We start from the raw sequence: 57,671 nt of genomic DNA, 5'->3' as shown, positions 1-57,671 counted from the left end.
CGTTCACCTGCCCGGTATTCCATATCCTCAGAAGGTTGACTTCTATGCGCAGGATCAAAACGACTGCCCGCAACCTGGCACTTATGAGTGTGATGTTATGTGCGACGTTCGTGATGGTCGCCTTCAATTCACCGTTGATCCTCGTCAAGGCCGTCGTAAGAACATTCCTCCGCTTTCTGATGCAATGAACTCTCAGAAGGCTGGCTAACATGAATTTTCTCGGCTGTGATGGAATGTGGCAAGTTCAGGCCGACGGTACTCCCGTCTGTACTGGTCAACTTCAAACTTTCACAGTCCAAGAAATGCGGGACTCTCTCAGTCCTGCAATTACCGCAGAACAGCGTATGGAGATAACTGGTGCTTTACTTGCACTCTTTGTTTTCTGCTGGGTCTGCAAAACCGTCCGCAACTCATTTTAAGGTGTTTTATGAAAAACAAATTGCTTGTTCTCTGCAAATCTGGCCGCGCTCAGTTGGCAGCCGCCACTGTCGCCATTGCAACTGCCTCGCCGTCTTTCGCTGCCGGTGCCAACATCGACACCGCTGAGGCCCTCGGCTATGTCGCCGGTGGTGTTGCTGCTGCCGCTGTTACTGCTGCAATGTTTGGCCTCGTTGCACTTATCGGTGCGGCCAAGAAGGCAATGCGTGCAGGGACTTAATTAACCCTGTTTGCCCGGTGGGAGTCTTTCCCTCCGGGCTTTTTTTTGTCTGGAGAAAATCATGGGGCCATTAAAATGTATATCGATCCGAATGACTTCGTCTGGTTCTGGGTTACGGCTGCTTTGTTTATGCTTTGCGCCGGTCGTTAGGTTATTTCTGTCTTTTGTTTTCTTTTTGTTTGCATCTAATTCCTATGCCGCCATTGTTTATATTGGTCCGTATACGGGTGCAAGTTATTCCAGTGGTATTCAGGCGTGTATAAGTGACGGTGCCGCTGCTGGTGTAGATGTTAATCCTAGATATTCATATGGTCGAACTTATGATTGTGGCAATGGATGGTCTGTCGCTGGCGGCGGCTCCTGTTCAGCAGATGAGACTTTCGATTCTGTTTCAGGTCAATGTATTACTACGCCTGTAGTTACTCCTACTCCTGACGTTCCCTCTACCGATCAGCAGAAATGTTTAGACGCCAAAGGTACAACCAAAAAATCATATAGCTGGCATCAATCTAATGATACCCCAACCCCTCCTTCACCCGGTGGATGTGCAACTACGTTATCCGGTGTTTCTATATGTCTTGCCGACTCAGCAGGTGGATTTACTTGTACCGGTGACATTACTGTAACTGGCGAACTATATGTCGCCCCTGCACCGACTCCCGACCCTACAACACCTACAACTGATCCCACTACACCTGGCACTGGTACTGATACCGGTTCCGGCAGTGGTTCCGGCTCTGGCAGCGGCTCAGGTTCTGGTAGTGGATCAGGTTCTGGTAGTGGATCAGGTTCCGGTAGTGGATCAGGTTCCGGTAGTGGATCAGGTAGCGGTTCTGGTTCTGGTTCCGGTACTGGATCAGGCAGTGGTTCAGGTTCAGGTTCAGGTTCAGGTTCAGGCTCCGGTTCTGGTAATGGTACTTGTGAAGGTGATAAGTGCGGTGATGATGGCGCTCAGGTTTCCGGTGATATGCAGTGTCAAACTGTAGTTTCTTGCACTGGTGACGTTATTCAATGTGCTGTTCTTCGCCAGGAACAGCAGTCACGCTGCGCTGATAAAGAATATCGAGACCTTACCGAAAAAAAGATTGCCGACTTAAAGTCTGAACTTCAATCTGAATTTGCAGGCGAAGACTATAAACCTATCAAGCCTGATTCCGATTCTACGTTCGATCTAACATCTATGATTGATACTAGTAGTCGTTTTGGTGCTTCATGCCCAGTTCTTAGGACTATAAGTGTTCCCTTCATGTCTGGTAGGTCATTTACCCTTGACCCTAACGTTCCCGGTCTTTGCACGTTTCTCACGTTTATGGGTTATCTAATGGTTGCTTTTGCTATGCGTAAGGCAGCTGAAATTATCGCTACTGGAGTTTGATAAATGCCTGCAATTATTGGTCTGTTCTTGCGCATGGTTGGACTTTCAATAGTCCCTTTGGGTTGGAAGTTGCTTCGCGGACTTGGCTTCGCAGCAATAAGTTATGTCGGCATTGATGCTGCTCTCGACAAAGCTAAGGGATATGCTTTTTCTCAACTCGGTGGTTTGCCTAGTGACTGGATTTCAGTTCTTGGTATGCTCAAGATAGACGTTTGTTTGAATATCCTCTTTTCTGCATATATTGCTCGCGCTCTTCTCGCCGGTATGAATAAGGCTGGTAGTAAAACATCTATGAAATGGACACCTAAGGAGTAGGGCGCATGTTATTTCTTCGTACTGGTTTGCCCGGTTCCGGCAAAACTCTTAATACCATCAAAGAGATCGATTTGGAGCACGCTGTTGATCCCGACAACCCTTTGCTACGTCTCCATAAAGATCCCGATGATTCAAGCCTTCCGCCACGTACTATTTACTATCATGGCATCCCTGAGCTTAAGGTCGATCAGCTCAAGTCTAAATGGGTTGAATGGGAAACTCCTGACCTTTGGTATGACTTGCCTGATGGTTCCGTTATTGTCATAGACGAGGCTCAGGGTACATTCGGTACTGATATCCGTGGACGTGTTGAAAAAGTTACTCGCTTTGAGAAACATCGACATCATGGTTGGGACGTTCATATCATCACGCAGCACCCATCACTTATTTGCTCACCTGTACGAAAGTTGGTAGGCAAGCATATAAACTTTATTCGCCCATACGGTCGTACTAAAGGCATATTCAGACATGAATATGAGATGTGTATTGATAAGCCTGAAAGTCGAACTAACTTTAAAATGGCTCAAGAGTCTAAAATAGAGTTCGATAAACACTATTTTGGCCTTTATAAGTCGTCAACCGTTCATACTCACAAGAAGGTCACGCCTAGTTATTACAAGTTAGTGCCTCTCTTTCTAGCTGTGCTTATTATTCCTATTTTGCTGCTTGGTTTTGGCTTTTGGTATGTTATGAAGAGCAAAACATCTGACAGTGAGGCTCTTATGCACTCAGACTCTCAAACAACTGTTTCAGAATCTAAGCGACCTTCATCAGTACCTTCAACTCCCGGTGTTACGACCCAAGGCCGTACTGTTCAACCTGTTCAGGAATATGTTCAGCAGTACAAGCCTAGGATTGCTGATGTTGAATCTTCTGCGCCCAGGTACGATGAAACCAACAAGGCCCGTGATTTTCCACGTCCTACCTGCATGGCTTCGACCGATGTACGTATGCTCTTGTCTGCTAAGTCGAGAGGTTTAAACACTGGCACGTTTAATGGTGAGGACACCGTTTGCCAGTGCTATTCGCAGCAGGCCACACGCATGACAACGTCTTTTGATTTCTGTATGTCAGTCGTACAGAACGGATATTTTGATGACACTAAGCAGCAGCCAGCGTATGCCACACCGGCCGGTCTTTCATCAACTCGTTCTCTTGAGTCGCGCGACGGTCCGCAGCGAGGGCTCGCAGCGGTGGACCAGAGCGCGCAAGCACAAAAGGTTTCACGTTTTCACATCATTCCTGATACCAGTCGCACGCAACGAACTATCAAATGACATTCAGCCGGCTATAACTCGACTAAACGGTAATTTAGTTGAGTTATGCTTTTTGGTGATTAAAAGGACTGTACTCGAGGCCTCGAGGTAAATCCAGAGGTACGCATAATGTTTGGACGTTATGGTACTTGCGGCCAACGGCCAGAATCGATCGTCGGGACCATTGCGCAGCCCCCGGCGATCGATTTACCCATAACGTCAATTATGCGTGGCACCACCTCTCCTGATCGCGTGTGACGCTCTCAGGCCCTCCGCAAGATCACTTCGCGCCATGATCACCCAGCTTTACCGCAACGGACCCAAATCGCACAGCACAGTCGGTTGTCGGGTCCCGGAGGCAATTTCCTTGCAGCGCCTCGGGGCTTCAGGGGCGAGCCCCTGTTCGTAGCGAAGGCGGAGAGCTTCTATCGATCAGCCAGGCTAAATCAGCTTTCGAGCAACTTCAGGAGTTTTCTACCGTTTTCGTCGTTTTTGTCAAAGCATCCGCCGCTGTACTGCATTTTTCCGTGTGGTCTACTAAAAAACTCTTCCTGTGCTTTCCTGCACTCGTTCTCCGTCCTGTACGCCTTCATGACCGTTGCTGTGCTTGATCCTGCCATCGTTATTGCCAGTATCCAGTGCATCACGCCTCCTGCGATTTTTAGCCGGCCGGGTGGGGGTGCTGTTACACCCCCACTTTACCGCAAAACACTTCGGATTCTTTGTTTTGTTACCGCATAATCCTGCGATTTTTCTTGACGCAATATTGCATTCCCATTACCGTTGAATCCTTCGGTAATTAGGTGGATTTATGAGTTTTCGTGAGGTCACTCGGCGTCTCGTTGATGAGGGCATTTTGTCTAACACAAAATCTGCCTATACCACTGCTGTTTATTATCAGCTTTGGATAGAAGGAGAGGATTTTGATTTGAGTTCTAGGAGTGTTCAAACGCATCGAGCAAGGTTGCGTCGGCTCGGATTTGACATAGCCCGACCCTATACACCTCATGTTTAACTGTCTTAAATAATTTCGGCTTTCTGCCGATAAATAACGACTAGGGGAGTTGCACCTCCCCATAGTCGTACCACTCATGATCTATGAAGGAGATCATAAAATGGCTCATGCAAATTATACAGCAACTCCAGCATTACAAGGGCTTAACACCTTTCTTCTTGCTTCCGCTTTTTCTTCTGAACTTGAAAAAATATCATGTTCAGTGCGCGATAAAACTCGCGTTCATCCATTGTTTTTGATGGGCAAGCGTGTTCGGCTTGCCGAGCTCATGCTTGTTGACGTTGAGCTTTTTGGGAAACTCTGAAAAAGACTTCCTAATTTGGCAAAATCTCCGGACACCAGTCGCCGAGCTTTTCGATGATGAAACAGATGACCTTCGCCGACGCCGAGTATGCCGGCAAGCGCAAGCAGACCCGTAAGGAATTGTTCCTGATCGAGATGGATCAGGTGGTGCCCTGGAAAGGTTTGATTGCCCTGATTGAGCCCTATTATCCAAAAGGAGAAGGTGGCCGGCCCGCCTACCCACTGATGGCGATGCTGCGTGTTCATCTGATGCAGAACTGGTTCGGCTACAGCGATCCGGCGATGGAAGAAGCGCTGTATGAGACGACCATCCTGCGTCAGTTTTCAGGCCTGAGCCTGGAGCGAATTCCAGACGAAACCACCATTCTCAACTTCCGTCGTCTGCTGGAAAAGCACGAGTTGGCGACCGGGATTCTCGGCGTAATTAATGGTTATCTGGGCGACCGTGGCTTGTCGTTGCGTCAAGGCACCATCGTCGATGCCACGCTGATTCACGCGCCCAGTTCGACCAAGAACAAGGATGGCAAACGCGATCCTGAGATGCATCAAACCAAGAAAGGTAACCAGTACTATTTCGGCGCCAAGGCTCACATCGGCGCCGACGACGAGTCAGGCCTGGTGCACAGCGTGGTAGTAACAGCGGCCAATGTGGCAGACGTCACGCAGGTTGCCAAACTGCTGCACGGCGAGGAAAACGTAGTCTGCGCCGACGCAGGTTACACCGGGGTCGAGAAGCGCGAAGAACACGCTGGGCGCAAGGTCATTTGGCAGATTGCCGCCCGCCGCAGCACTTACAAAAAGCACGGAAAACGCAGTATTTTGTACAAGGCGATCCGCAAAATCGAGAAGGCCAAGGCCCAGGTTCGCGCCAAGGTCGAGCATCCGTTTCGGGTCATCAAACGCCAGTTTGGCTATGAAAAAGTGCGCTTTCGGGGCTTGGCCAAGAACACCGCGCAGATGGTGACGTTGTTCGCCCTGTCAAACCTGTGGATGGTCCGCCGACATTTGTTGGCGAGCGCAGGAGAGGTGCGCGTGTAATGCAGGAAATGGTTACCGCAAAAGGCTTTGCAGCGGCCGAAAGAGCTAAAAAGCGAAGATAATTGAGCAAATTTCGACATGCATCGTTTTTTGAAAAGTGCTGAGGACTCGGTAGCCGGAAAACATCCGGCTACTTCAGACCTTCCTTTGGCGAGGCATCTCTGGCGTGCAAATAATGAAGGATAAGGAATATGCCTAACATAGAAGACTTGAAAGAAAAATACAAGGCGTATTATGATCTTGATAGTGGCTCGAAAGAAGCACTAAAGTCCATAGAGAGAAAGCTGGTTATTGAGCTTCCTCTCGACTTCAAAGAAATCGCTTTGTTTTACAATGGTGGCCTTATCGGAGGTATCAGTCATCATGCAATTTCAAATGAAGCAAATTCGTTAAATATAGTTGACGAAACGCTGCGCCTTAGAAAATCAATAAGCCTGGCTTCTGAGTATATCGTTCTGGCCGAACCGCCTGAAAGTATTATAGTGTTAGATGTTTCAAACATCCCCGCCGTGATATGGTGTGACTCGATTGATGCTGAAAATATAAACACAAAAAAATTCGATACGCCGCCCGACTCTTGGGAGAGCTATGCAAGCTTTTTCTCCTATTTATTGGGCCGTGAAGAGTCAGGAGATTATTAACAATGATGCTTAATGGCCGGTGTCGAGGTCGCCTCAGCGCTAAACCTGATCAACAAACTCTATGGTGCAGAGCGTGATCTGAAGGGTACATGTGACGATGACCGAAAACCGGCCGTCATGAACTGAGTCTGCGAGTGCTGGCTAAGTTAAAAAGCTGGATGGAAAAGACGCAGCCACACGTTGCGGCTCAGAACACCTTGGGCAAGGCCATCGGCTATCTGGCGAGTAACCGGAAGAAGTTGGAACGGTAGGGCGAGGAAGGCTATTTGCCGATCGACAACAAATCCGCTGAGCGTGTGATCAGACCCTTCGTGATCGGAAGAGAGAACTGGTTGTTTAGCGACAGGCGCCAAAGGCGCGACGGCCAGTGCTCAACTTTACAGCTTGGTCGAGACGGCTAAAGCCAACGGCCAAGAGCCCTATGCGTGGCGGCGCCACGCATTAGAACGGCTACCACTGGCGACGTCGGGTAATCCACGATGATACTTCTAAGCGCGCCGACTGTCTTTGTCTAGGAGGGTTTATGGAGCGGTTAGGGACGATTACTGCTGCGCGGCGACCTGCAGTTCAGCGCGACGGCCAGGTATCGCGGCAATCAATTCTTGCGTGTAGGTGGCTTCAGGCCGTTCGAAAACGTCGCTGGCGGGACCTTGTTCAATGGTCTTGCCCTGCTTGAGCACCAGAACCTGGTGGGCAACGCTGGCGACGACTGCCAGGTCGTGGGAAACCAGCACGTAGGCGATGCCGGATTCGGATTGCAGTTCGACCAGCAAGTCAAGAATCTGCGCCTGCACCGACACGTCCAGGGCCGAAACCGGCTCATCGAGCAGCAGCAGATCCGGTTGCAGGGCCAGCGCTCTGGCAATGGCAACCCGCTGACGCTGACCACCGGAAAGCTCGCGGGGCAGCCGGTCCAGGTACGCTACGGGCAAGTGCACTCGCTCGATCAACTGGCGTGCGGCCTGTTCCAGTTCGCGGCCTTTGAGCAGGCCGAACGAGACCAGTGGTTCGACGATGCTCTCAAATAGCGTGAAGCGTGGATCAAGGGCCGCGAACGGGTTTTGCTGGACCAGCTGGATGCGTCGCCGTAGCGGTCTGAACTCGCGCCAGCCCAGGTCGGTAACATCCTGGCCGTCCAGCAAAACTCGCCCGTGGGTGGGTTTTTCCAGGCCCAGCGCAATGCGCAGTGCAGTACTTTTGCCAGAGCCGGACTCGCCGACGATGGCCAGGGTCTGGCCGGGATAAACCTTGAAGTTGACGTCCTGCAATGCCTGGAAGCCTGTGTCTTCACCTTTCACATAGGGCAGGCGATAGGTCTTGCCGATGTTGCTCAGGGTCAGCAGAGGCGTGTCGCTGCTCGATACCGGGCGCACTGTTGCCGGGCTCTTGCGTTGGCCGAAAGCCGGTGCTGCCGCGATCAGTGCGCGCGTATAGGTATGGCGAGGCGTGATGAGTATCTGTTGCGGCGGGCCTTGTTCGACCAGCTCGCCCTTGTTCATCACCAGCACACGGTCAGCACGATCGGCAGCCACGCCGAGATCGTGGGTAATGATCAGCAGGGAAATGCCGCGCTCGGCCACCAGGCGTTGCAGGTGATCAAGGATCTTGCGCTGCACTGTCACGTCCAGAGCGCTGGTGGGCTCATCGGCGATGATCAGGCGAGGGTTGCCCGCCAACGCGATGGCGATCAGCACGCGCTGGCGCATGCCACCGGATAGCTCGTGCGGGTACTGGCGGGCGCGCAATACCGGCTTGTCCAGACCGACCTGTTGCAGCAACTCCAGCACATCGGCATCCACTGCCGGGTAACGCCGGCCGTGGGCCTGAATCAGTGCTTCGGCGATTTGTCGGCCGATGCGCAGGGTAGGGTTGAGGCCGACCATCGGGTCCTGCGGCACCAGGCCGATGGTGCTGCCGCGAATTCGCCGTTTCTCGCGTTCGCCGGCATGGCCAAGATCGTGTCCATCGACGTGTAGCTCGCCGCTGGTGATGGCGGCATTGTCCGGTAACAGGCCGAGTATGGCGTTGGCCAGGGTCGACTTGCCGGACCCGGATTCACCGACAATTGCCACGGTTTCGCCCCTGGCCACCTGAAACGAGACGCCGCGCACGGCCTGGTTGGTCTGGCCGTCGAAGCGGTAGGCGACACTCAGATGACGAATGTCGATCAGTTGAGCGGTATCGGTCATCGTTGAGTCTCTTCCAGAGTGCGGGCGATGTGGTTGAAGCTGAACACCACGCCGACCACGAACAGGCCCGGCAACAGCGACACCCAGGGCGCGGTCATCAGGAAGTGACGACCGTTGGCGATCAGCGTGCCCCATTCGGCAGCCGGTGGTTCGGCACCGAAGCCGAGGAAACTCAGCCCGGCAGTCGCCAGAATCGCTGCACCGAAATCCAGTGTGGCAAGCACCGCCACCGGGCCCCAGGCGTTGGGCAGAATGTGGCGCAGCAGGGTTCGGGTCCAACTGGCACCGCCCAGACGCGCCGCTTCGACGTAAGGCAGGGTCTTGACCCGCAGCACCTCGGCACGGGTGGTGCGGGCGAAGCCGGGGATGATCCCTACACCTACCGCGATGGCCACCGGAATGGTGCCGAAACCGATGGCGGTGACAATCGCAAGCGCCAGTAACAGGCCGGGCAGGGCCAGCAATACATCGATCAGGCGCATGATCACTGCATCGATGCGCCCGCCCGCAAAACCGGAAATCACCCCTAGGCTCAGGCCACCGGCCATGGCGATGCCCACCGCCAGCAATGCGGCTTGTACCGAAAGGCTCGATCCGTGTACCACGCGGGTGTAGAGATCACGGCCCAGTTCGTCGGTGCCGAACCAGTGCGCGGCATTTGGCGCGGTGAGCTTGTCGCTGGGTGAGGTGGCGTAAGGCGCGTAGCTGCTCAGCAGGTTGGGTGCCAGCGCGGCCAGTAATGCAAAGGCGACCATTGCCACCGCGAGCACAAACCCCGGACGACGCAGCAGGGGCTTGGCGGCCTCTACGGCGCGACTCAGGTTGCTACGCCGCCGCCATTGCGCGGCGGGGGCGGTTTTGCCGGAAAGGCTTTGACTGGAATCAACAAGGCGGGTCAGGCGCGCAAGGCGGTTGTCGAAGATAGTCATGGCGTCAGGAGACCTTTGGCGTGTGGGCGATGCGCGGATCCAGCGCGGGATACAGCAGGTCAACGATCAGGTTGACCACGACGAAAGCAGCTGCCGAGACCGCAACAATGGCCAGCACCACCGGAATGTCCTGGCGCAGCACGGCCTCCTGGGCAAGACGACCGACCCCGGAGCGGGCGAAAATGGTTTCCACCAGCACGGCACCGGACACGGTGTTGCCCACTTGCAGACCGATCAGCGTCAACAGCGGTAAGGCAGCGTTCTTGAACGCATGGCGGGCCTGAACCTGGGCGCGAGTGAGGCCCTTGGCGTAGGCGGTAATGATGTAGGGCTCTTTCCAGACGCCCTGAAAGCCGCGTTGTAAAACCTGCGCGTACACTGCAGCACTGGGGATCGCCAGTGTGACAGCGGGCAATATCAAGCTGGAAAAGCCCTGATTGCCGGTCGCTGGAAACCAGCCAAGGCTGAATGCGAACAGCTGAATGAACAACAGGCCCATCCAGAATACCGGTACTGAGAAACCCAGCGACGGCAGCTGGGACAAGACGACCTTCAACGGCTGCCAGCGCACGTAGGCGGTGAGATAAGCCAGCCCGACGCCACCAATCAGCGACAGAACAATGGCCAGCCCCGCCAGGCTCAGGGTTTGCGGCAAACGTTCGACCAGCAGTTCTGAAACCGGACGATTGAGTGTCAGCGAATTGCCGAAGTCACCTTGAACAGCGCCCCACAGCAGGTCGACATATTGCTCGAAGACGCCTCGGTCCAGCCCGTAATAGAGCTTGGCTTGCGCCAGGTCCTGCGCGGACAGGGAGTCGATTTCGACACCCGAGGCGCTGAGCATGATCGACAAGGTATCGCCGGGCAGCAGATACAGAATGAAGTAGGTGATGCTGTAAGCACCCCAGAGTACCAGCAGCGCCTGGGCGATCCGGCTGAGGATATAACGGCTCATGGCGTGGCGATCTCGATGTCGTTGAACAGCGCAAAGCCTTCCGCCGTCCAGTGGAAGTTACGCACGTTTTTCGCCGTGGCGGCTTGCCAGACCCGCTCGTAGACCGGAAATGCCGAACCTTCATCGATCAGCAGGTCCTGCAGGTCGCCATAGGCTTTTGCGCGTTGTTCGCTGCGCGTGGCGGTCAGTCCGGCGTCAAACAGTTCCAGGGCTTTGGGCAGTGTTTGCGGCGCGTAAAGGTTGGTCGCCAATGTCGAGCTATTGGCGCTACGCGGGTCGATGATGGTCTGCAGGATGATCGGGTCGGCGCGGGTCATGTAGGTGGACGTCAGGTCATAATTGCCTGCCGCATTGGCAGCTGCCCATTCGGCGGTGGTCACCACGTTGAGCTTGAGCTCGATACCCACCTTGCGCAGCTGATCCTGAATCAGCACATCACCAGCGGTTTCAGCGGGGGACAGGTTGTAGGCCAGCTTCAGTCGTTTGCCGTCCTTGTACCGATAGCCGTCGGCGTTCTTCTGCCAGCCGGCTTCGTCGAGCAAGTGCTCTGCCCCCTGAGGGTCATAGGCCAGTCTGTCGGCCTGATTCTTGTAAAACGGCGTGGTGACGTCGTAGATACCCGACACCACCGGAAATTGCGGGTTGTAGACAGTGGCGGCGTAGGTCTTGCGGTCGATGGCTTTTTGTAGCGCCAGACGCACATTGCGGTCAGCGAGGATGCGATTGCCGCGCATGTTGGGGTACATATTCAGGGCCGGCCCTGGCAGCGAGCGGCTCTGGATAGTCGCGCCCCTGGATTTGAACAGGTTCAGGTCCACTTCGGAAAACGGGTTGCGTGGCCAGAGGATGTCCACCTGGCCTTGAACGAACTGGCCATTGCGCACGCTCTCTTCCGGAACGTAACTGACCTCGACCGCATCCAGATGCGCCTCGCCCCTGTTCTGCGCATTGGCCGATGGCCAGGCATAGCCCTTGCGTTTGATCAGGCGCAAACCGCTTTCAGGGGTGTAGCGCTCCAGCACGAATGGCCCGGTGCCGATGATTGCACCCAGCGAGCGTTCCTTGACGCTGAGTGTGTAGGACTCCGGGGCAAGAATGGCCAGGTTGGTGGTTGAGGTGGCTTGCAGAAAGCCCGCATTTGGCGTGGCCAGCACCAGTTTAACAGTGAATTCATCTACGACTTCGGCGTGGTCGTAACCCTTCAGGTAGGTCGCGCCAAAGGTTGCAGGCAATTGCGCGGCAAACGCTTTATTGCTGTCGTAGGCGGTCTTCACGGCCTGTGCGTCGAAGCGCGTGCCATTGCTGAACGTCACATCCTTGCGCAAGTGGAAGGTGTACTCCAGCGCGTTTTCACTGACGTCCCAGCGTTCTGCCAGCCAGGGAATGATAGTGCCGGTCTGTGGGTTCTGATCGGTCAGCGACTCGGCGACATTACGCAGCACCACGCGGTGCTCCAGCCAATACACTTGGAACGGATCAAGGCTGACCAGCGTGGTGTTGTCTCTGAAGAAAGCGACTTTGAGCGTCTTGCTTGCCTGGCTTTCCTGGCCGGAGGGCGAGCAGCCGAGCAGGGTGAGGGCAGTAATGACGGCGAATAACAGGCGTGCAAGAAGAGGGCGCACGGTCATCGCGCTGTCCTCCGATATACGAATCTGTAGGCGAAAGTCGAAGGTTGAGTGCGGTGCATGGAAAAGTCCTCTTCAAGTCGAGCACAGCGATCCGGCTGGTTTTAAGACCGTATTCTTATGTAAGGAGGCTGTAAAAGTATTTTTATTATAAGCTAATATAGGTTTTTATGATTTATTTGATAATTTATTATGCTTTATAGGTATTTTATGGTGCCTGGTTAATGTCTGCGGTGTAGGTTCGCAGCGATTCCAGGGAGAAGCGGGGTGGAACCTGTTCTTTCCTGATCGCCACACATTGCTGATTTTGCGGGTGAGTCAGCCTGCAGCCAGAAAATCTCGGAGGATCAGCATATGGTGGGGATCAATAGAGCGGGGACCATCGGGCGCTTATATTGCCGGGCACACAGACCACGAGCCTGCATCAGGGCGCGCGCGAATCCAGCAGCGGCGCCAACTCTTCGAACAGTCCGCAGGTGCCGCCGCCCCCGTCAGAGGCTTCCGCTTCGCAGGCGCGAGATCGGCGTGAGAGGCTTTTGCGATCCAGACCGCTGTCGCGCGAAACCAGGGAGTGGCTGGAGCAGGGCATGCCGCCAACGGCGGAGGCTGAAGTGCGTAGCAGACCGCATGGGTCTGCCGATGCCGCAGCACCGCATGCACCTGCCGAGACAAGACCCAGGCCGCAGCACGCAGGGGTGATGGCACACGCCAATAGCATCGTTCAGCAATTGGTCAGCGCGGGCGCTGATCTTGCCCATACTCGTACCACGCTGCGCAATATCATGAGAGGCGAAGAGATGGCTCTTTCTAGAGCCGAACAGAGTATTTTGCGCGAGCATTTCCCTAACATGATTGCGACTGGAATCAACCCCCATTCAGAGCTCGCTATCGAGCTCCGTCATGCGCTCCGTAGAGCGGATCGCCAACAGGCGGCGTCAACTCCAGCAAGGACACCGACGCGGCCCCCGGCGGCCCGCACCCCTACGCAATCATCATCGAGTAGCAGCCAGCGTTCATTATTTGGGCGGTTCGCCCGGCTGATGACGCCTGATCAGAGACGTTCGTCAAACGCATCGACCTCTCAGACACCGGTAGACAGAAGCCCGCCACGCGTCAATCAGGTACCCATACGCCCCGACAGGGCTGCGATGCGTAATCGTGGCAATAACCAGGCCGCCGCAGCCTTGCAGGGATTGGTTCAACAAGGGGTCAATCTGGAAGACCTGCGCACGGCGCTTGAAAGACATCTATTGCGGCACCAACCGATCCCCTTGGATATAGCGTACGCGTTGCAGAGCGTGGGCATTCCCCCAAGTGTTGACACGGCTGAGAGCCTTGTGGAAAGCCCGCTGATGGATTTGAGTGTTGCGCTGCACCGCGTGCTTGGGCCACGTCCCGTTAGTGCTCCGCCTCGCCCAGCCGTTCCGATGCATCCTCCAGCTGCCTCCAGGCGACCAGATGGCGCGCGTTCCAGCGCATTGCGGGTAATTCCGGAGCGGGAGGATTATGAAAATAATGTGGCTTACCGAATGCGCTTGCTTAACCTGAACCCGGGGGTTGGGGTAAGGAGGGTTGTTGCAGCCTTTATAACCGATCCGGCGGCCCGGCCGGCAGTTGTGGACGATATCCGCGCAGCCCGGGACCCTATAACCTCACAATTCAATCAACTGCGTACGGTCTCCAAGGCCGTTGCTGAATCCCAAAATCCGCCCTTCATGGACGCGGCACACCATCACCCGGACGATGCGACCCATTGCCTTTTTGGTGAACCATTGTCGCTGGAAAATCCTGATCGGCAGGTGATCGGCCTGGCGGGGAATCCGACGGACACGTCGGAGCTTTACAGTCAGCAGGGAAATAAGGAGCTGGCGTTCATGGATATGAAAAAGCTTGCCCAATTCCTCGCAGGCAAGCCTGAGCATCCGATGAACAGACAACCGCTTGACGCCAGAACCATCGCTAACTACGCGTTTAGAATCGTGCCCTGATCACGCAGCCCCTGTAGGTCTGATTGCAGTGGATGGTTTGCGAACCGGCTTGATGCCGGTTCGTTCGTTTACAAGGTGGCTCCCGCCGCGCCTGCCTTGCTCTTGAGCGCTGCTTCAAGGCGGTCAATGAACAGGCGCACCCTGTGAGGAACGCGCTGGCGTGTTGGCAGCACTGCCGTGACAGACAGCTGTTCGGGCATTGCATCTTCGAAGTCCACCTGCTGAAGGCTGCCTTCGTTGATTTCCTGTCGGACATCCCAATAGGTCAGCATGGCCAGTCCCATACCTTGTTTACATGCCGTGCGCACGGCCTCGACGCTGTTGGCAGAGAAGGGGCCCTGAGCGCGAATGGTGATGGGCTCGCCGTTTCTTGTGAACGGCCACCAGGGCATTGCTTGCAAGGCAATGCACGGGTGGTGTCTGAGTTCCTCCAGTAGCGCTGGTTTGCCGTGCCTCGCCAGGTAGTCTGGGCTTACACACACCACCCGTGGGTTGGGCGCCAGCGACCTGGCCACCAGTGCCGAGTCGCGTATCGTGGCAATCCGGATGGCGACATCGATTCCCAGTCCGGCGATGTCGACAATGCTGTCCGACAGCGTCAGGTCGATACTCAGTGCCGGGTTTTCCAGCATCAATGCGGGCAGCAACGGCATGATGACTGTCTGACCAAACACACTCGGCGCCGTAACCCGCAAAACGCCACTGGCAGAGCCTGCATCAGCCTTCAGCGTGGTGCGGGCGGCCTCGCTTGCTTCCAGTATGGTTTTGGCATGAGGCAGAAAAACTTCGCCCTCTGGCGTCAGTGATACCGAGCGGGTTGTACGGTGAAACAGCCTGACGCCCAGGTCGTTTTCCAGCGCAGCCAGACGTCTGGAGATTGCCATCGGTGACAACCCGAGTCGACGCGCCGCTTCCGACAGGCTTCTGCTGGAAGCAATGGCGGCGAACACCTCTATATCAGATATTTGCACGGATTCTATCCATTTTCGTTAAAGCGCCTTATCTGCACGGCCGGGTTCCAATGGTCTTCGCCAGCCCTTACCGTTGCTACAGGTTCTGTCCATGACTGCGGGCAATTCGCAGGCGATCTGCACAGTGAGGGTTTGAAGTATGAGCGAGATAAACAAACACGTTACAGCCCCGTTCGACATGGGTCATCTCAAACTTAAGAACAGGTTTGCGGTGGCACCCATGACACGCGTGAGCGCGGACGAGCAGGGCAGTGCAACGCAGAACATGACGCGCTATTACGAGCGGTTCGCCAAGGGTGGTTTTGGCCTGATCATCACCGAGGGCAACTATACAGATCGCAGTTCTTCCCAAGGCTACCGCTTCCAGCCCGGGCTCACCGATGACGAGCAGGCTCAGGCATGGCGTGCCACGACCAATGCTGTGCACCGGCATGGCAGTGTCATGATTGCGCAGCTCATGCACGCAGGCGCACTCAGCCAGGCCAATCGCTTCGTCAGCGAGTCGGCGGGTCCTTCGGCCATTCGTCCCAAGGGCGAACAGATGGCGTTCTATTACGGCGCGGGCAGCTACCGGATTCCGCGAGCCATGAGCGACAAGGATATCGCCGAGGCCATCGACGGGTTCGCCCGTGCCACGCAGCTGGCTTTAGGCACTGCGGGTTTTGACGGTGTCGAGATTCACGGCGCAAATGGTTACTTGCTGGACCAGTTTCTGACCGATTACAGCAATCAGCGTACCGATCGATGGGGAGGGGATGTTCAGCAGCGCCTGCGCCTGACGCTCGATGTCATTGCCGAGGTGAAAAAAATGGCCGGGCAGGCGCCGGTCGGTGTGCGCCTTTCACAGGGCAAGGTCAACGACTTTCAACATAAATGGGCGGGAGGCGAGCGCGATGCCGAGATCATTTTCGGTGCGCTGGCAGATGCCGGAGTCGATTACATTCATGTGACGGAACACGAAGCATGGCAGCCGGCCTTTGCCCAGGGTAAAGCCAGCCTGGTCGAACTGGCCCGACGCTACGCGCCAGGCGTTGCGCTGATCGCCAATGGTGGCCTGCACGACCCGGAAAAAGCCGACAAGGTGCTTCATCAGGGGGCGGACATCATCGCGGTGGGCAAGGGCGCGCTGGCCAATCCGGACCTGCCACAGCTGTTGCGTCAGGGCGAGCCACTCCGCGACTTCGATCCAGCCATTCTCGGGCCGATTGCCAACATCAAGGACAGCGAGCTGGCATTCAACGGGATGAATTGAACAGGTTTTCATAGGTGGGCTCGCTTCCGGTTCCAATCCTGCATTACCTTTGACTCTATCCTCCCAGGGGGGATAGAGCGCCGGTCTGAATTGTCCAGGCCAGAGCTCAAGCCATGAGTGAACACGACCACCCCCACGGCCATACGTACCTGTCCCACACAGCTGTTATCAAGCGCCTGAAACGGGCCGACGGTCATTTGCGCAGCATCATCACCATGATCGAAGAAGGGCGCGAGTGTGTGGATATCGCCCAGCAGCTGCACGCGGTCGAGAAAGCGGTGCGCCAGGCCAAGCGTACGTTGATTCAGGATCATATCGATCACTGCCTTGAAGACACGCTCGGTTCACTTGCCAGGGGCGAGCGCGCACCACTGGAAGCCTTCAAGCAAATCACCAAATACCTCTAGGTCTCACATGCTCAACTTCGTCGAGCTGTTGCAGCAAGGGGGGTCGCACGCCTGGCTGTATTTCCCCAGTGCCATTCTGCTGGTAGCGTTGCACGGGCTGGAGCCCGGGCATTCAAAAACCATGATGGCGGCGTTCATTGTGGCCATTCGTGGCTCTGTGAAGCAGGCCGTGATGCTCGGTGTCGCCGCTACCGTTTCGCACACCGCCGTCGTCTGGCTGGTGGCAATCGGCGGGATGTATCTGGGCCAGATCCTGATGTTCGGCTTGACCGGGGGGCTTATCCCTTGCCCGGCAGCCATCACCGTGTTGCTGCTGTGCCTGCAGGTGATGCAGGTCACCCTGGGCGCGATGATGGTGATCTGTTTTAGCCTGGGTCTCGCCGTCACGCTGGTCACCGTTGGCGCTGCCGCCGCCATCGGTGCGCGAAAAGCCTCGAATCCCTGGCTCAGTGCAGCTGCTCGACGCGCACCTTACCTGTCCAGCGTCCTGATTATTTGTGTTGGGATGTATGTAGGGGTCAACGGCTGGATCAGCCTGCATTCGTGAGCTGGCCCGGTGCTTGAGCGTGGCCGCTATCACAAAAATAATTTGTGCATCTTTAAAATATATATTGATTTTTATTGGTATCGCCCGGCCTTAGCATGAGTGGAACTTGAATAAGTCGCCGGACAGCGAGCACGCTGCCCGCTTTCACACGCCACCAAGAGCTGAAATCGGAGTCCTGATGAGTCTTTCTCCTTTCCACCTTGCAATTCCGGTTTATGACCTGGCCGCGACACGTGCCTTCTACGGTGAAGTGTTCGGTCTTTCCGAAGGGCGCTCCAGCGATCAGTGGGTCGACTTCGATTTCTACGGACACCAGTTGGTGATTCATGAACACCCGAAAACCGCCTCTCAAGAGAGTGTGCACAGCAACCCGGTAGACGGTCACGACGTTCCGGTTCCGCACTTCGGCATCATTCTGGAATGGGCTCAGTGGGAAGCTCTGGCCGAGCGCTTGAAATCCTTCGGCACCGAGTTCGTCATCGAACCCTACATTCGATTCAAGGGGCAGGTGGGTGAGCAGGCCACCATGTTCCTGTTCGATCCCTGCGGTAATGCGCTTGAGTTCAAGGCGTTCAAAGACATGAGTCAGCTGTTCGCAAAATAGTAAAAGCCTGGCGCACACTACGTTGCGCCAGGCTTGCTAGAGCGGGCGCAGCGCTAACGAGTCAGAGCGTGTTCGTTGATCAGTTGGACCAGCGCGGTTACCGGTTCGGTCAGGCTGCGGCGAGCGCGATGTACCAGCCCGATATCGCGATGGAACGTATGTTCTTTCAAGTCGATAGAGCGCACACCGGCGTGCCATCTCTGCAGGGTTGCCGTTTCCGGAACCAATGCGACGCCGACGCCGTTGGCGACCAGTTTCATAATCGCATCCAGTTCATCGAGCTCGCAGACTTCGCGCAGCGAGACATGGGTCTGGCGCAGGAACCTATCGACCTGTCGGCCACCAAATGACGATCGATCGTAACGAATGAATGGATGAGCCGAAATCAGTTCGGCCCAGTCTGCCATGTCGATCTCGCCAGCGTCCACCTGATTGACCAGGTCCATGGACAGGCCGGGAATGACGCGCGTCCTGCACGCGGAGAATTGCTGATGAAACCGAGCCAGCGCTTCCGGCAGAAAGGAGCGTTGTACAGAGGCAATTGCGCCGATGGTCACCAGCACGCTCGCGGGTAGCCCTACTGTCGTAGTGCCAAGGCTGCTGAACTGGCGCACCAGATCCTGACCTTGTAACAACACCTGCTGCCCCATGCGGTTGAGCTGGGCTGAACGTCCTTTTCGGTCGAACAGCTCGACGCCCAGTTCAGCTTCAAGGCGCTGCATCTGCGCACTGACAGCGGCCTGGGTGAGCCCGATCTTGCTGCCCGCCGCAGCGAACGTGCCTTCTCTTGCCACGGCGATAAACGTTTTCAGTTCTTTGATCATGGGCAAAGAATAATTGTATTTTTGCTAAAAATGCATTTGTTTATTTTGTTGTTGGCGGGTTGTCGCCGCTTCAGCGTCATAGGCGCCCGGGCGCTGCCTCAGACAAAAGGTACTCTTTCCTGGAACCAGGCAACGGCCTGGTTTTTGAATGCTTCGGCGGGCGGCGTTAACGGGTAGCGCTGATCGTAAGCCAGTACGATGCGCTGGGTGGGCAGCGTTTCGCGTATAGGGCGACACACCAAGGGCTGACCGTCGTAGCTGCGGTCGCCGAAGGGCCTGGTATAGGTCAGGGAAACACCGAATCCGTTGGCGACGAGGCTGCGCTGAAACTCGAAGCTGTGGGTGCGCTGGAGGCTTTGAGGCGACAGTCCATGCATGTTGAACAAGTCCAGCACGTGCTGCCAGCTGTGGACCTGATCAGTAACTACCAGATTGCCTTCACTGAGTGCGTGCAGACTGACATCGGGCTCGTTTGCCAATGGGTGATCAGCCGCCAGCAGGGCATGGGCAGTCAGTTGACGCAACTCGATACACGCCATGTTTGCCGGCAGCCCCAGGTCGTAGGTCAGCGCCAGCTCCAGAGTACCTTCGGCGAGGCGCTTGCCCAGATAGTCGAAGCCGCCTTCGCGCATGTCGACCCTCACTCGCGGATGTTCCTGTTGCAGGCGCCTGAGGATCTGCGGCAGGCAATAGGGTGCCAGGTCCTCGTAACAACCCAGTACCAGCTCTCCGGAAAAGTCGTTGTTGTCGCTGCCGATGTCTGAAAACGTCCGGGCTTCGGCCAGAACCCGCCTGGCCTGGGCCATCACTGTACGCCCGAAAGGCGTAAGCGATACGCCCAGTCCGCGTTGACGAACAAACAGCGGCTGACCAAAAAGCTGCTCGAGTTCGGTAATCGCCGTTGAAATTGACGGTTGGGAAACATGCAGCTCTTCGGCCGCCAACGTGAGATTGCCGTGTTTGGCGGCAGCGAGCGCATAACGGAGTTGTCGCAGGCTGAACTTCATAAGAATTTCTTGGGTGATAAATCAATACATATTATTTTATCTTCGCTGAGTGTCATGAAATATTTGCCCCTTGCCCACATTTATTCTTCTTCGAGGGAGTTTCAGGTCATGGCACAACATTCGTTTGCCCTCACGACAGAAAACATTGAGGCCTTTCAGCGCGATGGCGCAATTTGCCTGCGCGGCGTTTTCCGCGACTGGATCGGCACCATTGCCGACGGAATCGAGCGCAACCTCGCCGAGCCGGGTGCTTACGCCAGCCGTTACGTCGAGAAGGATGACAAACCGGGCGGCTTTTTCGACGACTATTGCAACTGGCAGCGGATTCCAGAGTTTCGCGCCATGGTCGAGGATTCACCGGCAGCGTCTGTCGCGGCTGCCGTGATGCGCTCCAGATCGGCACAGTTTTTTCATGATCATGTTCTGGTCAAGGAACCCGGCGCGCAGAAGGCCACGCCATGGCACCAGGACATCCCTTACTATTTTGTCGAAGGTAGCCAGAACGTGAGCTTCTGGATCCCCGTGGACCCGGTGCGCGAGTCGACGCTGCGGCTGCTTGCCGGCTCACACCGTTGGGAGAAGGCATAAAACCGGTGCACTGGGCCGATCAAAGCGATTTCTACAAAGATGCTGGCGGGTACCGCGACGCGCCGGATCCAGATACTGATACCGAGCAAGGCCTGCAGGTACTGGAGTGGGAGATGCAGCCGGGCGACGCGGTGCTGTTCGATTTCCGTACCGTGCATGGTGCTAGAGGCAATGCGTCGGCTCAGCGCCGTCGTGTCTTGTCGCTGCGCTGGCTTGGCGACGATATACGTTACTTCGAGCGTCCAGGACGGACCTCTCCACCGTATCCAGGGCATGCGATGCAGACCGGTCAGAGACTGCGCGAAGATTGGTTCCCGACGATACATCAAGGAGCTTGAGTTTCATGTAGATGAAACAGGTTCGCCACTGATGTGACGAGCATTTGCACTGCCATAACCCTGTTCACTGTGTTGGAGCGTGCGATTGTGAAGATCAGAAAAAACCTTACCGCCACACTGATTGCTCTCGGGCTGTTTGCCGGCAGTGCTGCAAGCCAGGCCGCCGGTTGGTGCGAGTCGGGTAAACCGGTCAAATTTGCCGGGCTCAATTGGGAAAGCGGCATGTTGCTCACCGACATACTGCAGATATTGCTCAAGGACGGCTATGGCTGTGCGATCGATACATTGCCGGGCAACTCCATCACCATGGAAAGCGCCTTGAGCAATAACGACATTCAGGTACTGGCGGAGGAGTGGATCGGGCGAAGCGAGGTCTGGAACAAGGCGGCGGCCAGTGGGAAGGTAGTCGGTGTGGGGGCCCGATTATCGGGGCCACCGAAGGTTGGTATGTGCCACGTTATCTGGTCGAAGGCGATGCCAAACGCAACCTCAAGCCCAAGGCTCCCGATCTGAAGAAGATCGCCGACCTGACCCAGTACGTGTAGTGGTCAACTGATCCCGGACACGACGTTAAGGTTTTTCTCGTACTGAGCGGGCGCCATTCCATCATTGAACTGGTGTGGCCGAATCCAGTTGTAACGATGCATCAGGTAATGACTGATATCCCGCTGAGCCTCTTGGACCGTCATGTAGCCCACGGTCGGTATCCACTCAGTTTTCAAGCTGCGGAACACACGCTCCATCGGCGAGTTGTCGTAGCAATTACCCCGGCGGCTCATGCTCTGGCGTATGCGGTATCGCCAAAGCCGCTGGCGAAACTGTCGGCTCCCGTATTGGACGCCCTGGTCGGAATGAAACAGCAGGCCCTGAGGCTTGCCGCGTTGCTCATAAGCCATGTCCAGCGCCTTGATCACCAAGTCCGTATCCGGTTTGTTCGAAAACGCCCAGCCCACCACCCGACGCGCGTAAAGATCCATAACCACCGCCAGGTAATGCCATTTTCCTTGCGCCCAGATGTAGGTGATGTCGCCACACCAGACCTGATTGGGCGCGGGTACATCGAACTCCCGATTCAAAATGTTCGGAATGTCAGGCCGCTCCACTGTTGCTTTTTTATAAGCATGCGAGCCTGGTTGCTTGCTGATTAATCCCAGCTCCCGCATCAAGCTACGCACCTTGAACCGACCGATTTGCTCGCCATCCGCCTGCATCATCGACACGATACTGCGGCTGCCGGCAGCGCCTCGACTTTGCCCGAACAGCTCATTGACTCGGCTAAGTAAACGAACCCGCTCGGCGTCTGGAGACCGACGCCGCAGGCAATGGTTGTAGTAGCACGAGCGAGGTACCTCGAACACTTCGCACAGCAATTCGATTGGCTCATGGACACTGAGCTGATCAATCAGCGCATGCGCTCGTGCTCTTCCGACATCAAGAGCGCGGTGGCCTTTTTTAAAATGGATTTCTCCCGCTCAAGACGGGCGATCCGGGCTTCGAGCTCCTGGATTTTTTGCTGCTCGGGCGTGAGGGCTTTGCTCTGTGGAGTGACACCGTTGCGCTCTTGTTGAAGCTGGTTGACCCAGCGACGCAGCGCAGATTCGACCACCCCAAGCGAGCGGGAGGCTTCGATATGGCTATAGCCTTGATCGAGCACGAGGCCTGCGGCCTCGCGTTTGAATTCAACGGAAAAGGTACGGCGTTGTTTGGTCATCAGACACCTCTATCTGGCGATATTCTCGCCTAAATGAGTGTCCGGAACCATTAGACCACTACAACATATTGTGAAGTTCGACTTCTTGATGGAGTGCCGGCATATCGGTTCCAGCTGTTTTGTTTTTCTCTTTTTCTTTCGCTACTTGCTCCCAGATCCTCATTTTTTCTGGGGTGGACTCCTCAAGGAGTTTCATTGATGTCGTCTGTTGAGTTTTTCCCCAAGGGAGTCGGGCCGAGCAAGAGTGATATGGCTCCGTGCGCAATGATGCCTGCTCGGGAATATTGCCAGGTCGGTAGGCCAGGCTTTCGTAGTGGCGCTCATTCGGATCAATCATTGGAAGAGGCCTTGTGAGCTTCTTCGTCAGCCCAGAATGGCTGGTTGATTTTGTTAAAGTTGGCCGTTGCCCAATCTTGGCTATATTGAGTCGGGTCCTTGATCGGCGGAGCAGGGAAATATCGTTGCTCTCCTCCGCGGGTCAAGATGAATTGTGCCCTCACTGCCCATTGGTAATAGTGTCTACTGCTACCAGTAGGTGAAGCTTGACTAGCTGGCGTGGCAAAAAATAACTCCAATGCGTCCAGGTGAAGACGCTGGGCTTTGGGCGCTTCAGATCTGTCAGCGATTTCAATTCCTGCGCGATAAGGTACACCCTGATTATTCGCTCTTTCGGTAATCCGGCACAGCTTGCAGACAGCGTGAATGCTCAGGTTTTCGAGACTGCCGATAAGTCCCGGCAAACGACTCTGCAGGCGAATGATTGTGTCCGCGCTACGTATGGCATGCGGTATCTCTGTGCGAGGATAAAATGCGGCTTGTGGCTCATAAACCGGTTTTTTTTCTATTGAGATACTGATGCCGGCAAGCAGGCTTGTCAGTCGATAAAAGGCCTCTGAAGGTTCCTGTAAATACCGGTCAATTGAATGGCTCTCGCCGAACGGACCGTTTGCCAACCATGACTCCAATGGCGTCGAACTGAGCAAGATAACCACTCCTACGCCCACGCCTATCAGCAATAATGCGGCCCAGCCCAATACCGTGAGATTGAGGAGCGTTGCAGCCGCCCCGAACAAGGTTCCCAGCGAACCTGCTAGCCCACCTATAGATATCAGCAAATATCCGTACAGGGCTTGATCGTTCCACTGCCATGCGTGCCATGCGTCAATAGCATTGACTACGGAAAGAATTCCTCCGGAGAAAAAAATACCTATGATTCGACCAGTCACTTTTTCAGTTAACTTTTTGGCTAGAGTTTCACCAAAAAAAGTAGCCGCCTTTTTCGAGGAGATATTGAATAGCGTTTTTCTGGCAATAGATAGTGATGATCGTTGGCCTGCCAGCTTGACGGCCAGAGCCTCCAAAGCAATTGCCAAGTCCAGGTACGCACCTCCAATACCACCAATTGCTCTCAAATCATTTTTTTCTCTAGCAGTTTGTCTCAACGCTTCATATTCCGAACTCACATTCCAAACCTCCAACATCAACACCGCCAGACAAAACGGTGTCGACCCCAGCACCCGATAAGCCGCCTTGTTCTTCTCCGAATCCAGCCCCTCAATCGCCTCGCTCAACCCGCTCTTCGCCCGAATATGACCCCGTTCAGCATCACCCACCGCACCTGCCGCCTCACGAGCTTTTTTGAGCGTTCGGTTCATGTCGCCGACCACCTGCGCGGTTTTGTGGCCGCGTGGGATCACCAGCACCAGATGGTCGCCTTTTGCCAGGCGGGTAGAAGAGGGATGCGGCGGGGCGATGTCGCCAAATGGCGTTCCGTCGGGTCTCAGGTATTCGCCGTAGCGTGTTTTCGGCAATGACTCACGGCCGGGCAGGTCTTCCAGGCCGAATACATAGTGTTGTGGAGTGACCTGATTACGCCGGATCAGGAAAGCAGCACCAAAATGCTCGGGCATCATGCTGCGCAGTTGTTGTACGCCTCGGCCCTGGCGGTTGACGTTGATCTTGTCGGCGTTTGCACCGAGGCGTTTTTGCATCTGGGCCAGTCGGTCGATTGCCGACCGGACGTTGGCATTGGCGCTGTTTGCATTACCTTTGGCTGACACAAGAGTCTGGCTGGCTTTGGCGACGGCGTTCGCAGCGCCATCTGCGGCGCTTTGCAGGTTTTCAAAGATCCCGACCAGCGCCGCTGTTGTAGCTTTGCCGTTGTTGATCAGGAAGAAGTTCTGCAGGCTGTCGCCCGCCAGCAAGTTAGCGAGGGTGGTGGCGTCCAGTGTGACTTGGGCGATAGGGTCAGGCGCTGGCTGAGTCTCGAAACGGGCCAGTTCGGTGGCGCGAAAACGGCCGTCGCCTTTGTTCTCATCATCTGTAACCGGCACGACATAAGGCGCGCAAGCGGTCTGTAGATCGCACTCGGGCCAGAGCATGAGGTGCAGGGGCGACGTGTCATCGCTGGCGATGTGGTTCAAAAATTTCTGCCCAAGGCTCACGGCCTGATCCCATACCCCAACACCCGTGACCGCATCCACCATGTCGCCACCGGGTGCCAGCGGATCGACGTTGGATGGCAGCAGCGCGAGAGTCGCCAGCGTCCGGCTCAACTCATACATCGCCGCCACGTAGTCGAAACCTTCAAGGCTCAGATGATCCGCCAGCATTTGCTCCGTAGTGCTCTGTTTCAGGCTGGCGACCAGTGCGTCCTGAGCACTGCGCATGTGCCGCCAGACCGCCGCGCGCTGGACCGTGGCAGTGCATTGGTTGATCGCTCGTCTGCCAGGCTCATGCAGCTTGGCCATCGCCGCGTGCAGCGGGTTTTCCTGACCGCGAATACTGCGCGGCACCACCAGTTGCTGCACCAGCAACGCGCTGGCATGGTGTGGGTGAAGAACGGCGTGTCGGGCGCACAGCGCGAACAGTTGCTGGCACGTATCGACACGTTGTCGCAGATGACGCAGGCGATAGCAGGCATCGTCCAGCAGTACACCGCAGACCTGCCGCTGGCGGGCGTTTTCCAGCACATCGACGACACCGGCCTGCGCTTCCCAGAGCACCCCCGCATCGACGGGCTCGGCATCCGCTTCGATCGGCAAACTGGCGAGCAGCGCGTCGGCCATCGCTGTCAGCTCCAGGCGCCTGACATCCTGCACAGCAACACCTCTGCCAGTCTGAGCGAGAAATGCCTTGGCTTCTCTGAAGGACTCGACCGGAAACTGCCCCGACAGATCACACAGATACCGCGCCGGATGATCGAGCAGCCTTTCATAACCGGGCTGGCGGGCGCGCTGCGGTGCAGCCAGGCTGACTGGGAACGCGTTGTATTGCAGATTCAGCCGGGTCGCCTTGATCGGGGCGATGAGTGCCTGGGCGACAGGGTTTTTGGCATCAAAGCCGGAAAACGCATCGAGCATCGCTTTGCCATCGGGCTTGCCCTTGTACAGGTCCTTGAAGCGCATTTTCGACCCGCTCAGGTCAGGGCTGTTGCAGCGCTGATCTCTTGAAGCCGCGTCTTTTTCCAGACGCTCAAGGCGTGCCGCGCTGAGCTGTATTTCCGAGAAACACAACTGTAGCGTCTGCACGTGCCGGTTGTTCCAGAGTGCCGGCAGCCAGATGTCCTCAAGCGCCTGGCCAGTGGCCTTGCGCTCGCCCGCTAGAAACCCGCTTTGCTGACGATATCGGGCCACGTCGATGTCGTGATACGTGTTGCCGGTTTCGCTGACGTGGATCTCCAGCTCGCGCCACAGCTTCTCCTGATAAAACACATACACATAACCCGCGCGAGCCAGCACCGGTGTGCCCATGTCGTCCACCGTTTTCGAACCGGGCAATGCCACGAACGGTAATACCGGAACGATCTGGTTGAACTGCGCATCGGCCTGTCGCGGCGTGACTTTCGTGCCGCTGAGCAACGGCAGGCGAATCGGCTCGCCTTCAAGGGTCGCGATCTGCAGATGAAGGTGCGTGCCCTCGATGTGATCCCAGACCTTCAGGGTGCTGCTGAACAGCTCCCTTTCCAGCACTTCCGATTTGGGTGAATAGATACGGGTCCCATCAGAACCGAGCAGCAAAACCTGCTGCTGGTCCGAATGCTTCTTGCCCACGATCTGGACGATCAGTTTGTCCATTTCGCAGGATGGTCCAGCGCTAAGGCTGCCGTTGGTCATTGTGTGAATTCCCTGCTCTGGCGTTGGTGATCGATACCGTCGAGGCCCAGACAGAAACGGACAGTTGGGCTAGTTGAATGCCGTGAGAGCTAACAAGAACAGTGCCAAATATTTTTTATTCATATAAATCAAAAGGTTAATTTTAAATGTAATTCGAGAGTGATTTCTCAGTCGAAAATCCAATAAAACCTGCGCGAGATTCTGCGTGCGATTACAAGATATTGCGCAACGCCGTCAAAGCGCCGCTAAGCGAGGCTCGCAAGCGCTTAAGTGATCTAAAGCGACCGCTGATTGCGCAACCTATTGCGCACCACTCCCCAAACCGCAACGCAGCCCTATCCCAGAGCGTCTCAACCCGGAGAAACGTTCTAAGTTAATGACTAAACAGTCTTTTTTATATTACCAAATGCGCTATATCGTCTGCTCCCAATAACTCAAGCTCATAAGGGAATTCAAGATGCGGCGTCTGACAGCTCTGGCTATGGCAATCACAATCAGCGGTTCAGCCTGGGCTGCGACGCCCCCGGATACGCTGGTGGTGGCGCGTTCAATAGACGACATTGCCAGCCTGGACCCCGCCGAAAGTTTTGAAATAACCGCGACCAACACCCTGGCCAATATCTATCAGCGCTTGCTTGAGCCAGACCGGCAGAACCCGGCCAGCCTGGTGCCTGCCCTGGCATCCAGATGGAAGGCGGGTGACGACGACAAGAGTCTGGTTTTCGAACTGCGTGACGGTGCCAGATTTGCCTCGGGCAACAGTGTTCGCCCGGAAGACGTCATTTACTCACTGAGCCGCGTGGTCAAACTGAACAAGTCGCCTGCATTCATCCTGGGTGAGTTGGGCTGGACGGCGGAAAACGTCGACAGCTTCCTGACCCGGGTGGATGACCAGCATGTGAAGATTTCCTGGCCAGCAGCGGTAGGCAGTTCATTTGCGTTGAGCATTCTGTCTGCGACGCCAGTGGGCTTCATTGTCGACGCGGTAGAGGTCGGCAAGCATACGAAAGACGCTGATCTGGGCAACGGCTGGCTGAAAAATCATTCAGCCGGTACGGGTTCCTATGCGCTGCGCAGCTACGTGCCGCACGAGGCGCTGGTGCTTCAGGCCAACCCTAATGCCATCAAGGCCCCCAAGCTGAAAACAGTAATCCTCAAGAACGTTACTGACCCGGCAACCCGACGTCTGTTGGTGGTGCAGGGCGATGCTGACCTTGCGTTCGATCTGGGCGCAGACCAGTTCAGCGCTCTGGAAAAGCAGAAGGGCGTCAGTGTGCAGCGATTCCCGTCCTCAATGATCTATTACCTGGCCATCAACAGTGGCAGCACGCAGGCGCCTGCACTGAAGAACCCGGCGTTCTGGGAAGCTGCTCGTTGGCTGGTTGATTATCAGGGCATTTCCAAAGATCTGTTGAAAAACCAGTACAGCATCCACCAGGCATTCCTCCCTGCGGGCGTCATCGGCTCGCTGGTCGACAAACCGTTCAAACTGGACGTCGATAAAGCCAAGGCCGCCTTAAAGGCGGGTGGTATTGCCGAAGGCACGAAAATCGAACTCAATGTGTTCAATCAACCTCCCTACACGGATATTGCCCAGGCGCTGCAAGCCAGTTTTGCCAAAGCCGGCATAGAGATTTCAGTGCGTCCGCTGGTAGAAAGCGAGCTACTGGCGAAAATGCGCGCCCGGGACTTTCAGCTGATCTTCACCTACTGGGGGATGGATTATCTGGATCCTCACTCCAACGCGAGCGCCTTCACTTACAACGTCGCCAACGGTCCGAAAACCATCGCCTGGCGCACTCAGTGGGATATCCCGCAACTGAGCCAGGAAACCCGCACGGCTGCTGCCGAACGTGACCCGCAAAAACGTGTTGCGCTGTATACCGACCTGCAAAAAACTGTGCAGCAAAGCTCGCCATTTGTCGTGGCGCTGCAAGGTCAGAACCAGGTCGCGGTACATGACGGCGTGCAAGGTGTGTTACAGAACATCATCGTTTCGCTGCCGTATTTTGATCAGGTGAGCAAAAGCAAGTGAGAGCAGGGGCTTCACGCAGAGTGAAAGTGGCGGCCAGCGGACTGTTGTCGTTGTCGATAACACTGATCGGCCTGTTGTTCTTCACATTCATGCTGACCACTCTATCGCCAGTCGATCCGGCGCTACGGATTGCTGGCGATCACGCCAGCGAATCGTCGCTGGCCCAGGTCCGAACCGATCTGGGCCTTGATCAACCTTGGCCAGCGCGGTTCGGTCGATATCTGGACAACCTCAGGCAGGGCGATCTGGGGGTTTCCATTACCTCCGGGCAGCCCGTGCTGGAAGGTTTGAGCCGTGCGCTGCCAGCCACACTTGAGCTCGCGACCCTGGCCATTCTGCTGGGCAGTACCCTCGGCCTGTCATTGGGCCTGCTGGCAACGTGGCGGCCGGGAGGCTGGGTTGACGGGCTGGTGCGGCTGGTCTCGCTGATTGGCTATTCGGTGCCGATCTTTTGGCTCGGTCTGCTGATGCTCCTGCTGTTCTACGCCAGGCTGCAATGGACTGGCGGGCCAGGCCGTCTGGACGATTCGTACCTGTACACCCTTGAATTGAGCAGTGGATTGATGTTGTGGGACACCTGGCGCTCTGGCGAAAGCGGCGCGCTGGCCAACGCCTTCAGTCATCTGGTCTTGCCTGTTCTAGTCCTGGCGTTTTACTCGATGGCAGGCATTTGCCGCATGACACGCTCCGCGCTGCTGGGAGAAATGGGCAAGGAGTACGTCGTGACTGCGCTGGCCAAGGGGGCGGGACGTGGTCGGGTGCTGTTGCGCCATGTGTTGCCGAACGTTGCCGGGACGCTGGTGGTCGTCGTTGCCCTATCTTACGCCAGTCTTCTCGAAGGCTCGATTCTCACCGAGACGGTCTTCGCCTGGCCGGGTATCGGCCGCTACCTCACCACGGCGTTGTTTGCCGGTGACGTACCAGCGATCCTCGGTAGCACGCTGGTTATCGGACTCTGTTTTGTGGTCGTCAACGGCATCGCCGATGTGCTGGCTGGCATGATCGATCCGCGAACACGGGGGGTGTCATGAGTGTTTCCGTAGCGTTCGACAATATAGTGGCTCGCAGCGGATGGCGTCGCTCACCCGCATTACTCATCGGCGCGTCGATTATCGGGGTGCTGGTACTTGTGGCGTTGCTGGCGCCGCTGTTGAGTGGTTTTGATCCCAATACGCAGAATATTCAGGAGCGTCTGCTGCCGCCGTCTGCCACCCACTGGCTGGGCACCGATGCGTTTGGCCGGGATCTGTTCACACGCCTGCTTTACGGCACACGCCCGACCTTGCTGCTGGTAACGCTGGTATTGCTGCTGACCTTGCCCATCGGTTTGCTGGTGGGCGTTACTGCCGGCTTTTACGGCGGCTGGGCCGAGCGAATCCTGATGCGCCTGACCGACATAATCATGGCCTTTCCGCAATTGGTGCTGGCCTTGGCGTTTGTCGCAATTCTGGGGCCGGGCCTGCTCAACGGGGCACTGGCACTGTCGCTCACGGCATGGCCCGCGTATGCCCGTCAGGCAAGGGCGGAAACCAGTGTATTGCGCAACAGCGACTATCTGGCCGCAGCTCACTTGCAGGGCATACGTGGCATGCGTCTGTTGATCGGTCACGTCCTGCCGCTGTGCCTGCCTTCGGTAATCGTGCGTGTAGCACTGAACCTGGGCGGCATCATTCTGGCCGCCGCAGGGCTGGGATTTCTTGGCCTGGGTGTCGAGCCACCGACTGCGGAATGGGGCTCGATGGTTGCCGACGGCAGCCGGGTCATCTTTGATCAGTGGTGGGTCGCCGCTGCACCGGGAATCGCGATATTGCTGACGAGCCTGTCTTTCAACCTGCTGGGCGACGGTCTGCGCGATGTACTGGATCCTCGTCATGACTCTTGAACAATCGCTGTTGAACGTGCAGGGCTTGCGGATCGGTTTTCCAGGCTCGGGCCCGGAACTGATCGAGGTGGTCAAGGGGATCGATTTCACTGTGGGCACTGAAAAGGTCGCGCTGGTGGGTGAGTCCGGCTCGGGCAAGTCACTCACCGCGCGTGCGTTGCTGGGGCTTGTCGCACGCCCCGGTCAGGTGACCGCCGAACACATGAGCCTGGCAGGCGATGACCTGCGCAGCCTGACGGCAAAGCAATGGCAGGGCCTGCGCGGTACTCGTCTGTCACTGGTGTTGCAGGACCCCAGGTATTCGCTCAACCCGGTGCTCAGGGTCGGCACTCAGGTTGAAGAGGCGCTGGTGTTGCATACCCGGCTGGGACGCCGTGAGCGTCGCGAAAAAGTACTCGACATGCTGGAGGCTGTAGGCTTGCCCAACCCGCTGGCGCTGTATGACAGCTACCCCCACGAACTGTCCGGCGGCATGGGGCAGCGGGTGATGCTCGCCGCGATGCTGATCAATGATCCGCGCCTTTTGATTGCCGACGAACCCACCTCGGCACTCGACAGCGGCCTGCGCGATCAGATTCTGGAGTTGATTCTGGGCCTTGTCGAACAACGCAACATGGGGTTACTGCTGATCAGTCATGATCTGCCTCTGGTGGCGAAATATTGTGACCGGGCGCTGGTCATGTACCGCGGGCGGATTGTCGACCGATGCAACGCCGCCGAACTGGCAACTGCCAGTAACCCCTACACGCAGACGCTATGGCGCTGTCAGCCCTCTGCTCTGACCTATGGTCAGGCACTTGCGACCCTTGATCGCAAACTAATGGAGGCGCTGCCATGAGCGTGCTGGATATCAGTGAACTGACGGTAAGTTTCAAACGCGGCCTGCATGCCTTTACTGCACTACAGATGGCAGAGTTGAGAATCGAACCGGGCGAATGCTTCGGTCTGATCGGCGCGTCAGGCTCTGGCAAGTCGACTTTGTTGCGAGTGCTCGCCGGCCTCCAGCGCGACTGGCAGGGCAGTGTGAACCTGTTCGGGCAGCCGCTTCACGCGCAGCAAGCCTTCACGGGAACCTTGCGTCAGCAGGTGCAGATGGTGTTTCAGGACCCTTATGCATCATTGCATCCGCTGCACCAGATCCGCCGCAGCCTGCGCGAGCCGCGGCAGATCAACGGCCTGCCTTTCGATGAGGCCAATCTGGTTGCATCGATGGAACAGGTGGGCCTGTCGGGTGACATGCTCGATCGCTACCCGCATCAACTGTCCGGCGGCCAGCGTCAGCGCGTTGCCATCGTTCGTGCGCTGCAATTGAATCCAGCACTGTTGTTACTGGACGAACCGACCTCGGCGCTGGACATGACCGTTCAGGCGGAAATACTCAATCTTCTCCAGGCCCTGCGTCGCGACACGGGCATGACCATGATTCTGGTCAGTCACGACATGAATACCGTTGCCCATTTGTGTGACAGGGCACTGTTGATCCGCGAGGGACGTGTCGAGCGACATCTTGATCGTGCGGCACTTGGCGTATTGGCGGGGGCGAACCACTGATCGATTTCCCGGAAGAAATTTACGTCGAAAGTGGTACGAAAAAGATACACATCGCGTTTATTTGTCGCTCGAGTGAATCACTTGCATACAGCGCAGATAAACGTGTTGCGGACCAATGACCCCGATTTTACGCAGCGGCGGCGGGCTTTTTGAAAAAAAGAGCGTGGACTCGGGATATAACACTAATTAGAATCAGTCTCATTTGGCGCACCCATCGCTCAAGGCTTTTGACATGACTGAAGCAGCGACGCTATCACAGCAGACCTTGCATTCCCTTTACCGCGATCATCATGGCTGGCTGGAAAGCTGGTTGCGCAGACGCATGGGGAATGCCTGGGATGCTGCGGACCTGAGTCAGGATACGTTCCTGCGTGTACTGTCCAGCTCTCAGCAGATCGCCGATATGCAGGAGCCACGCGCTTACCTGCTGACGGTGGGCAAGCGCCTGCTCAGTAACTTCTATACTCGCCGCAGCCTGGAACAGGCTTACCTTGAAGCGCTGGCGCAGTTGCCTGAAGACAGCGTGCCGTCGCCTGAGCAGCGCTGGCTGTTGCTGGAAACCCTGCAGGCGCTGGACGAGTTGCTCGACGGTCTTTCGGCAGTGGTGCGCCGGGCGTTTCTCTGGAGCCAGCTCGAGGGGCTGGGGTATCGGGAAATCGCAGAGCGCCTGGATGTTTCCGAACGCACCGTCAAACGTTATATGGCGCAAGCCTACGAACACTGCCTGCTGGTGGATTGGTGATTCGCTCGGCACCTTCTAACGAAGAACGCGAGGTAGTACGCAGGGCGGCGCAGTGGTTGGCGCTTCTGGAATCCGGCGGCGCCAGCGAAGAAGATCACGCCATGCTGCAGCACTGGCGCGACAGCTCTGCCAGTCATGAGCGCGCCTGGCAAAAGGCGCAACAGCTGCGGCAGCGTTTTTTCGGCCTGCCTGCCAATCTGGCTATGGCTACTCTGGATCGTCCCGACAAAGCAAGACGCGCGGCGCTCAAAAGGGCGTTGGGCGCTGTGGCATTGGTCCCTACCGCCTGGCTGGTGGGCCGTCAGTTGCCGCTGGATGTCTGGCGTGCCGACCTGCAAACCTCCGTCGGCGAGCACAAACGTCTGTCCCTGGCCGATGGCAGCACCTTGCAACTGAACACCGACAGCGCGGTGAATGTTGATCTGGGTGCACGTCGAGTCACCCTTGTGCGTGGCGAGATCGCACTCAAGGTGCCGGGCAGGGCAGCACTGACCATCGAGGGCCCCTACGGGCGCGTCGTGGTCAGTCAGAGTGAAGTCTGTGTACGTCTCAACCAGAGCGACTGCCGTGTGTCGGTGGTCAGCGGCGCGGTGCAACTCTATCCGCTGCAGGGGCCGGTGCTGGTATTGCATGCACAACAACAGGTCAGCCTCAAACAGGGCGGAGCCGGGCGCTGTCAGCGCCTTCGACGCCTTGCTGCCCGGCTGGCGCGACGATGTATTGACCGCACAGAACCAGTCTCTAGGCGATTTCCTGCGCGAGCTTGGCCGCTACCGCCCTGGCTTGCTGCGCGGGGAGCCGGCACTTGAAACCCTGCGAGTGACGGGCAGTTTCAGACTCGACAATACCGACCGCGTGCTTTCGTTACTGGCTGCCAGCCTGCCGGTGGACGTGCAGATGCGGACCCGTTACTGGGTCACGCTGGTGCCTCGAAAAAACATTTCGACAAAAAATAATGCGTGAAGCTGTCCCTTTTTTTTGTCTCGCTGGTCATTTCAGGTAAGTGCACAAAAAATACGAGAGTTTCCCTCTATGTCCGCAGTGTCTTCCTACCGTTTGCGTCCGCTTTTGCATTTCAGCCTGTTGCTGACGTTGAGTTCCAGTCCGTTGTTTGTATCGACCAGTTGGGCCGAAACCTCGGGCAAACGTGCCTATGAGGTGCCGGCTGGCAGCCTGAGCGCCGCGCTCACCCGCTTTGCCGGTCAGGCCGGGGTCAACCTCTCGGTAGACCCCGCGCTGGTGAACGGTCGAAACAGTTCGGGGTTGTCCGGCGAATTCGCGGTCGAGGAAGGCTTTGCGCGCTTGCTGCAAGGTTCCGGTCTGCAACTGGTACCCGTCGGAGAGCACGCTTACACGCTGATCCCGGCACCTGACAGCGCGAGCGCAGGCCTGCAACTCGCACCCACCTCGATTGTCGGTGATAGCGGCTCTACCGATGGCCAGGAATACGCAGGCGGCCAAGTGGCACGTAAAGGCTCGCAAGGCATGCTGGGTTCGCGGGACTTCATGGAAACGCCGTTCAGCATGACCACCTACACCAAGGACGCGGTGAAAAACCAGCAGGCCCGTACTCTTGGCGACCTGATTGCCAGCGACCCGTCGGTGCGTGCCACCAACCCGGCAGGCGGGCGTTACGAACAGTTCACCATTCGCGGCTTCAGCCTGTTCAATAGCGACGTCTCATACAACGGCTTGTACGGCATCCTGCCCACATACACCATCGACATGGAAATGGCCGAGCGGGTAGACATACTCAAGGGCCCGAGCCAGCTGATTAATGGCATTTCGCCGCGTGGCAGTGTCGGTGGTGGGATCAACGTGGTCCCCAAGCGCGCAACGGATAAACCCATCACCGAGCTGACCACCAGCTATGCGTCCAAAGGGCAGGCAGGCGCGGCGGTGGATGTGGCCCGTCGCTTTGGCGAGGACGACAAGTTCGGTATCCGTTTCAATGGCGTGAAGCAGTCTGGCGACACTGAATGGGATCATCAGAGCGTTGATCGCGAAATGGCCGTGCTGGGCCTGGATTTCCGCGGCGACCGCTTGCGCCTGTCGACGGATATCGGGCACACCGAGCGCGATACCGATGCCCCGCAGGAGCGCGTACAGGTGGGTGCCAATGCAAAGGTGCCCAACGCCAACGATGTTCGCGACAACTATGCGCAGTCCTGGAGCAAGGCGCGCACCAAGGATACCTTCGGCGCAGTGAATGCCGAATATGACCTCAGCGACTCGGTGATGCTGTACGGCGGTGTCGGCGCGCGCAAAAGTAACCATGACTTCCTGCGCCATGCGGTATCGGTCACCAACGATGCAGGTGACTTCAGCGTTCAGCCGCGCGACTTCACCCGCGAGGAAAATGTTCGCACAGCCACTGCCGGCGCACGCAGCTGGTTCAATACCGGGCCGGTCAGCCACGAGGTCAATCTGGCCGCCAGCTATTTCTACATGGACTTTGAAAACGGTGGTGCACGCTACGCAGCCGCGCCGAGCAATCTCTACAATCCGGTCGACACGCCGACCCCCTCCAACCCCACGCGGGCCGACTCCAAGGTTTACACCGAGAACCGCTTCAGCGGTGTGGCTCTGACCGACACACTGGGCTTTTTCGATGACCGCCTGCTGCTGACACTCGGTGCCCGCTGGCAGCGAGTCAAGGTTGATGACTGGACCGACAACGTCAAGGGCGACACCTCCTACGACGAGGAAAAGGTCTCACCTTCAGGCGGCATTCTGTACAAAGTGACCGACGACTTCTCGGTGTATGCCAACTACATGGAGGGCTTGAGCCAGGGCAAGATCGCGCCGTCGACGTCGGTGAACGAAGACCAGATCTTCCCGCCTTTCGTCAGCCGCCAGATCGAGGTCGGGGCCAAATATGACCTGGGGTCATACGCCTTCACTGCCAGCGTATTCCGTATCAAGCAACCGGCCTACGAGACCAACACAACCTCGCGCGTCTTCGGCCCGAACGGCAAGCGCCGCAACGACGGCGTCGAGCTGACCATGTTCGGCGAACCGCTCAAGGGCTTCCGTCTGCTGGGCGGGGTGATGTACATCGACAGCGAGCTGACCAATACCGTCAACGGCACGTTCGATGGCAATCGCGCACCTGCCACCCCCGAGTACAACGTCAATCTGGGCGCAGAATGGGACGTGCCGAGCGTCAAGGGCCTGACCCTGACCGGGCGGGGTATCTACACCAGTTCGCAGTACCTGGACCAGGCCAACAGCAAAAGCATCGATTCTTCCGAGCGCTTCGACGTGGGCGCGCGGTATGCGTTCAAGGTCGATCAGAAGGACATCACACTGCGGGCCAACGTCGAGAACGTCATGAACAAGTATTACTGGAGTTCGGCCGGAGCGTCGGATGACAGCGAGCCGGGCCTGACCCTGTCGACACCCCGGACCTATCTGCTGTCAGCGACTATCGGGTTCTGAGTCGACCGCGACGCCCAGGGAAGGGCTCACCGGCGTAGTAAACAAACTGGCAGTCCTCATCGAGGAATAACGTGTGCGGCTATATAAATAATTAACCTAAGTATAAGCATAGAAGAGTCTGTTATATAAGACTCTCTTTAGGTGCCTTGCATAAATAACAATCGTCCAACTGAGTGATAGCACTTTGAATGACTCCGACTTATAGGGCGGCGTATTCGTGTGCCTGGCTACTTTTCAAGTAAGCAATAACGTTCATTTAAATTTCATCTTGTTTTTTGAAACAACGGGTTGCACTTTCAAGGAAATGATAATAGCTTGCATCCAGCATTTAGCGAGGACTAACCGATGTTGAATAATGGCTTATTGCAGTCTACTACGTCGCAGAAAACCAATGCCAACTATCTGGACAGGCAGAGCAGATTTGAATCCAATGTAAGAAGTTACCCGCGGAAGTTGCCATTGGCCATCGCCAAGGCACATGGCGTATGGGTCACTGATGTTGAAGGCACCACGTATCTGGACTGCCTGGCCGGTGCCGGAACACTGGCTCTGGGTCACAATCACGAAGCTATCATGGCCAGTCTCGACAGCTTCCTGACGTCCGGAATGCCGATGCACACCCTTGACCTGACCACCGCGGTCAAGGATGCCTTCAGCGAGACGCTGCTGAGCCTGCTGCCGGGCCAGGGACGCGATTACTGCCTGCAGTTCTGCGGGCCGTCCGGTGCCGATGCTGTCGAAGCCGCAATCAAGCTTGCCAAGACTGCCACCGGCCGGCACAACATCATCAGCTTTTCCGGCGCTTACCACGGCATGACCCACGGGGCTCTGGCATTGACTGGCAACACCGCGCCGAAAAACGCCGTCACCAACCTGATGCCCGGCGTGCAATTCCTGCCTTACCCTCATGAGTACCGGTGCCCGCTGGGTATTGGCGGTGAAGCCGGCACCGAGGCGCTGAGTTATTACTTCACCCAGTTCATCGAAGACGTGGAAAGTGGCGTGTCGCTCCCGGCCGCCGTGATTCTGGAGGCGGTGCAGGGCGAAGGGGGTGTCAATCCAGCGCCCGCTGCATGGCTGCGGCAGATTCGCGAAGTGACCCGCAAGCACGGCATTCTGCTGATTCTGGATGAAGTACAGGCCGGCTTCGGCCGTACCGGCAAGATGTTCGCCTTCGAACACGCCGGGATCGAGCCCGACGTCATCGTCATGTCCAAAGCCGTCGGTGGCGGCCTGCCGTTGGCCGTGCTCGGCTTCAAGCGCGAGTTCGACGCCTGGGCTCCGGGCAATCACGCGGGTACTTTCCGCGGCAATCAAATGGCGATGGCTACCGGCCTTGCGACCCTTGAAGTGCTGCAACGGCAAAACCTGGCTGCCCAGGCCGCAAAGCGCGGGGACTGGCTCAAGGCACAGCTTGGCCTTTTGCAGCAACGTTATCCGATGATGGGCCAGGTGCGCGGACGCGGGCTGATGCTGGGCATCGAGATTGTCGATGAGCGCAAACCGGCGGACCGCCTCGGCAGCTTGCCAATGGATCCGGAACTGGCAGTTGCCATTCAGCAGCACTGTTTCAAGCAGGGGCTGTTACTTGAGCGCGGCGGCCGAAATGGCAACGTGATCCGTTTGCTGCCGCCGTTGATCATTACCGAAGAACAATGCCAACTGGTCATCCAGCGATTCGAGGACGCCCTCAAGGCTGCACTGGCCCAGCTGCGCAAGTAAGCAGCTTGTAAAACAGCGCGTAAGCAGTACTAACAGTGAGGACATCACTGCGCTTGAAACAGAACACGCACACAACGTTTGACTGAGCGACCCCATCGCACGTCGTGCACAGATTATCAATTGGCTTGTTGCAGATAATAAGCCACACCGACAGTTAAGCCGTTGTGCCGCAAGCGATAAATCAACGCTTGTTGCGACGTCACTTAAACAGTAAGCGTCAAGGCGACTGTGGAGCAGACATGACTAATACCGATCGCACCGTTTTATCAAACATGGTGAGCGAGTTGGCAACCACTCGTGCATTACTCAATTGCCTGATCAAGGAATTCGCACTGCCTGAACAATGCCTTCATTACACTTGGCCCCAGGGCATGCAAGGTATTGCGCCGGGCAGCTTCGTGGATGGCGGGCAATGGAAGGGCATTCCACTCACCATCAGCCTGCCTAATGAGCAGCAGTTTTTCGTGCTGGTGGACCGCCGCGACCATCTGGGCAGCCATCGTTACCTTTCCGATGTTTATGCGCGGCAGGGGCAGGGTACCTGGCGCTGCCTGGCCTTTGGCGAATTCGCCCGGCAATTGCTGGCCGCCTGCGAGCACATGACCCGGGCCAGCAACGACGAACTGCTCGATCAGGTCCTGCAAAGCCAGCACCTGACTGCCGCCATCGTCGCCCACAACATGACCGGTCAGCACCCGGCACCGCTGAGCGGTTATCTGGCCAGCGAACAGGGCCTGTGGTTCGGCCATCCCAATCACCCGGCACCCAAGGCGCGTCTGTGGCCTGCGCATCTGGCGCAGGAGACCTACGCTCCGGAATTTCAGGCGCAGACCGCGCTGCATCTGTTCGAAGTGCCTCTGGACGGGTTGCGAATCACCTCCAATGGCTTGAGCGAAGCCGAGGTGATGTCAGGGTTCGCGGATCAATCGCGGGCCAGGCCCGGGCATGCGCTGATCTGCATGCATCCGGTACAAGCCCAATTATTTATGCAGGACCGCCGTGTGCAGCGCCTGATCGAACTCGGGCAGATCACCGATCTGGGCACCAGCGGGCCGCTGGCCAGCCCGACGGCTTCGATGCGCACCTGGTACATCGAAGGGCATGACTACTTCATCAAGGGCTCATTGAATGTGCGCATTACCAACTGCGTCAGGAAAAACGCCTGGTACGAACTGGAAAGCACGCTGATCATCGACGAATTGTTTCAGCGCTTGCAGCAGACCCGCCCGCAAACCCTCGGCGGGCTGTCCACCGTGGCTGAACCGGGTTCGATGAGTTGGGCTCCAAAAGGCTCCAGCGAGACCGACGGCCACTGGTTTCGCGAGCAGACCGGCGCGATTCTGCGGGAAAACTTCTGTCGCCGATCCGGCGCGGACTGCAGCGTGATGGCGGGTACATTGTTCGCGCGTGATCTGCGTTCGCGGCCTTTGGTGCACGATTTCCTTGAGCGTTTCAACGGCGGTGAACTTGAGGACCCGCACCTGCTGGACTGGTTCGATGAATACCAGGCCTTGCTGCTGCGCCCGGTCATGGCGCTGTTCTTCAATCACGGCATCGTGATGGAGCCACATTTGCAGAACGCGGTATTGATTCACGATAACGGACGCCCTCAACAGCTGCTGTTACGCGACTTCGAAGGCGTCAAATTGACCGATGAACTGGGCATCAAGGCCATTCAGGTCGGGCTGCACCCGCGGATTCGACAGTCATTGCTCTACACCCGCGAACAAGGCTGGAACCGCATCACCTATTGCCTGCTGATCAACAACCTGTCCGAGGCCGTGCTGGCCTTGAGTTGGGAACGTCCGCACCTCGCGCCGCTGATGTGGCAGCGGGTCGAGCGGCAGTTGCAACGCATCCGCGACGAGTTGGTGCTGCCTGCGCCAGAACTGGACGCGCTGATCGCCGGCCAGTCGATTGCCTGCAAGACCAACCTGAAGGTCCGGCTCGCCGCCAAGGCCGACCGTGAGGCCAACTATGTGCGCCTCGCTTCACCATGGGCCAAGGAGGCACGTTATGCATAAGTTGCCGGAAACCGTACTGGGCGCCATCAAAGAAGCTCAGGCACTGGAAATCGACCCGCTGGCGGCTTTCGTCTACGATCTGGATGCGTTGCAACAGCATGTCACTGACGTCATGGCCGCGCTGCCTGCGGGCGTAGAGCTGTATTACGCGATCAAAGCCAACAGCGAAGCATTGATGCTGGAAACCCTCGCGCCGCTGGTCAGTGGCTTTGAAATCTCTTCGGGGGGCGAGATCGAGCGTGTGATGGCCTGCCCGACACGCAAACCTTACGTGTTCTCCGGCCCTGGCAAGCTTGATTCCGACTTGCGCTCGGCGTTGCTGAACAAGGTTGAAGCCATCCATCTGGAAAGCCTCAACGAAATTGCGCGTCTGCAACATCTGGCAGAGGAAACCGGGCGCGTGCAGCCGGTGTTTCTGCGCATCAACCCTCAGTTGCCAGCCGCGCAGTCGAGCAAGCTGGCGATGGCTGGCAGCGCCACACCGTTCGGCATTGACGAAACCGATCTGGCCGAGGCGATCAGGCGCGTAGACAGCGCCAGCCACCTGACGCTCAAGGGTTTCCATGTACACGCCATGTCCCATCAGATGTCGGTTGAGCGTCATGAGCAGTTGCTGGATTTCTACCTGCAGCGCTGGCAGGAATGGAAAGCACTGGCCAGCTACCCGGAGCAGTTGACCCATTTCAACGTTGGCGGCGGCATTGGCGTCGATTATCTGAACAGTCAGCAGTTCGACTGGCAGCGCCTGTGCCGTTATCTGGAAAAACGCCTGGGCGAGCAGCGTGATGCGCCGATCCTGCGCTTTGAGCCAGGACGTTTCATCAGCGCCTATTGCGGCTATTACGCCATCGAGGTGCTGGACAGCAAAACCAGCCACGGCGAGCACTTTCTGGTCTGCCGCGGCGGCACTCACCAGTTTCGTCTGCCGGTTGCGCAAGGCCATGACCATCCGGTTATCCATGTGCCGTGTGCGCCAGCGACGGGCGCATCTGAGGAGCAGGCCTACACCGTGGTCGGCCAGTTGTGTACGCCAAAGGACGTATTGAGTCGCCGGCAGCCGCTCAAAGGCGTGAACATCGGCGATCTGCTGGTGTTGCCGCTGGCAGGGGCTTACGGCTACAACATCTCCCATGTCGATTTTCTCTGCCACCCAAGACCGGTACAGCACTTTGTGCGCAACGGCGAACGGGTTCGCACATGAGTCTGAACGTCCCACGCCGTTGGGTAGTGTTCAATGTGCTGCTCGGTACGCTGACTGTCAGCCTTAGCAATAGCTCGCTCAACCCGGCGCTGCCAACCTTCATGGAGGCGTTTCAGGTCGGTCCGTTGCTGGCCACCTGGATCGTTGCAGGGTTCATGACCAGCATGGGCATGACCATGCCGCTGACCAGCTTTCTCAGTCAGCGCATTGGCCGCAAACGCCTGTACCTTTGGGGCGTGGCGCTGTTCATCGGTGGCTCCCTGCTGGGCGCGCTGGCCAACTCCATCGCATTGGTGATCACTGCGCGAGTGGTGCAGGGCATCGCCAGCGGGTTGATGATCCCGCTGTCGCTGGCGATCATTTTCTCCGTGTATGAAAAGCATGAGCGGGGCAGGATGACCGGGCTCTGGAGCGCAGCGGTAATGCTCGCTCCGGCATTGGGGCCACTGTGCGGCAGCCTGATGCTGGAGTGGTTCAGCTGGCGCTCGCTGTTCCTGATGAATGTGCCCATCGGCCTGCTGGCCTTGCTGTTGGGCGTCGGCATGCTGCCAGACTCGGAGCCTGTCGAGCGCAAACCGTTCGACCTGATCGGCTATTTGCTGGTTGCCTCGGGCATCGGCTTGCTGATGATCGCCATCAGCCGCATGCATCACGCCCAAGCGCTGCTCGACCCGTTCAATCAGGGCATGGTACTGGTCGCAGTGGCCTGTCTGATTGCTTTCGTCAGGGTCGAGTTGAGTCGCAAGGCACCGCTGCTGAATCTGCGTCTGTTCAACCTGCGCGGTTACCGTCTGAGCGTGATCGTTGCCGTCGTGCAGTCGGTCGGCATGTTCGAATGCCTGGTCCTGTTGCCGCTGCTGGTGCAGACGGTACTGGGCTACAACCCGATCTGGACCGGCCTGGCCCTGCTGTGTACCGCCGCGTTCGCCAGCCTGTTCGGGCAGTGGGGTGGCAAGGCGCTGGACCGTCATGGTCCGCGCACCGTAGTCGCCATCGGCCTGCTGCTGACCGGTGCTTCAACCCTGGCGCTGGGCATGCTCAAGGCGGATACGGCGATCGGCGTGGTGTTCGTGCTGATGATGATTCGTGGCGCAGGCCTCGGGCTGTCCTACATGCCGGTGACGACGGCTGGACTCAATGCCTTGCCTGAGCCGATGGTCACGCAGGGCGCTGCGATGAACAACATTTCCCGCCGTCTTGTGGCGTCGCTGGCAATTGTCATCGCCTCGCTGTGGCTGGAATTTCGCCTGAACACTGCGGGACCGGCCGCCACGCCTTCGGCCATCAATGAAGTCTTCATTGCCACCGGCCTGCTGATCCTGCTGGCACTGCCGTGTGCCTGGCGTTTCCCCCTTAACGACGAACGCACCGAGGCACAGCCCGGCGCGGTCGAACCCCGATAATTTTTCGTTCGAGGTATGAACATGGCTACCCCTTTACCGCTGAAACGCAACACCGTTTCACCCTCAACGGCCACCGGTGCCTGGCTGGCTGATATCAACCCCGAGCGCTACCAACAAGTACAGCGCCGGGTAATCGGTCAATTGCTGCAAACCTTGCTGTACGAGGCTGCACTGCCTTATCGATGCGAGCCGCTGGACGATCATCGGCATCGTTTCACTGTCGCTGTCAGTGATGGTGTGGAGTACCACTGCGAAGGCCTGCTGAGTACCAGCTTCGAGCTGATACGCCTGGATCACGCCACCCTTGAACGCTTGGACAGCGCCGGGGAGCGTAGCGTGCCGGATTTGCATCTGGCGTTGAGCGAGCTACTCAGCCCGTTCAAAGACAGCCCGCACCTGGCACGCTTCATCCAGGAAATCGAGCAGACCCAGCTCAAGGACCTGCAAGCGCGCAGTCAGGGTTATCAGCCCGCAAAACCCGCACATGAGCTGGACGTTGACGCTTTGGAACAGCACTTCATGGACGCCCACAGCTACCACCCGTGCTACAAGTCAAGGATCGGTTTTTCGTTGGCTGACAACCGTCACTACGGGCCCGAATTTGCCACGCCGTTCGGGGTGGTCTGGCTGGCAGTGGCGAAATCGAGCGCGTCGGTCGGTCATGCGCGCAACATGGATTTCCAGGCGTTTATCCGCCAGGAACTGGGTACACAGCGCTGGCAGGAAATGTCCCGTGACCTGGCCGCGCAGGGCAAATCCATTGACGACTATCAACTGATGCCAGTGCATCCGTGGCAATGGGACAACGTCACGGTGTCGACTTTCTACCCGGAACTGGCCAGCGGCGAGCTGACTTACCTGGGCACCTCGACCGACGTCTACAAGGCTCAGCAGTCGATTCGTACACTGGCCAATGCCAGCCAGCCCAAGCGACCTTACGTAAAACTGGCGATGAGCATGACCAACACCTCCAGCACGCGCATTCTGGCGCGGCATACGGTGCTTAATGGTCCGATCATCACCGACTGGCTGCACCAGTTAATCGCCACAGACAGTACTGCGCGAGCGCTGAATTTTGTGATTCTCGGCGAAGTTGCCGGTGTCAGCTACGACTATCGCCACCTGCCGGAAGCGCGTTCGACGCAGACCTACGGCACGCTGGGTGCGATATGGCGCGAAAGCCTGCATCAGTACCTCAAGGACGATGAGCAGGCGGTGCCGTTCAATGGCCTGAGCCATGTGGAAAACCGCTATGGCGATGGTGAGCAGGCACCGTTCATCGACGCGTGGATCCGCCAGTACGGCCTCAAGGAGTGGACCCGGCAATTGCTGCAGGTCACGGTGCCTCCGATCATCCATATGCTCTACGCCGAAGGCATCGGCATGGAGTCTCACGGTCAAAATATCGTGCTTATCGTCAAGCAGGGCTGGCCGCAGCGTATCGCCCTCAAGGACTTCCACGACGGCGTGCGTTACTCACCCGCGCATCTGCGCCGCCCTGAACTGTGTCCGGAGCTGGTCCCGCTGCCCGACAGCCACGCGAAACTCAACCGTAACTCGTTCATCATTACCGATGACGTGAATGCGGTGCGCGACTTCTCCTGCGACTGTTTCTTCTTCATCTGCCTGGCCGAAATGGCGATCTTCCTGCGCCAGCAATACCAGCTGGATGAGGCGCTGTTCTGGCATATGACCGCCGACGTCATTCTCGACTACCAGCGTGCGCACCCGCAGCATCGCGAGCGCTTCGAGCTGTTTGATGTCTTCGCACCGTCCTATGAAGTGGAAGAACTGACCAAGCGCCGCCTGTTGGGTGACGGTGAGCGTCGCTTCCGCTCGGTGCCTAACCCGCTGCATACCTACAGGCCGCAATGATGCTGAGGACCAATACACTCAAGAGCAGACTTGGCAGCGGACAGCCTGTGTACGGGCTAATCAGTTCGATCCCGGCCCCGGCCGCCATCGAGTTGATCGCCGAGGCCGGTTTCGACTTCGTGATCATCGACATGGAACACGTGCTGATCAACCCGGAAACCGTGGAGAACATGATCCGTGTTGCAGAGAGCTACGCCCTCACGCCATTGGTGCGGGTCGCCGATCTAAACCCGAAAACCCTGCTGCGCCTGCTCGATGGCGGTGCGCAGGGCATCGTTTTGCCGATGATCGAGAGCCCCGAGCAACTGGCGGATGCCATTGCCGCCTGCAAGTACCACCCGCTGGGCCGCCGCAGCCTCAACGCCGGTCGTCCCGGCTCGTTCGGCAAGCACAGCCTGGCGCAGTACGTGGAAGCCGCCAATCAACAGATCATGGTGGTAGCGATGATCGAAAGCGCCGAAGGCGTGCGCCGCGCCGCCGAGATTGCCCGTGTGCCGGGGCTGGACATGATTCTGGAAGGGGCCGCAGACCTGTCGCAGTCACTCGGGATGCCCTGGCAGATCGATCAACCCGATGTACAACAAGCGTTGCTGGCCACCTGGCAAGCCACCAAGGCAGCAGGCGTCGCCTATTGCACCATTCCCCGTAAAGACGGCGACGCTGCCCGCTGGCAGGCTCGCGGCGTCAATGCCTTCGTCCTCGGCGATGAGCGTGGCATTGCCTTTCGCGCACTTCAGGCGCGTCTGGCCCAACATTCAGCAGAAGGAAAATAATCCGATGAACTTCACTTCACTCGCCGCTGACCTGGTCATGCAGGATCTGGTCGATTGCCTGCTGGCTGAAGATTTCTTTGGCCGCGAGCCATTGAGCCTGCAGGACACCGCTCACTGGCAAGCGCGCCACCCGCAAGCCCCAAAACTTGAAGGGCAGAGCAGCACACAGCAAATCTGGGAATGGTGCTGCGATGACTCGGAGCAGCGCTTCATCAGCGTCGCGCTGCGCCCAGGCATTACTCAACAATGGGAGAAAGTGCCCGGCACGCCGGTGCTGGGCCGTCAGGCTGAGCGCTGGACGCAGTTGTCCCCGGAAGAGTTCATGAAATGGGTATTCGCCGGTAAAACAACCCTGCTTCAGGACAGCGAGCGCCAGGACAATGAAAAGGGCATAGCGCTTTTTCTGGAGGTGTTGCGCATCAGTGTCTGGCAGACCGCGTTGTCGCTGGACCATAAAGTCGACGAGCACAACCTGATGGCACAGGACGGCGCTACGTTCTTCAGGACGATGGAACAGTGGGCTTCGCTACGTGATCGCCCATACCATCCACTGGCCAAAGCCAAGCAAGGCTTGAACGAGCAGGAATACCAACAGTATCAGGCCGAGTTTGCCCGGCCGGTGGCGCTGAACTGGGTCGCCGTCGACAAAACCTTGCTGCAATGCGGTGACGGAGTAGGGGATTTGAACGAGTCTTTCCCTGCTCGCCACCTGCTGCCAGAGAATCTGCAGGCTGTCCTTGAGCAGGAACTGCAACAGCGCGGCATTGCCGACAGTCACGTTGCGCTGCCGGTTCATCCTTGGCAATTCGAGCATGTTCTGCAGGTCCAGCTGGGCGATGCCTTCACCAGGGGCGATTGTCAACGTCTGGCCTTCAACGAGGCCGCGGTATACGCCACCTCATCGCTGCGTTCGATGACACCGTGCCTCGACAGCCCCGATTACCTCAAATTGCCCATGGCGATCTATTCGCTCGGCGCGTCCCGCTACCTGCCAGCGGTGAAAATGATCAACGGCGGGCTGAGTGAAAAACTGTTGCGCCAGGTTGTCGACAAGGATGAAACCCTGAGTCGCTCGCTGCACCTGTGCGACGAACGCAAATGGTGGGCGTTCATGCCACCCCAAGCCACTCTGTTCGACGAAGGTCCCCGGCATCTTTCGGCCATGGTGCGAGGCTATCCGGCAGCCTTGCTCGACGATCCGGAATGCCGCCTGCTGCCGATGGCGGCGCTGGGTACACCGTTGCCAGGCAGCAATCGGCATTTCTTCGATGAGTGGATGGACTATCGCGACCTGCCGCGCAATCAGGCTTCGGTACTGACACTGTTCCGCGAGCTGAGCCACAGTTTCTTCGACATCAACCTGCGCATGTTCCGCCTGGGCATGCTCGGCGAGGTGCATGGCCAGAACGCAGTCATGGTCTGGAAAGCCGGTCAGGCACAAGGGCTGTTGTTGCGCGACCACGACTCGTTGCGTATTTTCGTGCCCTGGCTTGAGCGTAACGGCATGCGCGACCCGGAATATCGAATCAAGAAAGGCCATGCCAATACGCTTTATCATGACCGTCCTGAAGACCTGTTGTTCTGGCTGCAGACACTGGGCATTCAGGTAAACGTGCGGGCAATCATGGATACTCTGGCCCAGGTGTATGAGGTACCGGTAACAGCGCTGTGGACGGTATTGCGCGATGTTTTGGATAATCTCATTACAACCATCGAATTTGACGACGAGGCGCGTGCCATGATCAGGCATCAACTGTTCGAAGCCCCCAACTGGCCGCAAAAACTCCTGCTTACACCCATGATCGAGCGCGCAGGCGGACCGGGCAGCATGCCGTTCGGCAAGGGCGAGGTGGTCAACCCATTCCACAGGTTGCGCCGTGCAACCTGACCAACATTTGCATCCTTCGCGGCGCACGGTATTGCGCCTGTCATTGGGGTTACTGGCGCTGCCCGGCATTGCCTGGGCAGAGCCATTGCGCGCAACGCCACCAAGAGTCGTCACCTTGTTTCAGGGGGCATCCGACAGCGCCGTGGCCCTGGGCGTGACGCCGTGCGGCGTGGTGGATTCCTGGAGCGAAAAACCGATGTACCGCTACCTGCGCCCGGCGCTGGCGGCGGTACCGCATGTGGGCCTGGAAACCCAGCCTAGCCTTGAAGATATCGTGCTGCTCAAACCCGATCTTATCGTCGCATCACGCTTTCGCCATCAACGCATCGCGCCGTTGCTCGAGCAGATCAGCCCCGTGCTGATGCTGGAAGAGGTGTTCGAGTTCAAGCGCACGCTGGCGATGATGGGCGCTGCCATGCTGCGTCAACAGCAAGCCATGGACCTCCTTGGCCAATGGCAACAGCGTGTGACGGCGTTACGCAGTCGGTTGCAGGAGAAATTCGCCGGGCGCTGGCCGATCACCGTGTCGGTGCTCGACATTCGTGAAGATCATATCCGCAGCTATCTGCCCGCCAGCTTTGCAGGTTCGGTGCTGACCGAACTGGGCTTCGCCTGGACGCCCACTGCCCGCGAAGCAACGGGCGTTTCCCTTAAACTCAGCAGCAAAGAGAGTTTGCCTGTGGTCGATGCCGACCTGTTTTTCATTTTTCAGCGCGCGGACAGCAAAGCCGCGCAGCAAAACTACGACAAGATGGTCCGACACCCGTTCTGGCAACAGTTGCGCGCAGCGCAGGATGGTCAGGTATGGCGCGTGGATGCCGTTGCCTGGAGCCTGTCCGGTGGCATTCTGGGTGCCAACCGCATGCTCGATGAAATCGCTCGCGTGGCCATGGCGGATAGCCCCTCATGACCGCTGCGGTAAAACTGGGTCTGGGACTGTTGGTGTTGATAGCGTGCATGGGATTGAGCCTGGCAACCGGAGCCACCTGGATATCGCCCTCTGCGATTGTCCGAAGTGTGTGGCAGCCCGATGCGCTTAGCGCTATCGAGCATGTGCTGCTCGATACGCGCCTGACGCGAACCCTGATGGCTGTCGCCGTGGGTTCCAGTCTGGCGATTGCTGGCGCGCTGATGCAGGCACTGACGCGCAACCCGCTGGCCTCGCCCGGCCTGTTCGGCATCAATGCCGGGGCGACGTTTTCGATCATTGCCTGTTCGTCGTTGTTTGCGCTTTCGTCCATGAGCCAGTGGCTGTGGTGCGCGTTCATTGGCGCGGCGGTAGCAGGGACTATTGTCTGGATAATCGGCAACCGCGGGCAGGGCAGTCTCAACCCATTGCGAATTGTGTTGGCCGGTGCGGCGATCACCGCGCTGTTTACCGCGTTCAGTCAAGCATTGCTGGTGGTCAATCAGGACGGCCTGGACACCGTATTGTTCTGGCTGGCCGGTTCCTTGTCGGAACGCGATCTGACCACCGCCGCGCCATTACTGGTATGCGTGGTTGTGGCACTGGCCGGGTCACTGGTGCTGGCCGGGCAGGTCAACGTGCTCAATACCGGAGAAACCATCGCAACCGCATTGGGCCAGCGTACAGGCTTGATTCGCCTGCTGATGAGCATCGTGATCATTGTCCTGGCGGGCAGCGCTGTAGCGTTGGCCGGGAGCATTGGTTTCATCGGGCTGCTGGTGCCGCACATGGTACGCAAGACACTGTCCATCGATCATCGCTGGCTGCTGCCCGGCTGCGCGTTGCTGGGCGCAACGCTGTTGCTGCTGGCCGATACGCTAGCGCGGGTGGTGATCGTGCCTCAGGAAGTGCCGGTGGGCGTGATGACCGCACTGTTCGGCGCGCCGTTCTTTATTGCGCTGGTTCGCCGGGGGGCACGTTATGGATAGGCATCTGACCCTGCGCTACCGCGGCTTTTCTAGGCAGTTCAGCCTGACTGCATTGATACGTCTGTTGATCGGCGCAACGCTGACATTGCTGATCGCACTGGGCTCGCTGGCCGTGGGCAAAATCAACCTGTCGCCCGCGACACTTTTGAATGTTTTTACCGGTCAGGCGGATGCAAGTCTGGTTTTCATCGTCGAACAACTGCGCATGCCCAGACTGGTGCTGGCAGCACTCGTCGGCGCGGCACTGGCGGTGTCCGGGCTGATCCTGCAAAGCATCATCCGCAATCCGCTGGCTTCACCGGACCTGTTGGGTATCACCAGCGGTGCCAGTGCGGCGGCAGTGTTGTATCTGTCATTTTTCTCGGCTGCATTGGGGGCACAATTTCTGCCCTTGGCGGCGATTTGCGGTGCAGGCCTTGCCGCACTGGTCATCTATCTGCTGGCGTGGAATCAGGGCGCTTCACCATTGCGCATGGTGTTGATCGGGGTAGGGGTGTCGGCCCTGCTGGCAGCAGTGACGACGTTCGTTCTGGTGTTCAGCCCGCTGACCACTACCTTGTCGGCTTATGTCTGGCTGACCGGGAGCGTGTATGGTGCCAGTTGGCCGGAGCCTCGCGCCCTGGCGGGCTGGCTGGCGCTGACTTTGCCGCTGCTGGTGCTGCTCGCCCGACAGGTGCGCATGCAGCAGCTCGATGATGATCTGGCTCAGGGCATCGGTGTGCGTGTGCAATGGCTGCGCGCCGGGCTGCTGCTGGTGAGTGTTGCGCTTGCAGGTCTGGCGGTTGCGTGGGGCGGGGCAATTGCCTTTGTCGGCCTTATTGCACCACACATTGCCAAACGCCTGATGCCACCGGGGTTTACCGGGCAGGCGCTGGTGGCGGCGCTGATCGGTGCCAACCTTGTAATGCTCGCCGATCTGGCTGGCCGCACGCTGTTCCTGCCACTGGACCTGCCTGCAGGGATTTTTGTCGCGGTGCTGGGCACACCGTTTTTTCTCTATTTATTGATCAACCAGCGGCATTAAGGAATTACGGATGGCGTCAATCGCAACCCACGACCTGACCCTGAGTTACCAGCGGCAGGTGATCATCGACAGCCTTGATCTGCAGTTGCCCGCGGGCGAGGTGACCGTTCTGATCGGCAGTAACGGTTGCGGCAAAAGCACCTTGCTCAAATCCCTGGCGCGTCTGCTCAAGCCGCAGCAGGGCACTGTGGTGCTCAACGGTGCCGATATCCACCAGAAATCCACTGCTACGGTCGCGCGCGAACTGGCGATTCTGCCGCAAATGCCAAGCGCCCCGGAAGGCATCAGCGTACGTCAGCTGGTGGCACTGGGCCGTTATCCCTATCAGAACTGGATGCAGCAGTGGTCCGTTCAGGATGAAGCCATGGTCGAACGGGCGCTGGCGCAGACCGGTATGCAGGAACTGGCCGAGCGGCCCGTTGATGCGCTGTCAGGCGGCCAGCGTCAGCGCGCGTGGATCGCCATGACGCTGGCCCAGGATACCGACATCGTATTGCTGGATGAGCCGACGACCTTTCTCGATCTGGCTCATCAGATCGAAGTGCTGGACTTGTTACGCGACCTCAATCGCCAGGAAGGCAAGACCATCGTCATGGTCCTGCATGATCTGAACCTGGCTTGCCGTTATGCCGATCACATGGTCGCCGTCCACGAGCGCACCGCCTTTGCCCAGGGACGTCCGGCCGACATCCTCAGTGAAGCACTGGTCAAGCAGGTCTTCGGCCTTAATTGCCGGATCATCGCCGACCCGTTCTTTGGTACGCCGCTGTGCATTCCCTTTGGCCGGGAACTGCCGCAATGAGCCTGGCACAGGCTTTCAGCGAGCCTGAATGGGCGCTGCTGTCCGGGGCGCTGCGCCTCAAACACGCAGTTGACCGCGATACCCGCTCGTTGCCAGCCCGTGCATTGCTGGACGACGAGGTGTGCGAACAATTGCTTGCAGCATTGGGGCCGGTCATCGGCTCTCCGACGCAGGCGATCACCGCGTCGCTGTTGGCCAAGCGCTTTTCCTTCCTGAGCACCGGTGCCTGCCTGTACGCCATGTCGGTCTACGACAAGGGCTTGATCCTGTCGCTGGACAACAGCGTGATTGAATACGCACACGATGAGGGCCTGTGGACCTCTTCAATGCCCTTGGACGACGTAACACCTGTGGGTTATGAGCCGGGCACTCGCGAGGCGTGGCGGGAGGTAATTGTCGGCACCTTGTTCCGCGACCTGCTGCAGCCTCTGTGGGAAACCTTCAACCGCATCACTGGCATCTCCCGGCGCATCCTCTGGGAAAACACCGCCGTACGCGTTTATTCGCTGTACGACAAACGCATGGAGAAAGTTGAAGACCCGGCGATTCGACAGCGCTATGAAGCCGATTTCGACTGGCTGCTGAATCAGGCCGACCCGGCACTGTTCGGCCTGAACTACAACCCGTTGAAACACTTCCGGCGCCCTCCGGTTTTGCTCGAAGCCGAAGGCAAAAGCATCCGTTTTCGGCGCACCTGCTGCTTCTATTACGACGCCAGCAACCCCGTCGAGTATTGCTCGACCTGCCCGTTATTGAGGCCAAAAAAATGTCGATGAACAAGCACATTGCACACCGTCAGCAACAACTCAGTGACGCCGTGATAGAGCAATACCGGGGCATTGCCGCCTCCACCATCGGCCACCTGACTGACAGTGGTTATCTGCCAGGGATCAGACCGCTGTTCGACGGCGCGCGACTGGTCGGCAACGTGGTTACAGTCAAAGTACAGCTGCCCGACGGCAGCATCCTGCGCGATGCATTGCTTAACAGCCTGCCTGGCGACGTGCTGGTCATTGAATGCGTCGGCGACGATCATTGCGCCTGCTGGGGCGAGCTGCGCACCCTGGCCGCGCTCATCAAAGGCCTGGCCGGCGTAGTCATATCAGGCGCGGTTACCGACGTCGCCGCCTTACGCGAACATCGTCTGCCGGTATTCAGCCGAGGTATCAGTGCGGTGACCACGCGAAGCCTGGGGGAATGTGGCGAACTCAATGGGCCTATCAATATCGGTGGGGTTGTTGTTAATCCGGGAGACATCGCCATTGGCGATGACGACGGAGTGTTCATTCTGAGTGCGCAGCAGGCGAGTGAGTTGTTGCCTGGGTTGCTGGCCAAGGAGCAAGCGGACCATGACAAACGGGAGGAGTTTTTCCGACGACTGGACAGGGATGAAGCACCTGCTGCCGGTTAGCATATTAATCCAGCAGAGACGCATTCTTGAGTAGATCAAACAGCCCTTCAGGTACAAGCGTAGATTCACTGGTAAAACTGGAACCAGAATGCCACGCGGCCTTGAAAGTTGCCCCGTCGCTTTCAAGGCCATCCAGCCAGGGCTTCTTATAGATTTCTGCGTCGTCAAATCTTGCATCGTAGACCTGCACGATCTCGTGCCCTGGCTTGCCCGCGTAGGTAAAAATGCTCTCCAACGTGCCAATCAACCGAACGTTGCTGATCGAAAAGCCCAGTTCTTCATACACTTCCCGGACCACGGCATCGATACTCCGCTCGCCAAATTCTATGCCTCCGCCAAGAGGGCGAAAAAGCGTTTGCTTTGCAACGACGTCGTGGAATTCGTTGACCAGTATTTTTCCCTGGTGGTGAAAAACGCAAAGAGCGAGGGCACGAATGCGCGGTTCTGACATGAATAAATCTCCTTTCCAGCGTTCAGCATGAGTCACACACAGACGTTATCAAGTTGTTGTTCAGCCATTATTCAGGTGAATAGCTGACCGACAGCCACCTTACAATTTAATTCCGTGCAAACTTACAATTAATTGTCATGTATTAACCGTTATCGTACGACCAGACAGGCAATCTGGATCCTAATCAGATTTCGGAATTTACATCAGGATTTTCCGACGTTTAGTTGACCAGCGCGCTAAAGATTTCGATTCGATGACCGATGAAGGTGGCAAGCCCAAACTGTCCCGGATAGCCACAATGTTTAACTCTCAGTTGAAAAAAACCAATAAGGCATTGGAGCGCCGCCTCGCCATGCTTGAACAAGCAGGGCAAATTCTGAATCTGGAGACAGTTGCCGCCGTTCTGGACGGGGCGGGCAAAGTGCAGTCAGTCAATGCCTTGTTCGAGACAGAACTGAGCTATGCACAAGCCGAGATTGCCGGGCGCAGTCTCTCTGAGTTGAGCCCGCCAGAGCTGAGCGCTGATGTTCACCAGAAGCGTGCTCTGGCTGCTATTCGGGACGGCAAACATTTCAGCGGCACGTTGCGCCTGGTCAGCAAAACAGGGGCCAGGGTGTGGCTGAGAACTGTGGTCGTCCCCTTTAAAAACGAAACCGGCGGTGTGGAGCAGATCACGCTGTACTCAAGCGTTTTGACACGCACCATCGAAGCCTCTCGCGAGAACGAAGCCCTCGTGAACGCACTGCAACGGTCAACCGCCGTTATCGACTTCACCCTCGATGGAATAGTCATCGCAGCCAATGACAACTTTCTGAAAGCAATGGGCTACGAGTTGCATCAGATCAAGGGAAAACATCACAAGATTTTTTGTTTGCCTGAAGAGTCCGCCTCGGACGCCTACATGTTGTTTTGGGAAAGGTTGCGCCGGGGTGAATTTATCGTTGACCGTTTCCGGCGCGTCGACAAGTCCGGTCGTGATGTATGGCTGGAAGCGTCCTATAACCCGATTACCGACGCCAATGGCAAGCTCTATAAAATCGCCAAGTTTGCAACGGTCATTACTGAACAGGTTGAGCGTGAGAAAGCTGTCGCTGAAGCGTCGGAGATGGCCTATCAAACATCTATCGATACCGACGGCAGTGCCCAGCAAGGCCGAAAAGTCATCAAGGACACCTTGCAGATGCTGGGCCAGCTGACGATTTCGATGGAAGAGGCCACGCGGGGCATCGAGGCACTGGACTCTCAAAGTCAGGTGATTGGAACGATCATAAAAACCATCAGTGGAATCGCCGAGCAAACCAATTTGCTCGCACTGAACGCAGCTATTGAAGCCGCGAGGGCGGGCGAACAGGGCAGGGGGTTCGCGGTGGTAGCCGATGAGGTACGTCAGTTGGCCTCCCGCACGACCAAAGCGGCAGAAGAAATCGTAAACGTCGTGAAGACCAATCAGAGCCTTGCTTCAGATGCCGTGGGCGTGATTGTGCGCAGTACCGAGCAGGCTTCCGAGGCGCTGGTGCTGGCTAACGATGCAGATCGTGTCATCCAGGAAATCCAGCAAGGCGCCAACACAGTAGTTCGAGCCGTCAGTCGGTTTGTCGATCAGCGCTCGAGTTAGTTGCAAACGGCGGAACACTACCGAGCCCGGTAGTGTTCCCGATCATCATCCTGGCAAGGGTCAATAGGGCGTAGCGAATGCCGACTAGTGTGAAGTCTGGCGACCGCTGAACTGCCTGCAGTCGTACACCTGTCGTCATTTGAGCGTAGCGTTCATGTCATTCATTCGTAGTCCGCACATGGTTCGTAAATACCTTTACACCCTGTTGTGGTTTTATCTGTTTTCTATTTTTTTGGTGGCCATCGCGTGGGAATTCAAGCTTGAGTCCTTCGCCATGTACGCCATGAACTTACCGTATGATCAAGACTTTGAAGATGCCGAGCGCTGGCGTTTTGTATTAACGTCGACCGGGTTTGCATTGCTGTCGATGGTCGTACCGTTCATTCTTTTGAAGCGCCTGATGCAACGCTTGCAAGACAGCTACAACGACTTGCTGAAGTCGCAGGCGCTCAGCGACTCTCTGGCCCGCCACGATCCCTTGTCTGGCCTGCTCAATCGGCGCGTGTTTCACGAGCAGCTGGTTGCGCGCCTGGAGCAGCCATCTTCGCAAACCGCCGTTTTCCTGATCGATCTGGATAAATTCAAGCTGATCAACGACTCCCACGGCCATGCGGTGGGAGACGCGGCGATTTGCGCCGTTGCGGAAAGTCTGCGAGAGGCGACTGCCGGCTGGCAGGCTTCAGTGGCTCGACTGGGCGGGGACGAGTTCGGTCTGGCGGTCAGTGGTGACTTCACTCAGGTTGAACTGGCAACGCTGGCTGAAAGTGTGTTGGCTAAAATCGCAGCGTCCAGCGCGGATTTGCCGCGTTTAGCGCTTAGTGCGACCCTGGGCATTGCAATTTCGCCTTTGGACGGTTCGGATGCCGACATCCTGCTACAGCATGCCGACAGCGCCATGTACAGAGGCAAGAACGGCGGCCGCGCCACGTTTAACTTCTATGAAGTCAGTTTCGAGCGCGAACAACGCCAGCAGGAGCTGTTCGCGCAGGAATTGAGGCAGGCTATTGAGCACAACCAAATCCAGCCGTTCTATCAGCCTATTGTCAATCTTCCGGAGCAACGCCTCGCGGGCTTCGAACTATTGGCGCGATGGCTGCACCCCGAGCGTGGAACTATCATGCCGCTTGACTTCATACCCGTGGCAGAACAGTTGGGGCTAATCAAGCAACTCACTGAAAGTCTCCTGCTTCAGGCCTTCGATCAGGCGCGTGACTGGCCCAGCGACTTTACGCTGTCCATAAACGTCACTTCATTGATGATCGAAAGTGTCGATTTTCCCGACTGGTTGGCCCACGTGGCCAGTGAAGGTCAATTTCCACTGAGTCGGCTGGAAGTGGAAGTGACGGAAAATGCCCTTGTGGCCAATATCGACAGTGCACGCCTGAACCTGGAGCGTTTGCGCGCTATGGGTGTGAGCGTAGCGCTGGACGATTTCGGTACGGGCTATTCGGGGCTTTACCACCTGACCAAACTGGCCATCGACAAAATCAAGATCGACCGGTCTTTCTTTGACACCTCACTGGATAACCAAAATGAGATGGTCAAAGCCATCCTCGCTCTGGGAAAAAGCCTGCGCATGAAAATCACCGCCGAAGGAGTGGAGCACGAGGAACTGGCAGACTGGTTAGCCTCCCACGAGTGCGATTTCGCTCAGGGTTACTTGTTCGGACGGCCCTTGCCTTTGGCCCAGGTGACAGCGCTGCTGGCAATGGCCGAGCCCGAAGTGCCGATAAGGGCGCGCGCCAGTGCCGGGTAGCACGAACGTCGGGCGCACAGGATGTGGCGCGCCACTAATGGCAAGCTACGGTGCCCGCCGAAGCGTAATCCGGGTCAACTCCGAAGGCTGGCCAAGACGAATGGCAAATCCGGGCCAGAGTGCGGTGCCGTTGTTGACGTACAGCTGCATCCCGCCGACATCATAAAGCCCCGACACAAATCCCCCGTTGGCCAGGGCCAGCAGGCGGTGAAGACCGAAGATCATTCCGCCATGGGTATGGCCGGAAAGTTGTAAAGTTACCCCTTTAGCCGCGGTTTCTCGCGCGTTTCTCGGTTGATGGTCAAGCAGGATGATCGGTGTGTCTTTTGCGATGCCTGCTATGGCTTTTTCAACGTCTGGCGCGGGGAAGCCGGTTTTTGGTGCGGTCACATCGGTGACGCCAGCCAGAGCGATCCGTGCGCCGTCGCGCTCGATCAGAGTGTGGCTGTTGGCGAGTGGCACCATCCCCAGCGAGACAAAGTGCTGCATCCACGTCTGGTTGTCGAAAAAGTATTCATGATTCCCGGGTATGACATACACGCCATCAGGCGCCCGTAAATCGCGCAACGCTTCGACATCCTGCTTTCGGTTGTTGAGTGAGCCATCGATCAGGTCGCCGGTGATGACGATCAGATTCACTCCCAGCGCATTCGACTGCTGCACCACCGCCTGCGTCCATGGTGCGTCAAACAGGCGACTGATGTGCATGTCGGTCAGTTGCAATACTTTGTAGCCCTCGAATTGCGCAGGCAGGTTTTTGATCGCGATCTGGAGGTCTTTCACAGGCGGCACGCGCACGGCCTGCTGGACGCCGATTGCCGCCAGTACCAAGGCTGCCACACCGATGACGTAGCGCAGATTTGCCGGAATGGTTAGTGTTTTCCGGCGCAGCAGCATCGTCAGCAACGTTGCGATATCGACGATGATTTGCAACACCGCAAGCAACAGGATCGCGCCAAACGCCCAATTGAACAGCATCACGACGGTGCGTGGAAATTCCGGCGAAAACACGCTTCCGGAGGAAAAGCGGCAATACAGATGATATTGCGAGGCTAGAACAAGCAGCAGAGCAACGGCAATTCTGGTTGATAGCGCCCACGGCATTGGCCATAAGAACCTGGCGATAACGTACAGGCAAGGCAGGCTGAACATAACGTGAAACATCAAAGCGCTCCTTTAGTCATCCGCCGATAGTAACGGCTCGCCTCTCGATGCGTCGACCGGTGGGCTCCGAATCAGTTGACTGGGGCTCTTGCTCACTTGATTCATAAGCGGATGAAGCAACACCCGATACTGGAAACGTAGTTGGTGCCGCTTTCGGCTGCGGGCCCGGCCTTGCTCGCGATCCTCCCTTCATGGAGCGGGTTTTAAGTACCTGGAGCGTTGACTGAGAATGCCGGAATGGCAGGAAATGGCATCCATAAATAAACGTATGGATGCATTAAGCATCCTAATCGCAAAAAGCCATCTCTTAATTGACGCTAAGGTCGGCACTCATGGTTAATGGCTGCAACGCTATTCAACGTAG

General features: G+C 57.3%; 49 protein-coding genes and 5 pseudogenes (1 of these 54 cut by a window edge). 41 read left to right on the top strand and 13 right to left on the bottom strand.

Going from position 1 to position 57,671, the window contains the following annotated elements:
• The 5 genes from LJU29_RS14195 to LJU29_RS14175 all read left to right on the top strand — a co-directional run.
• A protein-coding gene (locus LJU29_RS14195; RefSeq protein WP_135004664.1) for a propanediol utilization protein crosses the window boundary here: on the top strand, positions 1–208 show its 3' portion. It extends 98 nt beyond the left edge of the window; only the last 208 of its 306 coding nucleotides appear in the window; its start codon lies beyond the left edge, outside the window; its stop codon occupies positions 206–208.
• A 219-nt stretch (positions 209–427) separates the two neighbouring features.
• The gene (locus tag LJU29_RS14190) at positions 428–658 is read left to right on the top strand and encodes a hypothetical protein (RefSeq protein ID WP_257110797.1); all 231 of its coding nucleotides are present in this window, start codon (positions 428–430) and stop codon (positions 656–658) included.
• 61 nt (positions 659–719) lie between these two features.
• A complete protein-coding gene (locus LJU29_RS14185; RefSeq protein ID WP_257110795.1) occupies positions 720–2,033 on the top strand; it encodes a hypothetical protein in 1,314 nt (437 codons plus the stop codon).
• A gap of 3 nt (positions 2,034–2,036) precedes the next feature.
• Complete coding sequence (locus LJU29_RS14180; RefSeq protein ID WP_057422944.1) at positions 2,037–2,348, top strand: DUF2523 domain-containing protein; 312 nt, start codon at positions 2,037–2,039, stop codon at positions 2,346–2,348.
• Between the two features lie 5 nt (positions 2,349–2,353).
• Entirely contained in the window at positions 2,354–3,625 is a 1,272-nt protein-coding gene (locus tag LJU29_RS14175; protein ID WP_257110794.1) for a zonular occludens toxin domain-containing protein, read from the top strand.
• A 425-nt stretch (positions 3,626–4,050) separates the two neighbouring features.
• Here LJU29_RS14175 and LJU29_RS14170 read toward each other — a convergent pair whose 3' ends face one another.
• Positions 4,051–4,248 carry a hypothetical protein gene (locus LJU29_RS14170; RefSeq protein ID WP_257110793.1) on the bottom strand — a complete coding sequence of 66 codons (198 nt, stop codon included), beginning with the start codon at positions 4,246–4,248 and terminating at the stop codon, positions 4,051–4,053.
• A 167-nt stretch (positions 4,249–4,415) separates the two neighbouring features.
• Between LJU29_RS14170 and LJU29_RS29635 the strand changes: the two genes are divergently transcribed.
• From LJU29_RS29635 to LJU29_RS14150, 5 genes and pseudogenes are all read left to right on the top strand, one after another.
• Positions 4,416–4,619, top strand: coding sequence for a phage/plasmid replication domain-containing protein (locus LJU29_RS29635; protein ID WP_371321888.1), 204 nt, complete (start codon positions 4,416–4,418; stop codon positions 4,617–4,619).
• Between the two features lie 100 nt (positions 4,620–4,719).
• The gene (locus LJU29_RS14165) at positions 4,720–4,923 is read left to right on the top strand and encodes a hypothetical protein (RefSeq protein WP_257110792.1); all 204 of its coding nucleotides are present in this window, start codon (positions 4,720–4,722) and stop codon (positions 4,921–4,923) included.
• Between the two features lie 56 nt (positions 4,924–4,979).
• On the top strand, positions 4,980–5,960 hold the full coding sequence (locus tag LJU29_RS14160; protein WP_257112697.1) for an IS5-like element ISPsy2 family transposase: 981 nt from the start codon (positions 4,980–4,982) through the stop codon (positions 5,958–5,960).
• Between the two features lie 191 nt (positions 5,961–6,151).
• Complete coding sequence (locus tag LJU29_RS14155) at positions 6,152–6,601, top strand: SMI1/KNR4 family protein (protein WP_005759261.1); 450 nt, start codon at positions 6,152–6,154, stop codon at positions 6,599–6,601.
• A gap of 36 nt (positions 6,602–6,637) precedes the next feature.
• A pseudogene (locus LJU29_RS14150) lies at positions 6,638–7,084 on the top strand (IS66 family transposase); the annotation flags it as partial.
• 59 nt (positions 7,085–7,143) lie between these two features.
• Here the strand turns inward: LJU29_RS14150 and LJU29_RS14145 are convergent.
• From LJU29_RS14145 to LJU29_RS14130, 4 genes are read right to left on the bottom strand one after another with little or no spacing between them, the layout of a single operon-like run.
• Complete coding sequence (locus LJU29_RS14145; RefSeq protein WP_257110790.1) at positions 7,144–8,790, bottom strand: dipeptide ABC transporter ATP-binding protein; 1,647 nt, start codon at positions 8,788–8,790, stop codon at positions 7,144–7,146.
• Positions 8,787–9,719 (bottom strand): ABC transporter permease, encoded by a 933-nt coding sequence (locus tag LJU29_RS14140; RefSeq protein WP_257110789.1) that lies wholly within the window; start codon positions 9,717–9,719, stop codon positions 8,787–8,789. The genes LJU29_RS14145 and LJU29_RS14140 overlap by 4 nt, the downstream gene beginning before the upstream one ends.
• A 4-nt stretch (positions 9,720–9,723) precedes the next feature.
• Positions 9,724–10,674 carry an ABC transporter permease gene (locus tag LJU29_RS14135; protein WP_257110787.1) on the bottom strand — a complete coding sequence of 317 codons (951 nt, stop codon included), beginning with the start codon at positions 10,672–10,674 and terminating at the stop codon, positions 9,724–9,726.
• Positions 10,671–12,302 carry an ABC transporter substrate-binding protein gene (locus tag LJU29_RS14130; protein WP_057423201.1) on the bottom strand — a complete coding sequence of 544 codons (1,632 nt, stop codon included), beginning with the start codon at positions 12,300–12,302 and terminating at the stop codon, positions 10,671–10,673. Before LJU29_RS14130 ends, LJU29_RS14135 begins: the two co-directional genes overlap by 4 nt.
• A gap of 1,145 nt (positions 12,303–13,447) precedes the next feature.
• Between LJU29_RS14130 and LJU29_RS29335 the strand changes: the two genes are divergently transcribed.
• Positions 13,448–14,287, top strand: a complete 840-nt coding sequence (locus tag LJU29_RS29335) for a hypothetical protein (protein ID WP_005759276.1) — start codon at positions 13,448–13,450, stop codon at positions 14,285–14,287.
• A gap of 68 nt (positions 14,288–14,355) precedes the next feature.
• Here LJU29_RS29335 and LJU29_RS14120 read toward each other — a convergent pair whose 3' ends face one another.
• Complete coding sequence (locus LJU29_RS14120) at positions 14,356–15,258, bottom strand: LysR family transcriptional regulator (protein ID WP_054995827.1); 903 nt, start codon at positions 15,256–15,258, stop codon at positions 14,356–14,358.
• Positions 15,259–15,397: 139 nt separating this feature from the next.
• Between LJU29_RS14120 and LJU29_RS14115 the strand changes: the two genes are divergently transcribed.
• From LJU29_RS14115 to LJU29_RS14100, 4 genes are all read left to right on the top strand, one after another.
• Positions 15,398–16,510, top strand: a complete 1,113-nt coding sequence (locus tag LJU29_RS14115) for an NADH:flavin oxidoreductase (RefSeq protein WP_257110786.1) — start codon at positions 15,398–15,400, stop codon at positions 16,508–16,510.
• A 113-nt stretch (positions 16,511–16,623) separates the two neighbouring features.
• Positions 16,624–16,917: a metal-sensing transcriptional repressor gene (locus tag LJU29_RS14110; protein ID WP_257110785.1), complete on the top strand. Its 294-nt coding sequence runs from the start codon at positions 16,624–16,626 to the stop codon at positions 16,915–16,917.
• Between the two features lie 7 nt (positions 16,918–16,924).
• The gene (locus LJU29_RS14105) at positions 16,925–17,464 is read left to right on the top strand and encodes a HoxN/HupN/NixA family nickel/cobalt transporter (RefSeq protein WP_005759280.1); all 540 of its coding nucleotides are present in this window, start codon (positions 16,925–16,927) and stop codon (positions 17,462–17,464) included.
• A 178-nt stretch (positions 17,465–17,642) separates the two neighbouring features.
• A complete protein-coding gene (locus tag LJU29_RS14100; protein ID WP_003364399.1) occupies positions 17,643–18,068 on the top strand; it encodes a VOC family protein in 426 nt (141 codons plus the stop codon).
• Between the two features lie 53 nt (positions 18,069–18,121).
• Here the strand turns inward: LJU29_RS14100 and LJU29_RS14095 are convergent, their stop codons facing one another.
• Both LJU29_RS14095 and LJU29_RS14090 read right to left on the bottom strand, forming a co-directional pair.
• Positions 18,122–18,892, bottom strand: a complete 771-nt coding sequence (locus tag LJU29_RS14095) for a LysR substrate-binding domain-containing protein (protein WP_257110778.1) — start codon at positions 18,890–18,892, stop codon at positions 18,122–18,124.
• Between the two features lie 98 nt (positions 18,893–18,990).
• The gene (locus tag LJU29_RS14090) at positions 18,991–19,899 is read right to left on the bottom strand and encodes a LysR family transcriptional regulator (protein WP_003411176.1); all 909 of its coding nucleotides are present in this window, start codon (positions 19,897–19,899) and stop codon (positions 18,991–18,993) included.
• Positions 19,900–20,007: 108 nt separating this feature from the next.
• Here LJU29_RS14090 and LJU29_RS14085 point away from each other — a divergent pair.
• Positions 20,008–20,825: pseudogene (locus LJU29_RS14085) on the top strand (phytanoyl-CoA dioxygenase family protein).
• 87 nt (positions 20,826–20,912) lie between these two features.
• Positions 20,913–21,364 (top strand): annotated as a pseudogene (locus tag LJU29_RS14080) (glycine betaine ABC transporter substrate-binding protein); the annotation flags it as partial.
• A gap of 9 nt (positions 21,365–21,373) precedes the next feature.
• On the opposite strand, the gene LJU29_RS14075 reads toward LJU29_RS14080, so the two are convergent.
• The 3 genes from LJU29_RS14075 to LJU29_RS14065 form a co-directional block, all read right to left on the bottom strand.
• Positions 21,374–22,536 (bottom strand): IS3 family transposase gene (locus LJU29_RS14075; protein WP_122320854.1). Its coding sequence is split into 2 segments (ribosomal slippage): positions 21,374–22,281 and positions 22,281–22,536, totalling 1,164 coding nucleotides; the frame shifts between segments, so codons are not numbered across the junction.
• 58 nt (positions 22,537–22,594) lie between these two features.
• Positions 22,595–22,873, bottom strand: coding sequence for a hypothetical protein (locus LJU29_RS14070; RefSeq protein WP_257110776.1), 279 nt, complete (start codon positions 22,871–22,873; stop codon positions 22,595–22,597).
• Positions 22,866–26,651 (bottom strand): toxin VasX, encoded by a 3,786-nt coding sequence (locus tag LJU29_RS14065; RefSeq protein ID WP_257110775.1) that lies wholly within the window; start codon positions 26,649–26,651, stop codon positions 22,866–22,868. Before LJU29_RS14065 ends, LJU29_RS14070 begins: the two co-directional genes overlap by 8 nt.
• Before the next feature lie 457 nt (positions 26,652–27,108).
• Between LJU29_RS14065 and LJU29_RS14060 the strand changes: the two genes are divergently transcribed.
• From LJU29_RS14060 to LJU29_RS13960, 21 genes and pseudogenes are all read left to right on the top strand, one after another.
• A complete protein-coding gene (locus tag LJU29_RS14060; RefSeq protein ID WP_257110774.1) occupies positions 27,109–28,686 on the top strand; it encodes an ABC transporter substrate-binding protein in 1,578 nt (525 codons plus the stop codon).
• A gap of 20 nt (positions 28,687–28,706) precedes the next feature.
• Positions 28,707–29,717 (top strand): ABC transporter permease, encoded by a 1,011-nt coding sequence (locus tag LJU29_RS14055; RefSeq protein ID WP_057452802.1) that lies wholly within the window; start codon positions 28,707–28,709, stop codon positions 29,715–29,717.
• A complete protein-coding gene (locus LJU29_RS14050; protein WP_002553740.1) occupies positions 29,714–30,568 on the top strand; it encodes an ABC transporter permease in 855 nt (284 codons plus the stop codon). The genes LJU29_RS14055 and LJU29_RS14050 overlap by 4 nt, the downstream gene beginning before the upstream one ends.
• Complete coding sequence (locus LJU29_RS14045; RefSeq protein ID WP_257110772.1) at positions 30,558–31,406, top strand: ABC transporter ATP-binding protein; 849 nt, start codon at positions 30,558–30,560, stop codon at positions 31,404–31,406. Before LJU29_RS14050 ends, LJU29_RS14045 begins: the two co-directional genes overlap by 11 nt.
• Positions 31,403–32,119: an ABC transporter ATP-binding protein gene (locus LJU29_RS14040; RefSeq protein ID WP_005757774.1), complete on the top strand. Its 717-nt coding sequence runs from the start codon at positions 31,403–31,405 to the stop codon at positions 32,117–32,119. Before LJU29_RS14045 ends, LJU29_RS14040 begins: the two co-directional genes overlap by 4 nt.
• Before the next feature lie 232 nt (positions 32,120–32,351).
• Positions 32,352–32,861 carry a sigma-70 family RNA polymerase sigma factor gene (locus LJU29_RS14035; protein ID WP_005757773.1) on the top strand — a complete coding sequence of 170 codons (510 nt, stop codon included), beginning with the start codon at positions 32,352–32,354 and terminating at the stop codon, positions 32,859–32,861.
• Positions 32,858–33,824 (top strand): annotated as a pseudogene (locus LJU29_RS14030) (FecR domain-containing protein). The gene LJU29_RS14035 and the pseudogene LJU29_RS14030 overlap by 4 nt, the downstream one beginning before the upstream one ends.
• Positions 33,825–33,893: 69 nt before the next feature.
• Positions 33,894–36,302 (top strand): TonB-dependent receptor, encoded by a 2,409-nt coding sequence (locus LJU29_RS14025; RefSeq protein ID WP_257110771.1) that lies wholly within the window; start codon positions 33,894–33,896, stop codon positions 36,300–36,302.
• Between the two features lie 345 nt (positions 36,303–36,647).
• The gene (locus tag LJU29_RS14020; RefSeq protein ID WP_002553746.1) at positions 36,648–38,024 is read left to right on the top strand and encodes a diaminobutyrate--2-oxoglutarate transaminase; all 1,377 of its coding nucleotides are present in this window, start codon (positions 36,648–36,650) and stop codon (positions 38,022–38,024) included.
• 239 nt (positions 38,025–38,263) lie between these two features.
• A complete protein-coding gene (locus LJU29_RS14015; RefSeq protein ID WP_057422820.1) occupies positions 38,264–40,048 on the top strand; it encodes an IucA/IucC family protein in 1,785 nt (594 codons plus the stop codon).
• Complete coding sequence (locus tag LJU29_RS14010; protein WP_057422822.1) at positions 40,041–41,249, top strand: type III PLP-dependent enzyme; 1,209 nt, start codon at positions 40,041–40,043, stop codon at positions 41,247–41,249. The genes LJU29_RS14015 and LJU29_RS14010 overlap by 8 nt, the downstream gene beginning before the upstream one ends.
• Positions 41,246–42,652 carry a DHA2 family efflux MFS transporter permease subunit gene (locus tag LJU29_RS14005; RefSeq protein ID WP_005757762.1) on the top strand — a complete coding sequence of 469 codons (1,407 nt, stop codon included), beginning with the start codon at positions 41,246–41,248 and terminating at the stop codon, positions 42,650–42,652. Before LJU29_RS14010 ends, LJU29_RS14005 begins: the two co-directional genes overlap by 4 nt.
• Positions 42,653–42,673: 21 nt before the next feature.
• Positions 42,674–44,527 carry an IucA/IucC family protein gene (locus LJU29_RS14000; RefSeq protein WP_257110770.1) on the top strand — a complete coding sequence of 618 codons (1,854 nt, stop codon included), beginning with the start codon at positions 42,674–42,676 and terminating at the stop codon, positions 44,525–44,527.
• The gene (locus tag LJU29_RS13995; RefSeq protein ID WP_002553751.1) at positions 44,527–45,300 is read left to right on the top strand and encodes an HpcH/HpaI aldolase family protein; all 774 of its coding nucleotides are present in this window, start codon (positions 44,527–44,529) and stop codon (positions 45,298–45,300) included. Before LJU29_RS14000 ends, LJU29_RS13995 begins: the two co-directional genes overlap by 1 nt.
• Positions 45,301–45,304: 4 nt before the next feature.
• Positions 45,305–47,188 (top strand): IucA/IucC family protein, encoded by a 1,884-nt coding sequence (locus LJU29_RS13990; RefSeq protein ID WP_054078565.1) that lies wholly within the window; start codon positions 45,305–45,307, stop codon positions 47,186–47,188.
• A complete protein-coding gene (locus LJU29_RS13985; protein ID WP_057452796.1) occupies positions 47,178–48,098 on the top strand; it encodes an ABC transporter substrate-binding protein in 921 nt (306 codons plus the stop codon). Before LJU29_RS13990 ends, LJU29_RS13985 begins: the two co-directional genes overlap by 11 nt.
• Positions 48,095–49,084, top strand: a complete 990-nt coding sequence (locus LJU29_RS13980) for a FecCD family ABC transporter permease (RefSeq protein ID WP_057422827.1) — start codon at positions 48,095–48,097, stop codon at positions 49,082–49,084. Before LJU29_RS13985 ends, LJU29_RS13980 begins: the two co-directional genes overlap by 4 nt.
• A complete protein-coding gene (locus tag LJU29_RS13975; RefSeq protein WP_257110769.1) occupies positions 49,077–50,108 on the top strand; it encodes a FecCD family ABC transporter permease in 1,032 nt (343 codons plus the stop codon). Before LJU29_RS13980 ends, LJU29_RS13975 begins: the two co-directional genes overlap by 8 nt.
• Before the next feature lie 10 nt (positions 50,109–50,118).
• The gene (locus LJU29_RS13970) at positions 50,119–50,910 is read left to right on the top strand and encodes an ABC transporter ATP-binding protein (protein ID WP_005734293.1); all 792 of its coding nucleotides are present in this window, start codon (positions 50,119–50,121) and stop codon (positions 50,908–50,910) included.
• Entirely contained in the window at positions 50,907–51,686 is a 780-nt protein-coding gene (locus tag LJU29_RS13965; protein ID WP_057452792.1) for an IucA/IucC family C-terminal-domain containing protein, read from the top strand. Before LJU29_RS13970 ends, LJU29_RS13965 begins: the two co-directional genes overlap by 4 nt.
• Positions 51,683–52,321: an RraA family protein gene (locus LJU29_RS13960; RefSeq protein WP_146754894.1), complete on the top strand. Its 639-nt coding sequence runs from the start codon at positions 51,683–51,685 to the stop codon at positions 52,319–52,321. Before LJU29_RS13965 ends, LJU29_RS13960 begins: the two co-directional genes overlap by 4 nt.
• A gap of 4 nt (positions 52,322–52,325) precedes the next feature.
• Here LJU29_RS13960 and LJU29_RS13955 read toward each other — a convergent pair whose 3' ends face one another.
• Positions 52,326–52,772: an NUDIX hydrolase gene (locus LJU29_RS13955; RefSeq protein ID WP_005757742.1), complete on the bottom strand. Its 447-nt coding sequence runs from the start codon at positions 52,770–52,772 to the stop codon at positions 52,326–52,328.
• 253 nt (positions 52,773–53,025) lie between these two features.
• Between LJU29_RS13955 and LJU29_RS29630 the strand changes: the two are divergent.
• The 3 genes and pseudogenes from LJU29_RS29630 to LJU29_RS13940 all read left to right on the top strand — a co-directional run.
• A pseudogene (locus LJU29_RS29630) lies at positions 53,026–53,847 on the top strand (PAS domain-containing protein); the annotation flags it as partial.
• Positions 53,848–53,877: 30 nt separating this feature from the next.
• Positions 53,878–54,387 carry a methyl-accepting chemotaxis protein gene (locus tag LJU29_RS29625; protein WP_223216237.1) on the top strand — a complete coding sequence of 170 codons (510 nt, stop codon included), beginning with the start codon at positions 53,878–53,880 and terminating at the stop codon, positions 54,385–54,387.
• Positions 54,388–54,541: 154 nt separating this feature from the next.
• A complete protein-coding gene (locus tag LJU29_RS13940; protein ID WP_057422832.1) occupies positions 54,542–56,143 on the top strand; it encodes a putative bifunctional diguanylate cyclase/phosphodiesterase in 1,602 nt (533 codons plus the stop codon).
• Between the two features lie 45 nt (positions 56,144–56,188).
• Here the strand turns inward: LJU29_RS13940 and LJU29_RS13935 are convergent, their stop codons facing one another.
• Positions 56,189–57,307, bottom strand: a complete 1,119-nt coding sequence (locus LJU29_RS13935) for a metallophosphoesterase (protein ID WP_057422833.1) — start codon at positions 57,305–57,307, stop codon at positions 56,189–56,191.
• Positions 57,308–57,671 lie beyond the last annotated feature (364 nt).

Origin of the sequence: Pseudomonas ficuserectae (assembly GCF_024584585.1) — a bacterium.
GTDB lineage: Bacteria > Pseudomonadota > Gammaproteobacteria > Pseudomonadales > Pseudomonadaceae > Aquipseudomonas > Aquipseudomonas amygdali.
Note: the sequence above shows the minus strand (reverse complement) of the source record. Positions and strands in the feature narration are given on the sequence as shown.

Excerpts from the sequence above, each read along its gene's own strand:
- LJU29_RS14105 (WP_005759280.1), top strand. The coding sequence starts at position 16,925 with ATGCTCAACTTCGTCGAGCTGTTGCAGCAAGGGGGGTCGCACGCCTGG.
- LJU29_RS14090 (WP_003411176.1), bottom strand. The coding sequence starts at position 19,899 with ATGAAGTTCAGCCTGCGACAACTCCGTTATGCGCTCGCTGCCGCCAAA.
- LJU29_RS13980 (WP_057422827.1), top strand. The coding sequence starts at position 48,095 with ATGACCGCTGCGGTAAAACTGGGTCTGGGACTGTTGGTGTTGATAGCG.
- LJU29_RS14175 (WP_257110794.1), top strand. The coding sequence starts at position 2,354 with ATGTTATTTCTTCGTACTGGTTTGCCCGGTTCCGGCAAAACTCTTAAT.
- LJU29_RS14145 (WP_257110790.1), bottom strand. The coding sequence starts at position 8,790 with ATGACCGATACCGCTCAACTGATCGACATTCGTCATCTGAGTGTCGCC.
- LJU29_RS14110 (WP_257110785.1), top strand. The coding sequence starts at position 16,624 with ATGAGTGAACACGACCACCCCCACGGCCATACGTACCTGTCCCACACA.
- LJU29_RS14155 (WP_005759261.1), top strand. The coding sequence starts at position 6,152 with ATGCCTAACATAGAAGACTTGAAAGAAAAATACAAGGCGTATTATGAT.
- LJU29_RS13935 (WP_057422833.1), bottom strand. The coding sequence starts at position 57,307 with ATGTTTCACGTTATGTTCAGCCTGCCTTGCCTGTACGTTATCGCCAGG.
- LJU29_RS14165 (WP_257110792.1), top strand. The coding sequence starts at position 4,720 with ATGGCTCATGCAAATTATACAGCAACTCCAGCATTACAAGGGCTTAAC.
- LJU29_RS14130 (WP_057423201.1), bottom strand. The coding sequence starts at position 12,302 with ATGACCGTGCGCCCTCTTCTTGCACGCCTGTTATTCGCCGTCATTACT.
- LJU29_RS14020 (WP_002553746.1), top strand. The coding sequence starts at position 36,648 with ATGTTGAATAATGGCTTATTGCAGTCTACTACGTCGCAGAAAACCAAT.
- LJU29_RS14065 (WP_257110775.1), bottom strand. The coding sequence starts at position 26,651 with ATGACCAACGGCAGCCTTAGCGCTGGACCATCCTGCGAAATGGACAAA.
- LJU29_RS13970 (WP_005734293.1), top strand. The coding sequence starts at position 50,119 with ATGGCGTCAATCGCAACCCACGACCTGACCCTGAGTTACCAGCGGCAG.
- LJU29_RS14010 (WP_057422822.1), top strand. The coding sequence starts at position 40,041 with ATGCATAAGTTGCCGGAAACCGTACTGGGCGCCATCAAAGAAGCTCAG.
- LJU29_RS29635 (WP_371321888.1), top strand. The coding sequence starts at position 4,416 with ATGAGTTTTCGTGAGGTCACTCGGCGTCTCGTTGATGAGGGCATTTTG.
- LJU29_RS13940 (WP_057422832.1), top strand. The coding sequence starts at position 54,542 with ATGTCATTCATTCGTAGTCCGCACATGGTTCGTAAATACCTTTACACC.
- LJU29_RS14180 (WP_057422944.1), top strand. The coding sequence starts at position 2,037 with ATGCCTGCAATTATTGGTCTGTTCTTGCGCATGGTTGGACTTTCAATA.
- LJU29_RS14185 (WP_257110795.1), top strand. The coding sequence starts at position 720 with ATGGGGCCATTAAAATGTATATCGATCCGAATGACTTCGTCTGGTTCT.
- LJU29_RS14005 (WP_005757762.1), top strand. The coding sequence starts at position 41,246 with ATGAGTCTGAACGTCCCACGCCGTTGGGTAGTGTTCAATGTGCTGCTC.
- LJU29_RS14140 (WP_257110789.1), bottom strand. The coding sequence starts at position 9,719 with ATGACTATCTTCGACAACCGCCTTGCGCGCCTGACCCGCCTTGTTGAT.
- LJU29_RS13955 (WP_005757742.1), bottom strand. The coding sequence starts at position 52,772 with ATGTCAGAACCGCGCATTCGTGCCCTCGCTCTTTGCGTTTTTCACCAC.
- LJU29_RS13960 (WP_146754894.1), top strand. The coding sequence starts at position 51,683 with ATGAACAAGCACATTGCACACCGTCAGCAACAACTCAGTGACGCCGTG.
- LJU29_RS14170 (WP_257110793.1), bottom strand. The coding sequence starts at position 4,248 with ATGCACTGGATACTGGCAATAACGATGGCAGGATCAAGCACAGCAACG.
- LJU29_RS14035 (WP_005757773.1), top strand. The coding sequence starts at position 32,352 with ATGACTGAAGCAGCGACGCTATCACAGCAGACCTTGCATTCCCTTTAC.
- LJU29_RS14190 (WP_257110797.1), top strand. The coding sequence starts at position 428 with ATGAAAAACAAATTGCTTGTTCTCTGCAAATCTGGCCGCGCTCAGTTG.
- LJU29_RS14045 (WP_257110772.1), top strand. The coding sequence starts at position 30,558 with ATGACTCTTGAACAATCGCTGTTGAACGTGCAGGGCTTGCGGATCGGT.
- LJU29_RS14100 (WP_003364399.1), top strand. The coding sequence starts at position 17,643 with ATGAGTCTTTCTCCTTTCCACCTTGCAATTCCGGTTTATGACCTGGCC.
- LJU29_RS14040 (WP_005757774.1), top strand. The coding sequence starts at position 31,403 with ATGAGCGTGCTGGATATCAGTGAACTGACGGTAAGTTTCAAACGCGGC.
- LJU29_RS14060 (WP_257110774.1), top strand. The coding sequence starts at position 27,109 with ATGCGGCGTCTGACAGCTCTGGCTATGGCAATCACAATCAGCGGTTCA.
- LJU29_RS29335 (WP_005759276.1), top strand. The coding sequence starts at position 13,448 with ATGCGTAATCGTGGCAATAACCAGGCCGCCGCAGCCTTGCAGGGATTG.
- LJU29_RS14160 (WP_257112697.1), top strand. The coding sequence starts at position 4,980 with ATGAAACAGATGACCTTCGCCGACGCCGAGTATGCCGGCAAGCGCAAG.
- LJU29_RS13975 (WP_257110769.1), top strand. The coding sequence starts at position 49,077 with ATGGATAGGCATCTGACCCTGCGCTACCGCGGCTTTTCTAGGCAGTTC.
- LJU29_RS13965 (WP_057452792.1), top strand. The coding sequence starts at position 50,907 with ATGAGCCTGGCACAGGCTTTCAGCGAGCCTGAATGGGCGCTGCTGTCC.
- LJU29_RS13995 (WP_002553751.1), top strand. The coding sequence starts at position 44,527 with ATGCTGAGGACCAATACACTCAAGAGCAGACTTGGCAGCGGACAGCCT.
- LJU29_RS14095 (WP_257110778.1), bottom strand. The coding sequence starts at position 18,892 with ATGATCAAAGAACTGAAAACGTTTATCGCCGTGGCAAGAGAAGGCACG.
- LJU29_RS29625 (WP_223216237.1), top strand. The coding sequence starts at position 53,878 with ATGGCCTATCAAACATCTATCGATACCGACGGCAGTGCCCAGCAAGGC.
- LJU29_RS14000 (WP_257110770.1), top strand. The coding sequence starts at position 42,674 with ATGGCTACCCCTTTACCGCTGAAACGCAACACCGTTTCACCCTCAACG.
- LJU29_RS13990 (WP_054078565.1), top strand. The coding sequence starts at position 45,305 with ATGAACTTCACTTCACTCGCCGCTGACCTGGTCATGCAGGATCTGGTC.
- LJU29_RS14115 (WP_257110786.1), top strand. The coding sequence starts at position 15,398 with ATGAGCGAGATAAACAAACACGTTACAGCCCCGTTCGACATGGGTCAT.
- LJU29_RS14070 (WP_257110776.1), bottom strand. The coding sequence starts at position 22,873 with ATGATTGATCCGAATGAGCGCCACTACGAAAGCCTGGCCTACCGACCT.
- LJU29_RS14135 (WP_257110787.1), bottom strand. The coding sequence starts at position 10,674 with ATGAGCCGTTATATCCTCAGCCGGATCGCCCAGGCGCTGCTGGTACTC.
- LJU29_RS14015 (WP_057422820.1), top strand. The coding sequence starts at position 38,264 with ATGACTAATACCGATCGCACCGTTTTATCAAACATGGTGAGCGAGTTG.
- LJU29_RS14025 (WP_257110771.1), top strand. The coding sequence starts at position 33,894 with ATGTCCGCAGTGTCTTCCTACCGTTTGCGTCCGCTTTTGCATTTCAGC.
- LJU29_RS14050 (WP_002553740.1), top strand. The coding sequence starts at position 29,714 with ATGAGTGTTTCCGTAGCGTTCGACAATATAGTGGCTCGCAGCGGATGG.